At 68.5% G+C, this 57,671-nt stretch carries 46 protein-coding genes and 1 pseudogene (2 of these 47 cut by a window edge); 29 read left to right on the plus strand and 18 right to left on the minus strand.

What is annotated here, in order from left to right:
- Positions 1-560: the 5' portion of a TetR/AcrR family transcriptional regulator gene (locus ASD37_RS13870; protein WP_056551669.1), read on the minus strand. Its footprint begins 1 nt before the window's first position; only the first 560 of its 561 coding nucleotides appear in the window; its start codon is at positions 558-560; its stop codon straddles the left edge of the window (only 2 of its three bases are visible, at positions 1-2).
- A 192-nt stretch (positions 561-752) separates the two neighbouring features.
- Here ASD37_RS13870 and ASD37_RS13875 point away from each other — a divergent pair, with 192 nt between their 5' ends.
- From ASD37_RS13875 to ASD37_RS13905, 7 genes and pseudogenes are all read left to right on the plus strand, one after another.
- A complete protein-coding gene (locus ASD37_RS13875) occupies positions 753-1,388 on the plus strand; it encodes a TetR/AcrR family transcriptional regulator (RefSeq protein WP_056553283.1) in 636 nt (211 codons plus the stop codon).
- Positions 1,389-1,472: 84 nt separating this feature from the next.
- Positions 1,473-2,405 (plus strand): annotated as a pseudogene (locus tag ASD37_RS13880) (class I SAM-dependent methyltransferase).
- Positions 2,406-2,449: 44 nt separating this feature from the next.
- Positions 2,450-3,856 carry an aldehyde dehydrogenase family protein gene (locus ASD37_RS13885; protein ID WP_056551671.1) on the plus strand — a complete coding sequence of 469 codons (1,407 nt, stop codon included), beginning with the start codon at positions 2,450-2,452 and terminating at the stop codon, positions 3,854-3,856.
- A gap of 34 nt (positions 3,857-3,890) precedes the next feature.
- Entirely contained in the window at positions 3,891-4,754 is an 864-nt protein-coding gene (locus ASD37_RS13890) for an SDR family oxidoreductase (protein WP_056551672.1), read from the plus strand.
- A gap of 4 nt (positions 4,755-4,758) precedes the next feature.
- Entirely contained in the window at positions 4,759-5,724 is a 966-nt protein-coding gene (locus tag ASD37_RS13895; protein WP_056551674.1) for an NADPH:quinone oxidoreductase family protein, read from the plus strand.
- A 2-nt stretch (positions 5,725-5,726) separates the two neighbouring features.
- Positions 5,727-6,428 (plus strand): haloacid dehalogenase type II, encoded by a 702-nt coding sequence (locus ASD37_RS13900; RefSeq protein ID WP_056553285.1) that lies wholly within the window; start codon positions 5,727-5,729, stop codon positions 6,426-6,428.
- Positions 6,425-6,907: a DUF456 domain-containing protein gene (locus ASD37_RS13905; RefSeq protein ID WP_056551676.1), complete on the plus strand. Its 483-nt coding sequence runs from the start codon at positions 6,425-6,427 to the stop codon at positions 6,905-6,907. Before ASD37_RS13900 ends, ASD37_RS13905 begins: the two co-directional genes overlap by 4 nt.
- Positions 6,908-6,933: 26 nt before the next feature.
- Here the strand turns inward: ASD37_RS13905 and ASD37_RS13910 are convergent, their stop codons facing one another.
- Positions 6,934-7,251, minus strand: a complete 318-nt coding sequence (locus tag ASD37_RS13910; RefSeq protein WP_056551678.1) for a hypothetical protein — start codon at positions 7,249-7,251, stop codon at positions 6,934-6,936.
- A 137-nt stretch (positions 7,252-7,388) separates the two neighbouring features.
- Between ASD37_RS13910 and ASD37_RS13915 the strand changes: the two genes are divergently transcribed.
- The gene (locus ASD37_RS13915; RefSeq protein ID WP_056551680.1) at positions 7,389-8,534 is read left to right on the plus strand and encodes a DUF3060 domain-containing protein; all 1,146 of its coding nucleotides are present in this window, start codon (positions 7,389-7,391) and stop codon (positions 8,532-8,534) included.
- A gap of 14 nt (positions 8,535-8,548) precedes the next feature.
- Entirely contained in the window at positions 8,549-8,869 is a 321-nt protein-coding gene (locus tag ASD37_RS13920; protein ID WP_056551682.1) for an EthD family reductase, read from the plus strand.
- Here the strand turns inward: ASD37_RS13920 and ASD37_RS13925 are convergent.
- The 4 genes from ASD37_RS13925 to ASD37_RS13940 are packed head-to-tail and all read right to left on the minus strand — an operon-like array spanning position 8,866 to position 25,787.
- The gene (locus tag ASD37_RS13925; protein ID WP_056551684.1) at positions 8,866-9,672 is read right to left on the minus strand and encodes a tyrosine-protein phosphatase; all 807 of its coding nucleotides are present in this window, start codon (positions 9,670-9,672) and stop codon (positions 8,866-8,868) included. The two genes, ASD37_RS13920 and ASD37_RS13925, sit on opposite strands and share 4 nt — an antisense overlap.
- A complete protein-coding gene (locus tag ASD37_RS13930; RefSeq protein WP_056551686.1) occupies positions 9,672-10,898 on the minus strand; it encodes an acyl-CoA dehydrogenase family protein in 1,227 nt (408 codons plus the stop codon). The genes ASD37_RS13925 and ASD37_RS13930 overlap by 1 nt, the downstream gene beginning before the upstream one ends.
- A gap of 27 nt (positions 10,899-10,925) precedes the next feature.
- Positions 10,926-13,337 carry a PEP-utilizing enzyme gene (locus ASD37_RS13935; protein WP_056551688.1) on the minus strand — a complete coding sequence of 804 codons (2,412 nt, stop codon included), beginning with the start codon at positions 13,335-13,337 and terminating at the stop codon, positions 10,926-10,928.
- A gap of 6 nt (positions 13,338-13,343) precedes the next feature.
- Entirely contained in the window at positions 13,344-25,787 is a 12,444-nt protein-coding gene (locus ASD37_RS13940; protein ID WP_056551690.1) for a type I polyketide synthase, read from the minus strand.
- A gap of 196 nt (positions 25,788-25,983) precedes the next feature.
- Here ASD37_RS13940 and ASD37_RS13945 point away from each other — a divergent pair, with 196 nt between their 5' ends.
- From ASD37_RS13945 to ASD37_RS13960, 4 genes are read left to right on the plus strand one after another with little or no spacing between them, the layout of a single operon-like run.
- Complete coding sequence (locus ASD37_RS13945) at positions 25,984-27,465, plus strand: pyruvate, phosphate dikinase (protein WP_082570134.1); 1,482 nt, start codon at positions 25,984-25,986, stop codon at positions 27,463-27,465.
- On the plus strand, positions 27,462-28,031 hold the full coding sequence (locus ASD37_RS13950) for a hypothetical protein (protein ID WP_056551694.1): 570 nt from the start codon (positions 27,462-27,464) through the stop codon (positions 28,029-28,031). The genes ASD37_RS13945 and ASD37_RS13950 overlap by 4 nt, the downstream gene beginning before the upstream one ends.
- Positions 28,032-28,053: 22 nt before the next feature.
- A complete protein-coding gene (locus ASD37_RS13955; protein WP_056551696.1) occupies positions 28,054-28,695 on the plus strand; it encodes a response regulator transcription factor in 642 nt (213 codons plus the stop codon).
- A 2-nt stretch (positions 28,696-28,697) separates the two neighbouring features.
- Entirely contained in the window at positions 28,698-29,894 is a 1,197-nt protein-coding gene (locus tag ASD37_RS13960) for a sensor histidine kinase (RefSeq protein ID WP_056551698.1), read from the plus strand.
- Between the two features lie 2 nt (positions 29,895-29,896).
- Here ASD37_RS13960 and ASD37_RS13965 read toward each other — a convergent pair whose 3' ends face one another.
- Entirely contained in the window at positions 29,897-30,472 is a 576-nt protein-coding gene (locus ASD37_RS13965; RefSeq protein WP_056553288.1) for a TetR/AcrR family transcriptional regulator, read from the minus strand.
- A 92-nt stretch (positions 30,473-30,564) separates the two neighbouring features.
- Between ASD37_RS13965 and ASD37_RS13970 the strand changes: the two genes are divergently transcribed.
- Positions 30,565-31,311 (plus strand): SDR family oxidoreductase, encoded by a 747-nt coding sequence (locus tag ASD37_RS13970; protein WP_056553290.1) that lies wholly within the window; start codon positions 30,565-30,567, stop codon positions 31,309-31,311.
- On the opposite strand, the gene ASD37_RS13975 is transcribed toward ASD37_RS13970, so the two are convergent.
- From ASD37_RS13975 to ASD37_RS14005, 7 genes are all read right to left on the minus strand, one after another.
- On the minus strand, positions 31,304-32,950 hold the full coding sequence (locus ASD37_RS13975; protein ID WP_056551700.1) for an HNH endonuclease signature motif containing protein: 1,647 nt from the start codon (positions 32,948-32,950) through the stop codon (positions 31,304-31,306). The two genes, ASD37_RS13970 and ASD37_RS13975, sit on opposite strands and share 8 nt — an antisense overlap.
- Positions 32,951-33,067: 117 nt before the next feature.
- The gene (locus tag ASD37_RS13980) at positions 33,068-33,487 is read right to left on the minus strand and encodes a thiol-disulfide oxidoreductase DCC family protein (protein ID WP_056551702.1); all 420 of its coding nucleotides are present in this window, start codon (positions 33,485-33,487) and stop codon (positions 33,068-33,070) included.
- Between the two features lie 29 nt (positions 33,488-33,516).
- On the minus strand, positions 33,517-34,656 hold the full coding sequence (locus ASD37_RS13985) for an acyl-CoA dehydrogenase family protein (protein ID WP_056551705.1): 1,140 nt from the start codon (positions 34,654-34,656) through the stop codon (positions 33,517-33,519).
- 11 nt (positions 34,657-34,667) lie between these two features.
- Positions 34,668-35,528, minus strand: coding sequence for a DMT family transporter (locus tag ASD37_RS13990; protein WP_235568278.1), 861 nt, complete (start codon positions 35,526-35,528; stop codon positions 34,668-34,670).
- A gap of 15 nt (positions 35,529-35,543) precedes the next feature.
- Positions 35,544-36,965 carry a Re/Si-specific NAD(P)(+) transhydrogenase subunit beta gene (gene pntB / locus ASD37_RS13995; RefSeq protein ID WP_056551708.1) on the minus strand — a complete coding sequence of 474 codons (1,422 nt, stop codon included), beginning with the start codon at positions 36,963-36,965 and terminating at the stop codon, positions 35,544-35,546.
- Positions 36,966-36,968: 3 nt separating this feature from the next.
- Positions 36,969-38,501 carry a Re/Si-specific NAD(P)(+) transhydrogenase subunit alpha gene (locus tag ASD37_RS14000; RefSeq protein ID WP_056551710.1) on the minus strand — a complete coding sequence of 511 codons (1,533 nt, stop codon included), beginning with the start codon at positions 38,499-38,501 and terminating at the stop codon, positions 36,969-36,971.
- Positions 38,502-38,551: 50 nt separating this feature from the next.
- Positions 38,552-39,556 carry a magnesium transporter CorA family protein gene (locus ASD37_RS14005; RefSeq protein ID WP_056551712.1) on the minus strand — a complete coding sequence of 335 codons (1,005 nt, stop codon included), beginning with the start codon at positions 39,554-39,556 and terminating at the stop codon, positions 38,552-38,554.
- Positions 39,557-39,663: 107 nt separating this feature from the next.
- Here ASD37_RS14005 and ASD37_RS14010 point away from each other — a divergent pair, with 107 nt between their 5' ends.
- Complete coding sequence (locus ASD37_RS14010; RefSeq protein WP_156720873.1) at positions 39,664-39,969, plus strand: hypothetical protein; 306 nt, start codon at positions 39,664-39,666, stop codon at positions 39,967-39,969.
- 63 nt (positions 39,970-40,032) lie between these two features.
- On the opposite strand, the gene ASD37_RS14015 is transcribed toward ASD37_RS14010, so the two are convergent.
- Positions 40,033-40,812 carry a SigB/SigF/SigG family RNA polymerase sigma factor gene (locus ASD37_RS14015; protein WP_056551717.1) on the minus strand — a complete coding sequence of 260 codons (780 nt, stop codon included), beginning with the start codon at positions 40,810-40,812 and terminating at the stop codon, positions 40,033-40,035.
- 479 nt (positions 40,813-41,291) lie between these two features.
- On the opposite strand from ASD37_RS14015, the gene ASD37_RS14020 reads away from it, so the two are divergent.
- The 3 genes from ASD37_RS14020 to ASD37_RS14030 are packed head-to-tail and all read left to right on the plus strand — an operon-like array spanning position 41,292 to position 43,973.
- Positions 41,292-42,155, plus strand: a complete 864-nt coding sequence (locus ASD37_RS14020) for an ABC transporter permease (protein WP_056551720.1) — start codon at positions 41,292-41,294, stop codon at positions 42,153-42,155.
- Complete coding sequence (locus ASD37_RS14025) at positions 42,152-43,180, plus strand: ABC transporter substrate-binding protein (RefSeq protein ID WP_056551722.1); 1,029 nt, start codon at positions 42,152-42,154, stop codon at positions 43,178-43,180. Before ASD37_RS14020 ends, ASD37_RS14025 begins: the two co-directional genes overlap by 4 nt.
- Complete coding sequence (locus ASD37_RS14030) at positions 43,164-43,973, plus strand: ABC transporter ATP-binding protein (RefSeq protein WP_056551724.1); 810 nt, start codon at positions 43,164-43,166, stop codon at positions 43,971-43,973. Before ASD37_RS14025 ends, ASD37_RS14030 begins: the two co-directional genes overlap by 17 nt.
- 34 nt (positions 43,974-44,007) lie before the next feature.
- Here ASD37_RS14030 and ASD37_RS31480 read toward each other — a convergent pair whose 3' ends face one another.
- Positions 44,008-44,121 carry a hypothetical protein gene (locus ASD37_RS31480; RefSeq protein WP_200959890.1) on the minus strand — a complete coding sequence of 38 codons (114 nt, stop codon included), beginning with the start codon at positions 44,119-44,121 and terminating at the stop codon, positions 44,008-44,010.
- 142 nt (positions 44,122-44,263) lie between these two features.
- On the opposite strand from ASD37_RS31480, the gene ASD37_RS14035 reads away from it, so the two are divergent.
- Together ASD37_RS14035 and ASD37_RS14040 are read left to right on the plus strand one after the other, a co-directional pair.
- Positions 44,264-44,917, plus strand: a complete 654-nt coding sequence (locus ASD37_RS14035) for a TetR/AcrR family transcriptional regulator (protein WP_056551726.1) — start codon at positions 44,264-44,266, stop codon at positions 44,915-44,917.
- Positions 44,914-46,695 carry an acyl-CoA dehydrogenase gene (locus tag ASD37_RS14040; RefSeq protein WP_056551728.1) on the plus strand — a complete coding sequence of 594 codons (1,782 nt, stop codon included), beginning with the start codon at positions 44,914-44,916 and terminating at the stop codon, positions 46,693-46,695. The genes ASD37_RS14035 and ASD37_RS14040 overlap by 4 nt, the downstream gene beginning before the upstream one ends.
- Positions 46,696-46,699: 4 nt before the next feature.
- Here the strand turns inward: ASD37_RS14040 and ASD37_RS14045 are convergent, their stop codons facing one another.
- Positions 46,700-47,800: an alcohol dehydrogenase catalytic domain-containing protein gene (locus ASD37_RS14045; RefSeq protein ID WP_056551730.1), complete on the minus strand. Its 1,101-nt coding sequence runs from the start codon at positions 47,798-47,800 to the stop codon at positions 46,700-46,702.
- 41 nt (positions 47,801-47,841) lie between these two features.
- Here ASD37_RS14045 and ASD37_RS14050 point away from each other — a divergent pair, with 41 nt between their 5' ends.
- Both ASD37_RS14050 and ASD37_RS14055 read left to right on the plus strand, forming a co-directional pair.
- Positions 47,842-48,300, plus strand: a complete 459-nt coding sequence (locus ASD37_RS14050) for a thioesterase family protein (protein ID WP_056553292.1) — start codon at positions 47,842-47,844, stop codon at positions 48,298-48,300.
- Between the two features lie 13 nt (positions 48,301-48,313).
- The gene (locus ASD37_RS14055; RefSeq protein WP_056551732.1) at positions 48,314-48,751 is read left to right on the plus strand and encodes an SRPBCC family protein; all 438 of its coding nucleotides are present in this window, start codon (positions 48,314-48,316) and stop codon (positions 48,749-48,751) included.
- Positions 48,752-48,754: 3 nt separating this feature from the next.
- On the opposite strand, the gene ASD37_RS14060 is transcribed toward ASD37_RS14055, so the two are convergent.
- On the minus strand, positions 48,755-49,423 hold the full coding sequence (locus tag ASD37_RS14060; RefSeq protein WP_056551734.1) for a GntR family transcriptional regulator: 669 nt from the start codon (positions 49,421-49,423) through the stop codon (positions 48,755-48,757).
- Positions 49,424-49,586: 163 nt separating this feature from the next.
- On the opposite strand from ASD37_RS14060, the gene fadD5 reads away from it, so the two are divergent.
- The 7 genes from fadD5 to ASD37_RS14095 all read left to right on the plus strand — a co-directional run.
- Positions 49,587-51,236, plus strand: a complete 1,650-nt coding sequence (fadD5, locus tag ASD37_RS14065; RefSeq protein WP_056551736.1) for a fatty-acid--CoA ligase FadD5 — start codon at positions 49,587-49,589, stop codon at positions 51,234-51,236.
- Positions 51,237-51,439: 203 nt separating this feature from the next.
- Positions 51,440-52,240, plus strand: a complete 801-nt coding sequence (locus ASD37_RS14070; RefSeq protein WP_056551738.1) for an ABC transporter permease — start codon at positions 51,440-51,442, stop codon at positions 52,238-52,240.
- Between the two features lies 1 nt (position 52,241).
- A complete protein-coding gene (locus ASD37_RS14075; RefSeq protein ID WP_056551739.1) occupies positions 52,242-53,111 on the plus strand; it encodes an ABC transporter permease in 870 nt (289 codons plus the stop codon).
- A gap of 3 nt (positions 53,112-53,114) precedes the next feature.
- Positions 53,115-54,344, plus strand: coding sequence for an MCE family protein (locus tag ASD37_RS14080; RefSeq protein ID WP_056551741.1), 1,230 nt, complete (start codon positions 53,115-53,117; stop codon positions 54,342-54,344).
- On the plus strand, positions 54,341-55,372 hold the full coding sequence (locus ASD37_RS14085; protein WP_056551743.1) for an MCE family protein: 1,032 nt from the start codon (positions 54,341-54,343) through the stop codon (positions 55,370-55,372). The genes ASD37_RS14080 and ASD37_RS14085 overlap by 4 nt, the downstream gene beginning before the upstream one ends.
- Positions 55,369-56,970: a virulence factor Mce family protein gene (locus tag ASD37_RS14090; RefSeq protein WP_056553294.1), complete on the plus strand. Its 1,602-nt coding sequence runs from the start codon at positions 55,369-55,371 to the stop codon at positions 56,968-56,970. Before ASD37_RS14085 ends, ASD37_RS14090 begins: the two co-directional genes overlap by 4 nt.
- Positions 56,971-56,979: 9 nt before the next feature.
- Positions 56,980-57,671: the beginning of a virulence factor Mce family protein gene (locus tag ASD37_RS14095; RefSeq protein ID WP_056551745.1), read on the plus strand. 943 nt of this gene lie beyond the right edge of the window; the window shows 692 of its 1,635 coding nt (coding positions 1-692); it begins with the start codon at positions 56,980-56,982; its stop codon lies beyond the right edge, outside the window.

The following is a 57,671-nucleotide window of genomic DNA, read 5'->3' on the forward strand; positions in this document are numbered from 1 at the left end:
CAGTCGTCGGGGACGGAGGCGAACCGTCCGGAGTCCAACGCGTCGAGCATCTGCTCGGCCACCCACCGCAGGCCGACGGTGTCGTGCGGCAGCGTGGCTTGTTCGTACCCGATCAGCAGGTACATGCTCCACGACGCGAAGACCTGCGCCTGGTTCGCGTGGCCGAGAATCTCGAATGCCGCGTCGAACATCACGTCGTGCCGGCGCTTGTCGACCTCTTTCTGTACCGCGAGTACGTCCTGGTCGAGCGAGCTCCAGACCCGGATCGCCGCTTCGGCGCCGTGGGGCAGCGACAGGGCGTGCTTGATGATCGTGTCGATGCGTCGTCGGGCGTTGGGTTCGGCGTATGCGACGTCCATGCCGTCGACGCGGCGCTGCAGCCAGTGGCCGATGAGCTCGCGCGTGTAGGCCGACCAGCTGGGGAAGTAGTGGTAGAACGAACCGGTCGTGACGCCGAGACGATTGCAGACGCCGGCCAGTTTGAGGCCGCCGTACCCGAGGTCGGCCAGCACGTCGAGCCCGGTCTCGAAGTAGGACTCCCGAGTCACCGCGCCCGCCATGGATGAGAACCATAGTGCGAGGCGCGGACCCCTTCGCCCCAGGCCAAGGTCCGCACAGCTATGTCGGACTTCTGTAAGAATTGGTCATCGCACCAGCATTGACGGCTTCGTTGGTTTGCTGAACTACTCATTCTTACGGTTCCGCAACCAATTGGCGTGTGGCTGTCAATTTGGGTGTGGCACAATTTGACCGTGCCGTATACCGCGACCCGAGGCCCTGGCCGCCCGCCTGCAGCGAAGGCGGCGGAGACCCGTGAGCGCATCGTGCGAGCGGCCCGTGAAGTTTTTAGCGAACTCGGTTACGACGCCGCGACGTTTCAGGCGATCGCAATACGTGCGGATCTGACTCGCCCAGCGATCAACCATTACTTCGCCAGCAAGCGCGTGCTGTACGCAGAGGTGGTCGAGAAGACCAACGAGATGGTCGTCGCCGCCGGGATGGCCAAGGCCGACGGGCAGACGTCACTGTTGAAGCGTCTGTCGGCGTTCTTCTCGGCGGCCATGCAGGCCGATTCTCGGGATCGATCTGCGGCTGCCTTCCTGGTGACGTCGGTGCTGGAGTCCCAACGCCACCCGGAGCTGAGCCGCGACGAACACAACTCTCTGAAGACCTCCCGGGCGTACGTGACCTGGGCCGTTACCGAAGCGCTGCAGAGTGGCGAGCTCACCACGGATACCGATGTCCCGACGTTGGTCGAGATGCTGGTGGCCGTGATGTGGGGCATGGGTTTCTATGCTGGCTACGTCGGCGGCCATGACGAGCTAGGCAACATCGTCGACAAGCTCGAGTTACTGCTGGCGAACAAACTCTGGAAGATCGCCGAGTAACTCGGAGGGCCTTCGGCGAAGGCGTTTCCGGGTCCTGACGACACCGCCGCATAGCACTACTAACTTTCTCGATAGCATGGCGCGATGAGCTCCTTGCGCGCACACGACGACACCTGGGACATCGCCACCAGCGTGGGTTCCACCGCGGTGATGGTGGCCGCCGCCCGGGCCGGTGAGACCGAGCGCGAGACACCGCTGATTCGCGACCCCTAGGCCAAGATTCTGGTGGCCGGTGCGGGAACCGGGATATGGGAATTCATGCTCGACGACTCCTTCGCCGCGAAGGTCGCCGACGTGGACCCCGAGTCGGCCACAATTCTCGAACACATGGGCAACTACCAGGCGGTCCGGACGCATTTCTTCGACGCGTTCTATGCAGACGCGGTAGCTACAGGCATCCGGCAGGTCGTCATCCTGGCCTCTGGGCTCGACTCGCGGGCCTACCGGCTCGAATGGCCGGACGGCACGACCGTCTTCGAGATCGACCAGCCCAAGGTGCTCGAGTACAAGGCGGCCACCCTGGCCGAACACGGCGTCCAACCGTCGGCGCTGGTCCACGAGGTGCCGGTCGACCTGAGGCATGACTGGCCCGCGGCACTGTCCGCCGCGGGGTTCGACGCGTCGCTGCCCACGGCCTGGTTGGCCGAGGGATTGCTGATGTATCTGCCGGCCGAGGCACAAGATCAGTTGTTCGCTCAGGTGACCGAATTGAGCGCCCCGGGAAGTCGGGTGGCCGTGGAGACCGTCGGCGTGCAGGCCCAAGATCGGCGAGAGTTGATGCGCGAGCGGTTCCAGAAGATCTCCGCGCAGTTCGGTATCGAGGACGCCATCGACGTCGGTGACCTGATGTATCACGACGAGAATCGGGCGGACGTCGCCGAGTGGCTCGACGGTCACGGGTGGACGGCGTCGGCGGTGACGTCACAGACCGAGATGCAGCGTCTCGGCCGCTGGGTTCTGCCCGACGACGCCGACGGTTCGGCGTTCTCCGAGTTCGTCGTCGGCCAACGGCACTGACCGAAGCCCGACCGCCAACCGGGCGGTTGGTTAGGATCAGCCGGGTGACCACCGAAGCGACCGCCCCGCCCAGCTCCCAGCCCGCTGCGGTCGACGTGGCGGCGACCGTCGCCCGGCTCCGCAAGACGTTCGCCACCGGCCGCACCCGCGACGTCGCGTGGCGCAAACGGCAGCTCGAGGGCCTCGTCAAGCTGATGACGGACAACGAGCCCGCCATCGCCGCCGCCCTCGAGAAGGACTTGGGCCGCAAGCCGTTCGAGGCCTGGCTGGCCGACATCGCCAGCACCGTCGGGGAGGCCACGGACGCCGCCAAGAACGTCGGCAAGTGGACCAAGCGCAAGCAGCGGCTGCTGGAATTCGCGCAGCTGCCCGGCCGCGGCTGGGTCGAGCACGAGCCCTACGGAACCGTGCTGATCATCGGGGCGTGGAACTTTCCGTTTGCCCTCACGCTTGGGCCCGCCGTGGGCGCCATCGCCGCGGGCAACACCGTCGTGCTCAAGCCCTCGGAGGTCTCGCCGGCGTCTTCGGCGCTGATGGCCGAGCTGATCCCGCGCTACCTGGACCCCGACGCCATCGCCGTGGTCGAGGGCGACGGCGCGGTGAGCCAGGAGCTCATCGCCCAAGGCTTCGACAAGTTGTGCTTCACCGGAGGCACCGAGATCGGCCGCAGGGTCTACGAAGGCGCGGCCAAACACCTGACCCCGGTGATCCTCGAACTCGGCGGCAAGAGCCCGGTGATCGTGGCGGCCGACGCGGACATCGCCGTGGCCGCCAAGCGCATCGCGTGGACCAAGCTGATCAACTCCGGCCAGATCTGCATCGCGCCGGACTACGTCTTGGCCGACGCCACGATCCGCGACGAGCTGGTCGCCAAGCTGGGCGAGGCCGTCGCCACCTTCGAAGCGGGCAGCTCCGGCAAGCGCATCGTCAACGACCGACACTTCGACCGGTTGACCGCCGCACTCGCCGCCACCACGGGCACCATCGCCTTCGGCGGCGGTTCGAACGCGGCGGCCATCGAGATCCAGCCGACCGTCGTCGTCGACCCCGGGCTGGACGAGCCGTTGATGACCGACGAGATCTTCGGACCCATCCTGCCGATCGTCACCGTCCAATCACTGGACGAGGCAATCGAATTCGTCAACGCCAGGCCCAAGCCGCTGGCCGCCTACCTGTTCACCAAGAGCAAGGGCGTGCGGGAGCGGGTCATCAAGGAGGTGTCGGCGGGCGGCATGCTGGTCAACCACCTGCTGTTCCAGTTCACCACCGCCAAGCTGCCGTTCGGCGGCGTCGGTCCGTCGGGGATGGGCGCCTACCACGGCAAGTTCGGCTTCGAGGAGTTCAGCCACCGCAAATCGGTGCTGACCAAGCCGACCCGACCCGACTTAACCGCCATCATCTACCCGCCGTATACAGAGAAGGCGTGGAAGCTCGCGCGCAAGCTCTTCTAGCGCGCGTCACCGAAGACCGAGAGAAGAGGAACACATGCCCGGAGTGCAGGATCGCGTCATCGTCGTCACCGGAGCCGGTGGTGGACTCGGGCGTGAGTACGCCCTGACCCTCGCCCGTGAAGGCGCCAGCGTGGTGGTCAACGACCTTGGTGGATCCCGCGACGGATCCGGTGCCGGGTCGGCCATGGCCGACCAGGTGGTCGCCGAGATCAAGGAGGCCGGCGGGCGGGCGGTCGCCAACTACGACTCCGTCGCCGAGTCCGAGGGCGCCGAGAACATCATCAAGACGGCGATCGACGAGTTCGGGGCCGTGCACGGTGTGGTCAGCAACGCGGGCATCCTGCGCGACGGCACGTTCCACAAGATGACCTTCGAAAACTGGGACGCCGTCCTCAAGGTGCACCTCTACGGCGGTTACAACGTGCTGCGCGCGGCGTGGCCGCACTTCCGTGAGCAGAGCTTCGGTCGCGTCGTGGTCGCCACGTCGACGAGCGGTCTGTTCGGCAACTTCGGTCAGGCCAACTACGGCGCCGCCAAGCTGGGGCTGGTCGGCCTGATCAACACGCTGGCCCAGGAAGGCGCGAAGTACAACATCAAGGCCAACGCCGTTGCGCCGATCGCCGCCACCCGGATGACGCAGGACATCCTGCCGCCCGAGGTGTTCGAGAAGCTGACGCCCGAGTACGTCGCACCCGTGGTGGCCTACCTCTGCACCGAGGAAGTGCCCGACACCGACTCGATCTTCATCGTCGGCGGCGGCAAGGTGCAGCGCACCGCACTGTTCCAGAACGACGGCGTCACCTTCGGCAGTGTCCCGTCGGTCGACGACGTGGCGGGCAAGTGGAGCGAGATCACCGACCTGTCGGCGGCGCAGTCGGCCAGCTTCAAGCTCGGCTGATCCGGTGAAGGCGCTTGTTGCGCAAAGTCTTTCCGGTCCCGAGGGGCTGGTCTACACCGACGTCGATGAACCAGGTGGCGACGGCAACGTCGTCGTCGACGTCGGTGCGGCCGGGGTCAGCTTCCCCGACCTCCTCCTGATCAAGGGGGAGTACCAGCTCAAGCTCGATCCGCCGTTCGTTCCCGGCACCGAGGTGGCCGGTGTCGTCCGCTCGGCGCCAGCCGACTCGGGTTTCAGCGTGGGGCAACGGGTTACGGGGCTGAGCATGCTGGGCGCCTGGGCCGAACGGGTGGCGCTCGCGCCGTCCAGCGTGCTGCCCACGCCCGACGGCCTCGACGACGGCGCGGCAGTGTGCCTGCTTGGCAACTACTACACGATGTACTTCGGGCTGGTGCGTCGTGGCGGGCTGATGGCCGGTGAGACCGTGCTGGTGCTCGGCTCGGCGGGCGGCGTCGGTACGGCGGCCATCCAGATCGCAAAGGCGTTGGGCGCCAGGGTGATCGCGATGGTGCACCGGCCGGGCGCCACGGAGTTCGTGGAGTCGCTGGGCGCCGACGTGGTGCTTCCGCTGACCGACGGGTGGGCGCAGGCCGTTCGCGAGCACACCGACGGGCGCGGCGTCGACCTCGTCGTCGACCCGGTGGGCGGAAGCGCCTTCGACGACGCGATCCGCGTGCTCGCCACGGAGGGCCGACTGCTGGTGGTGGGCTTCGCGTCCGGTGGAGGCATCCCGACGGTGAAGGTGAACCGGCTGCTGCTGCGCAACGTCAGCGTCGTGGGAGTTGGCTTGGGAGAGTTCATCAATCGCACACCGGGTGCGCAAGCCGAGATCGGCGCCGGGCTCGGGAAGTTGGTCGAGGCGGGGCTGCGACCGCCACCGCCGGTGCGGTACCCGTTGGCGGACGGCCGAGCGGCGTTGGAGAGCCTGGCCAGCGGCGGGGTGCGGGGCAAGGTGGTTCTCGTACCGTGACGATGCCCCGGGCCCTGGCCTTCGACGTCTTCGGGACGGTCGTCGACTGGCGCAGCAGCGTCATCGGCGAACTCGAGATGTTCGGCGAACGGCATGGGATCGCCCAGGATTGGCCGGCGTTCGCCGACGCATGGCGGGCGGGGTATCCGGCAGCGATGGACCGGGTGCGCGCCGGCGAGCTGCCGTGGTTGAAGATCGACGCGCTCCATCGACTGATCCTCGACGACCTGCTCGACGGCGCGGGCCTCGGTGACGTGCCCGACGCCGAGGTCGCCGACCTGAATCTGGCGTGGCATCGACTCGACCCGTGGCCGGACTCGGTGGCCGGGCTGACTCGGCTGAAGCAGAACTTCGTCATCACGACGCTGTCGAACGGCAACCTGTCGCTGCTGACCAACATGGCCAAGCGGGCCGGGTTGCCGTGGGACTGCGTTATTTCCGCTGAGCTGTTCCGCCACTACAAGCCGGACCGCGAGGCCTACCTCGGCTGCGCCGACCTGCTCGACGTGGCGCCCGGCGAGCTGATGCTGGTTGCGGCGCATCCGAGCGATCTGCGGGCGGCGCGCGACGCCGGTCTGATGACCGGTTACGTGGCTCGGCCGCTGGAGCGGGGCCCGGGTCGCCGGCCGCCGAAGGTGGAGGACGGCGAGTTCGACGTCGTGGCCGGGGACTTCTTAGAACTTGCTGCCAAACTCGTTGTATGAACGGCGTCGAAACCCTGCTCGTTGCGGTGGTGATCGCGGTCGGCTTGGTGGGCATCCTGGTGCCGTTGATACCGGGAAGCATCCTGATCTTCGGGGCCATCGCGGTGTGGGCGTATGTCGAGGGGACGACGGTCGCGTGGGTGACCCTCGGTGTGGCGACGGCAGTGCTGGGGGCGGCGCTGCTGGTGAAGTACCTGTGGCCGATGAAGCGGATGCGCAGGGCCGACGTCCGCACGTTCAGCTTGTTCACGGGTGCCGTGCTCGGCGTCGTCGGATTCTTCGTGATCCCGGTCGTCGGGTTGGTCGTCGGCTTCGTGCTCGGAGTCTTCCTCGCCGAGCTGACGCTGCGGGGCAACTCCCGGCTGGCGTGGGCGTCGACGGTGCACGCGATCAAGGGCGTCGCGCTGTCGGTGGGCGTCGAGCTGGCTGGCGCGCTGGTGGCGACGATGGTGTGGGTGGTCGGGGTGTTGTTGGTGTGAGCCCGGCGCGCTCTCCGGTCGAGGACCTAGTTGCCCGCCTCTGAGCGAATTCGGCCGGCCTGTTCGCGGAGCGTCAGCACGCGCTGATGAATGCGGTACTCGGTGGCCCGCGGAATGTCGTCCCAGGCGGCGTACACCGCGCGGCGTCGCCGGTATACCCGGCCGTGTTCCATCTCCCACCGCAACGCATCCGAAACTGACTTCGGCGGATGGCCGACGATCGCGAAGCCCTGCTCGTGCAGTGCGGCGATCAGATCCGTGATGCTGGTCGGGCCGTGCTGGAGCAGATACATCGTGAGCGCGTAACGGAGTTCGGTGCCGCGCAACGTCGCCGAGTCGTCCATGACGTGACGATCGCACGTACCCCTGACACGGCCGAATTCGCTCAGAGGCGGGCACGCGCATGTCTTCATCGAGAGGTGCCCGGCCACACGTCGCCAGAGCCCGCCCGCGCGCGTCCCCGTCGTGGGAGCATGCCCAGATGACGTCGCGAGAGGATCCAGAGCAGCGCATCGCTGAGCTGGAGAAGCAGCTCGCCGACGCACGTCGTATCGCCGACCTGGAGGCACAGCTCGCCGAGGCTCGGGGGCACCAGACCACCGGCCCGTCGACGGGCCAGATGTCCGACGTGTTCTCGGCACTTCGGAGCTTCCAAACGGGCTTCGGCCGTCCACCCGCGCCACCGGTGGACACCCGACTGGCCGACGCGCCCCGCCGCGTTCCGCTGAGCTTCGTGCTCGCCGAGCTGCTGCCGTTTCGCTGGTGGTATCTCTTCATCCTGTTTATGGTGGCGATTCCCCCGATCATCGTGTGGATCATGAATCCGCGGCTGTTGGCTCCGGCAGCTCTCGCGGCGGTGATCCTGATCTACGGTCTGCAGTTCCGCGCCACACGGAAGCGCCTGGCGTTGCTTCGATGGGGCCGGGTCGCGCAGGTCATCGGTTCGGAGATCAGCTCGCGCGCAACCTATTACGGCGGCACCACCTACTCCAACGTGTGGCTACCGCAAGCGCACGGGTGGACCGTCACGCGCCAACTGTGGAGCGGTCCCGGCACCACCACCCTGATCCGCTACGACCTCGACGGCCACCAGGGCGAGTTGAAACTGAGGGGCCGCGCCTACGACGACGGCGTCATCCTGGCCGACTCGCGGCGTCCGGAGCGCGCGCTGTGCGTGAGTTCGTTCCCCTACGACCTGAATCGCGACGAGACGGGCAACTGGATCGGGAAGCTGCGAGCCCGCCTGATGGTCGGGATGGTGGTGTGGTTGCTGATCGTCGCCGGTTGGCTCGGGGGCGCGATCTGGATTAGCTCGGGCGCCGCGGCACGAATGATGGCCGAGCGCAGCGTCGTCCGACTCGACCCCGGTGTGATCACCAGGCTGACCGACAGTGGGCCGCAGACGGTGGAATGCAACGACGGTCGTCTCGTCATAAGCGCCGGCGCCACCCCGGTCACGGTGCACGGACACTGCGCCAGTCTGGAAGTCGCCGGGATCAACGCCGTCGTCACCGTCGACTCGGCCGACGTCATCACCCTCAGCGGGATCGGGAACCACGTCACATACCACTCCGGGAGCCCTAAGATCGCTTCGGGCGGGATCGACAACACCGCCATCCGCGGCTGAGACGAAGGATTGCCATGTCCGAAACGAAGATCACGGTCATCTACGACAACCCGACCGACCCCAATGCATTCGAATCGGCTTACCAGGCCGAGCAATTGGAGGCTGCACGACGGGTTCCCGGATACGTCCGGTTCGAAGCGTCCAAGGTGTGGCCCAAGGAAGACGGCTCACCAACCCCGGCGTACCGGATGATCGACTGGTACTACGCGGACTACGACGCTGCCAGCGTTGCCGTCACCACGCCGGAGTTCGGCGCCTTCATACAGGCGCTCAGTCAGCTGGCCACCGGCGGCGTCCGCATCCTCTTCTCCGACGTCGAGGTCCCCCAGAGCTAGGTGACCAGCGCCTGGCGGAGCCGCGTCACCTGATCTGCGGTTACGCCGAGAGCCTCGAGATAGCCCGCCGTCGAGCCATATTCGGCGTCGATCGTCCGCTTGGCCGCCGCCAGGTACTCCTCACGCACGCCGAGCACCTCCTCGTTGAGCCGGGCCTCGGCGAACGTGACGATCTCCGGCGTCGTCGTCTCCTCGGCGCGGTTGCGCACCGACTCGAGGATGCGCTCACGCAGCTCGGGCACGGCCGCGTTGCTGCGCAGGAAGTCCGCGACGATGGCATCGCGTTGTACGCCAACGGTTTCCAGCACGAGTGCGACGGTGAAGCCGGTCCGGTCCTTGCCTGCGAAACAGTGGGCGATGACGGGCCGCTCGTCTGCGAGCAACGAGATCACCTCACGCACGGCGGTCTGCGCGCCCGGCAACGACGGAAAGCGCTCGTACTCCTCGGTCATGAACCGCGCGGCGGCCACGGCGACATCTTCGTCGTCGGGCTTGGCCGTCATCATCTTCTCGAACGCACTCTCGTGCGGGGCGTCGGCCTGATCTGCGACGAGTTCGTGGAACGGCAGCAGGTGCACGGCCACGCCGTCGGGAACCTGGCCGGGGCCCCGCCGCTCGACCTCGCGTTGCGACCGTAGGTCGGCGACGTCTCCGATGCCGAAGCGCGCCAACGCATCCCGGCCCGCGTCGTCGAGGCGGCTCAACTCGCTGGAGCGGAACAGGCGTCCGGGCCGGATCCCGGTCTCCTCGGCGGCGTCGCGGAAGTTCCAGGCGCCCGAGAGCTCGTTGCCCGAGGAGACCACTACGAGGTCACCGCCGCTGCCAGAGGGCTCTTCTCTCGGCCGAGTTCGGCCCTGGCGATGGTGCGTATGTGCACCTCGTCGGGCCCGTCGAACAGCCGCATCGCGCGGTGCCAGCCGTAGAGGCGGGCGAGGGGAAAATCGTCGCTGATCCCCGCGGCGCCGTGCACCTGGATGGCGCGGTCCAACACGTTGCACGCCATCTGCGGGGCGACGGCCTTGATCATCGCGACCTGGTTGCGGGCCTCCTTGTTGCCGTGCTTGTCGATCGTCCACGCAGCCTTCTCGCACAACAGCCGGGCCTGGTCGATCTCGTTGCGCGACAACGCAACCTGCTGCTGGACGACGCCCTGCTCGGCCAACGGCTTGCCGAAGGCGATGCGCGTGTTGACACGGTCGACCATCAGGGCCAGCGCGCGTTCGGCCACCCCGATCGCCCGCATGCAGTGGTGGATCCGGCCGGGACCGAGGCGAGCCTGGGCGATCGCGAAGCCGCCGCCCTCCTCGCCGAGCAGGTTGCTCACCGGCACCCGGACATTGTCGAAGGTGATTTCGGCGTGGCCATGCTGGTCCTGCCACCCGAACACCGGGAGCGACCGCACGATGGTGACCCCGGGAGTGTCCAAGGGCACCAGGATCATCGACTGCTGCTGATGGCTTGCCGCATCGGGGTTGGTGCGACCCATGACGATCAGGATCTTGCAGCGCGGGTCGTTGGCGCCGGAGGTCCACCACTTGCGGCCGTTGATGACGTAGTCGCCACCGTCGCGCAGCATCGTGGTCTCGATGTTGCGGGCGTCGCTGGAGGCCACGGCGGGCTCGGTCATCGCGAACGCGCTGCGGATCTCACCGTTGAGAAGCGGCTCGAGCCACTGCTTGCTCTGCTCCGGGGTGGCGAACAGGTGCAGCGTCTCCATGTTGCCGGTGTCGGGAGCGGCACAGTTGAGCGCCTCGGGGGCCAACTCCATACTCCAGCCGGACAACTCCGCCAGCGGGGAGTACTCCAGGTTGGTCAGCCCCGACTCCGACGGAAGGAACAGGTTCCACAGGCCGCGGTCGCGGGCGAGCGTCTTGAGTTCCTCGACCACCGGGGGCACGGTGTGGTCGTCGCGCCCGGCCTCGAGGCGGTATTGGTCGTAGGCGTGCTCGGCGGGGAACACGTGCTCGACCATGAAGTCGGTGAGCCGTTGGTGGTAGTCCTGTGCCTTGTCCGACCTCGCGAAGTCCATGACCGTCACGATATGACACGTGTCTAACTAAGCTCCCAGCACGGTGACCTCGCCCGTCGCTCCGTCCACCTCGACGACGGTTCCTGTGACGAGCCGCGCGGTCGCGCCGCGTGCGTTGACGACGCACGGCACCCCGAATTCGCGTGCCACGATCGCGGCGTGTGACGTCGGTCCGCCCAGTTCGGTCACGACGGCCGCCGCGTACGCGAACGCCGGCGTGTAGCCCACGTCGGTGACCTTGGCGACCAGGACTTCGCCGGGCTGCAGGTCGTCGATCGTCTCGGCGTGCACGACGCGGACCCGCCCGCGGGCGCTGCCCCCGGACACGCCGATGCCGTGCAGCACCTCGCCGCCCTGGAAGGCCGTGGTGGGGGCCTCGGTCGGGGTCCAGTGGCCGCTGAACGCCTCGGGCGGCACCAGTTCCTGCAACGTCGCCTGTTCGGCCCGTCGGCGGGCGACGATGCCGGCCAGGTTCGGCGGCGGGGCGTCCAGCTCGTCGACCAGCAGGTAGAACACGTCGTCGACGGTGCCCAGCTCGCCAGCGTCGACCATCCGCCTGCCCTGCTCGCGCAGCAGTCGCCTGAGCACCCAGATCGCGCGCACCATCCGGTCGCGGCGCACTTCCCGCTCGCGAAGCTGGCTGGCCGCGGCCACCGCGACGGCTCGCGCGCGCAGCGGCACCGCGGGCAGGCGGGGCAGCTCGCGGGGCAGCGCCGTCAGCGCCTTGGTCACCATGCGGATCAACAGGTCGGGGTCGTCGGCGTAGGTCGCCGACCGCATCTCGACCTCGCCGGGGCCGCGGTGTCCGATGAGGGCCAGCTCCGTGGCCAGCGCGGCCGAGAACGCCGGCGCCTGCGCGGCGAGCGTCGCGGCGTCGGTCTCCGGCTCGGACAACAGCCGGGCGGCGACGGGATCACGCCGTGCCGCGGCGGCCAGCCGATGGACCGCGCTGAGTGCCTGCGCGCTGACCAACTCGTCGCCCGCCGCGGGCATCACGTCGCGACCGCAGAGCAGCCGCATCACCACCCCGTAGCCGGCGCACAGCAGGATCGACGCCGACGAGAGCACCCACCCGTGCACGACGTGGTCGCGACCCAGCAGGATCAGCTCGCGCAGCCGGTGGTCGTCGAGGGTGGCGGGGTCCGCAGCGGCCGCCTCCAGGCGATGCACGTCGGCGGCGAAGGCCTTGGTGTCGCCGTGGGACCCGGCGGACAGGCCGACCAGGCAGTTGGCGAAGGTCAGCCCGCCGCGGAGTTGGCGGACGAGGCCACGTGGCTCCACCGGCGGCAGGTGTTCGCCGAACAGTTCGAGGCCGTCCTCGGTGTGGCCGAAGAACCCGGAGAGCACCAGCGCGGGGTCGATGAACGGCACGGTGTGCGCCATGAAGTGCCCGGTGGTGATGCCCGCGTACAGGCGGTGGCCGAACACCCCGGTGGTCCGGACCGACATCTCGCGCTGGACGGCCCCGCCGGGGCGTAGCCGCTCGGAGATGACCAGTCCCGCTGCGCGCGTTCCGAGCACCGTCACCGACGCCGACGACGGGGAGAACGGTCCGGCCAGCGCCTCGGAGAGGTTGGTGGCGATGAACGCGGGGAACCGCGGATCGATGGGGGTGTCGAACTCGCCGGTGACGTCGCCGGGGCCCGCGGGCACCGGCTCGACCCCGTCGGCGGCCGGCGCGTCGACCGCCGGAATCTGCAGCACGCGCGGCAGTCGCCACGGGATGTCGTGGACGGTGCCACCCACGGCGATTCGGCCCCGGCACGCGAGCGCGAAGTCCTCGAGTGCCTGAGCCACGTCGAAGGTGGGGGTGAATCCCCAGTCGTCGCGCAGGCCGGTGGTGTCCAGCATCGGTACCGTCACTGTGGGCCCGGCGACGATGCGACCAAGCGGCCCCGGGGCTTTGACGACGCGCCTGCCGACGGCCGCGGCGATGGCGCGCACGGTGGTGTGTCCTGCGGCGGCGACGTCGACCCGACCGGCGGGCAGGTCGGAGTCGAGCAGCGCTCGTACCAACACCCGCTCGACGTCGTGGGCGTGCACCACCTGCAGGGGTCGGTCGGCAGAACCGTCGTCGAACACGGCAGGGCCGGTGAACCGGCGCAGTACGGCGTCGTCGACGTGGCGGCCCAGGACCAGTGCCGTCCTGACGACGATCGCCCCGTCCGGGATGGCGTCCGTGCCGTCGGCAAGCACGACGACGCGGTCGACCCCGTCGGCCGCCACGTCGAGGCCGCGGGTGCCGCCGCAGTGCAACACCGCGTCGGCACCCTTGACCGCGTCGACGATGTAGTCGCTCGACGTCACGAACTCGACTGCGCCGGACCAACTCTCGGGCCGGTGGGCACCGATGCCGACGACGTCGTGGCCAAGGCTGACCAGTCGCGCCGACACCCCGCGCCCGAGCGCGCCGTCGGCGCCCCCGACGACGATCCTCATCGAGGCCTAGCCAGCATCGTCGTCGCTGAACGCCGCCAACAGATCCTGAAGGTCCATGTCGGCAATGTCCTGAGTGCGATCCGGCTCGTTCGACGCCGCCGCCTCGGCGGTGTCCGCACCGCTGCCCTGCGCGGCGAGGTTGAGCAGCATGTCGAGCACGCCGGCCTGCCGCAGCCGCTTGATCGGGATGGTGGCCACGACGCGCTGCAGTTCCTCGTCGACCGAGTTGGTCGCGGGGCCCTGCTGCTCCTCGCCGACGAGCTGGGTGCGGAAGTACTCCGCGATCGCCGCCGGGTTCGGATAGTCGAAGATCAGCGTCGGCGAGAGCGTCAGCCCCGTCGCCGCCTTCAACCGGTTGCGCAGCTCGACCGCGGTGAGAGAGTCGAAGCCGTGATCCTGGAACGCCAGATCCGGTGCGATCGACTGTGGGTTGGGCAGCCCGAGCACCGTGGCCATGTGCGACCGCACCAGGTCCAGCAGCAGGTCGAACTGCTCGTCGGTCGGCAGCCCCGAAAGGCGTTGCGACAGAGCCGAACGCGACTGTGCGGCGGCCAGCGAATCCCCGACCTGGCGGCGGGCCGGCCCCGAGATCAGCTCGACGAACATCGGCGGCAGCGTGCCCGCCGACGACTTGGTCCGCAGTGCCACCCGGTCGATCCGCGCGGGCACCAGGAACGGCTCGTCGACGGTCAGCGCCTCGTCGAACAGCGCCAGCGCGTCGTCGAGGCCCAGCGCCAGGATGCCGTCGCGGTTGAGCCGCGCCAGGTCGACGTCCTGAAGGTGGCCCGTCATGCCGCTGGCCTGCTCCCACAGCCCCCAACCCAGCGACATCGCCGGCAGGCCGTTGGCGCGCCGGTGGGCGGCAAGGGCGTCGAGATAGGCGTTGGCCGCCGAGTAGTTCGCCTGCCCAGACGCGCCGACCAGACCCGCCATCGACGAGAACATCACGAACGCCGACAGGTCGAGGTCACGGGTCAGCTCGTGCAGGTTCCACGCCGCGTCGACCTTGGACCGCAGCACCGCGTCCACCCGCTCCGGCGTCAGTGACGTCACCACCGCGTCGTCGATCACGCCTGCGGTGTGGATGACGGCCGACAGCGCGTGCTGGTGGTCGATCCCTGCCAGGGCCTTGGCGAGCGCGTCCCGGTCGGCGGCGTCCGCGGCGACCACCTGGACGTGGGCGCCCGCGTCGGTCAGCTCGGAGACCAACTCGGCAGCGCCGGGGGCGTCCGGCCCGCGGCGCGACAGCAGCACCAAGTGCCGCACGTCGTGGGTGGCGACGACGTGGCGGGCCACCGAGGCGCCCGCCATGCCGGTGCCGCCGGTGATCAGCACGGTGCCGTTCGCCCAGGCGTCCGGCATCGTCAGCACGACCTTGCCGATGTGGCGGGCCTGGCTGAGGTGCCGCAGCGCCGCCGGTGCCCGTCGCACGTCCCACGTCGAGATCGGCAGGGGGCGAAGCACTCCCGTGTCGCTCAGCTCGGCCACGCCCGTCAGGATCTTGCTCACGCCGTCCGCGCCCGCCTCGAAGAGGTCGAACGCGCGGTAGCGCACGCCGGGGTGATCCACGGCGACGGTGTCGGCGTCGCGGATGTCGGTCTTGCCCATCTCCAGGAAGGACCCGCCGCGCGGCAGCAGTCGCAGCGACGCGTCGACGAAGTCACCCGAGAGCGAGTCGAGCACCACGTCGACCCCTCGCCCGCCGGTGACGGCGAGGAACTTCTGCTCGAAGTCCAGGGTGCGGGAGTCGCCGATGTGGTCGTCGTCGAAGCCCATGGCCCGCAACGTGTCCCACTTCGGGCGGCTCGCGGTGGCGAACACCTCGAGGCCCCAGTGCCTGGCCAGCTGGACAGCGGCCATGCCGACGCCACCGGTGCCCGCGTGGATCAACACCGACTGGCCCGGCTGCACGTCGGCCAGCCCGCGCAGCGCGAAGAACGCCGTCGCGAAGCCGACCGTGAACCCGGCGCCCTGCGCATAGCCCCAGTCCGCGGGGATGGGCAGCACGACGCGGGCGTCTGTGGTGGCCATGGTGCCGGTGCCCTCGGGGAACAGGCCCATGACCCGGTCACCGACGGACACTTCGGTCACGCCTGGGGCGACCTCGACGACGATGCCCGCCGCCTCGATGCCCATGGAACCGCCGCCCGGGTACAACCCGAGGGCGATCATGACGTCGCGGAAGTTGGCGCCGATGGCGCGCACGGCCACCCGGATGCGGCCCGACTCCAGCGGCTCGTCGGCGTCCGGAATCGGTTGCAGGCTCAGGTCGTCGAACGTGCCCGACTCGGCGACCGTCAGCCGCCACGGCGCATTGTCGGCCGGGGGAGTCAGCAGCGACTCCGCGGCGCGGCTCGGCAGCACCCGGGCGGTGTGCAGAACACCGTCGCGGATGACCACCTGCGGTTCGCCGAGCGCCACGAGGGGCGCCGGGTCGACCTGATCCGAATCGGTGTCGACCAGGAGGACGCGCCCCGGGTGCTCCGTCTGCGCGGCCCGCACCAGACCCCATACCGCGGCACCGGCCAGATCCGTGACGTCCTCACCGGGCATGGCGACGGCCCCGCGGGTCGTCACCACCAGGGTGGACGGCGGGCTGGCTTCAGAGCTCTCGGCGAGCCACGACTGCAGCCGCTCGAGCGCGACGTGCGTTGCGCCGTACACGCCGGCCAGCTCGTCGGATTCGCTTGTCGCGGCGACCGATTCGAACACCACGACCTCGGCGTCGGAGTCGGCCTGCTCGACGGCGGGTGTGGCCGGCGACCACACCACCTCGAACAGTTCACCGCCGCCTGTGCCGCCGACCGCGGCGGCCAACTGCTGGGCCGTCACCGGCCGGGCCACCATCGCCTCGACCGACAGCACCGGAAGGCCGAGCCCGTCGGCCAGGTCGATCGACATCGAGCTGGTCCCGTTGGGTGCGAGGCGTGCGCGGACCGCCGACGCGCCTGACGCGTGCAGCGACACCTTCTGCCAGGAGAACGGCAGGGCCATCTCGCCCTCGTTGTCCTCGCGGCTCATCACCACCGCGTGCAGCGCTCCGTCGAGCAGCACCGGATGCACGCCAAAGCCTCCTGCCTGCAGCTCCTGCGGGATGGCCACCTCGGCGAACACCTCGTCGCCCCGGCGCCACATCGCCTTCAGGCCGCGGAACGCCGGACCGTATTCGTAACCCCTTGCCGAGAGCTCGGCGTAGGCGTCTGCCACGTCGACCTCGCGGGCGCCGACCGGCGGCCAGATCGACAGGTCCGAACCGGGTGCCGACGACGCGACGCCCAGCTCACCCTCGGCGTTGAGGATCCACTGCGCCGAATCCTGTTGCGCGCGTGAGAAGATCGACACGACGCGGCCGCCGGCCTCGTCGGCCTGGCTCACCACGACCTGCACGGCGACGCCCTCGGCGGGCAACACCAGCGGCGCGTGCAGCATCAACTCGTCCACGACGTTGCAGCCCACTTCGTCGCCCGCCCGGATGGCCAGCTCGACGAACCCGGCGCCGGGGAACAGCACGACGCCGGCGACCGCATGGTCGGCCAGCCAGGGCTGGGTCGACGTAGACAGGCGACCGGTCAGCACCACGCCGCCGGTCTCGGGGGATTCGACGACCGCGCCGAGGAGCGCGTGGTCGGTGCGGCCGAGGCCGAGGCCGGTGGCGTCGGTCGAGCCGGATCCGCCGCTGGTCAGCCAGAAGCGTCGCCGCTGGAAGGCATAGGTCGGCAGGTCGAGCAGTCGACCGCCGGTGCACGCCGCCTGCCAGTCCACCTCGACGCCGGAGACCGACAGCTCGGCCAGCGCGGTGACCAGGGTCTTTGGCTCGGGAACGTCCTTCTTCAGCGTCGAGACCGTGACCGGCTCGGACTCGGCAAGCGACATCGCGATCGTCGCCGTCAGGCCGCTGGCCGGACCCACCTCGACGAAGCGTGTGACGCCCGCCGCCGCGAGGAACCGGGCGCTGTCGTCGAAGCGGACCGCCTCGAGGATGTGGCTGGCCCAGTACGGCGCGGTCGCGAAGTCCTGACCCGCCAGCTCGCCGGTCACGTTGGAGACGATCGGAATCCTCGGCTCCGCCAACGACATTCCGCCGGCGACGGTGTTGAACTCCAGCAGCATCGGTTCCATCAGCGTCGAGTGGAAGGCATGCGAGACCGCCAGCTGATGCACCCGGCAGCCCGTGGCCTTGGCCTCCTCGGCGATCGCCAGGACGGCGTCCTCCGGACCGGAGATGACGATCGAGTCGGGGCCGTTGACCGCCGCGATGCCGACGCCGTCGCGCAGCAGCGGCCGCATCTCGGCTTCGCTCGTCGCGATGGCCACCATCGCGCCACCCTCGGGCAGCCGCTGCATGAGCCTGCCGCGCGCGGCCACCAGGGCGGCCGCGTTCTCCAGCGACAGCACCCCGGCGACGTGCGCCGCGGTCAGTTCACCGATCGAGTGCCCGAGCACGTAATCGGGCTCGATGCCCCACGATTCGAGCAGCCGGAACATCGCCACCTCGACGGTGAACAGCGCGGGCTGCGCGTACTCCGTCGAATCCAGCACGGCCGCATTGCTTCCCCACATGACGTCGCGGATCGGCCGCAGCAGGTGGCGGTCCAGTTCCGTGGTCACGGCGTCAAATGCCGCGGCGAAGACCGGGAATTCGGCGTGCAGCTCGCGGCCCATGCCGAGCGCCTGCGCGCCCTGCCCCGGGAACACGAACGCGGTCTTGCCCGATCCGGTGGCGCGGCCGCGGACGGTGCCCGCGCCCGGCTGGTCGTCGGCGAGAGCCGTCAGCTCCGCCAGCAGCTCGTCGCGGTCGGCGCCGAGCATGACGGCGCGGTGGGCGAACGAGGACCGACCGCCAAGCGTCCAGCCGACGTCAAGGGCGTCGAGGTCCGGGTGGGCACCGAGGTGACCGGCGAGGCGGCGGGCCTGATCGGCAAGGGCCTCAGGCGTCTTCGCGGACAACGCCCACGGCACGACGGCTGGCCGACGCGCCTCGACGACGGGGGCCGCCGACGGCGGGGCCTGCTCGATGATGACGTGCGCGTTGGTGCCGCTGATGCCGAACGACGACACGCCGGCCCGGCGAGGCGAGCCGTTCTCGGGCCACGGCTGTGCCTCGGTCAGCAGCGCGACCGAACCCATGGTCCAGTCGACGTGCGGCGTCGGCTGGTCGACGTGCAGCGTGGCGGGCAACTGCTCGTGCCGCATCGACTGCACCATCTTGATGATTCCGGCGACGCCAGCGGCGGCCTGGGAGTGACCCATGTTCGACTTCACCGAGCCGATCCACAGCGGATGGCGACGGTCCTGGCCGTAGGTCGCCAGCAGCGCCTGCGCCTCGATCGGATCACCGAGCGTGGTGCCGGTGCCGTGTGCCTCGACGACGTCGACGTCGGCCGCGGTCAGCCCGGCGTTGGCCAGCGCCGAACGCAGCACGCGCTGCTGCGACGGTCCGTTCGGCGCGGTGAGCCCGTTGGACGCACCGTCCTGGTTGATCGCCGAGCCGCGCACCAACGCCAGCACCTGGTGGCCGTTGCGCTGGGCGTCGGCCAGCCGCTCGACGACGAGAATGCCGCCGCCGTCGGCGAATCCGGTGCCGTCCGCCGCACCGGCGAACGACTTGCAGCGGCCGTCGGACGACAAGCCGCGCTGCCTGCTGAACTCCACGAAGATGTCCGGCGCCGCGTTGACGGTGACGCCGCCTGCGAGCGCGAGGTCGCACTCACCGGTGCGCAGGGCCTGCGCGGCCATGTGCAGGGCGACCAGCGACGACGAACACGCGGTGTCGATCGACACGGCCGGACCCTCGAGTCCGAGCACGTAGGACACCCGGCCCGACGCGACGCTGGAGGCCTGACCGGTCAGCCGGAAGCCCTCCGCACCCTCGGCGCCGACGCCGTAACCCTGGGCGTACACGCCTGCGAAGACGCCGGTGGCGCTGCCGCGCAACGACGCCGGGTCGATGCCGCCGCGCTCCAGGCTTTCCCACGCCAGCTCGAGGAACAACCGCTGCTGCGGGTCCATGGCCAGCGCCTCGGTCGGGGATACCCCGAAGAAGCCGGGATCGAAGTCGGCGGCGTTGTCGATGAAGCCACCAGTGCGCGCGTAGGACTTGCCGGGAGCGTCGGGGTCGGGGCTGAACAGTCCCGCGAGGTCCCAACCACGGTCGGTCGGGAAGTCGGTGAGGACGTCGCGACCGGCGGCGACCATGTCCCACAACGCCTCTGGTGAGTCGACACCACCGGGGTAACGGCAGGCCATGCCGACGATTGCGATCGGCTCGTCGGCGACCGACGCGCTCGCGGCGGTCGCGGCGACCTCTTGCGGTGCGCCTGCGAGTTCCTGGCGGATGTAGCCCGCCAACGCCAGCGGGGTCGGGTAGTCGAAGATCAGTGTCGGCGAAAGGGCCAGTCCCGTCGCCGTCTTCAGGCGGTTGCGCAGTTCGACGGCGGTCAACGAGTCGAAGCCGTGGTCGGAGAACGCCAATTCGGCGGTGATCGCCTCGGGCTCGGTGTTGCCGAGTACGGCTGACATGTGTGACCGCAGCAGGTCGAGGATCAGCGCCTGCTGCGCCTGTTCGGTCAGGCCGTGCAGCCGTTGTGCAAGAGCGGACTTGGACTTGGCGGCGACCAGGGAGTCGTCGACGCGTCGCCGGGCCGAGGTGTTGGCCAGCTGGGCGAACATCGGAGGCAGCAGCCCCTCGGCGGACTTGGCCCGCAGCGCAGCGCGATCGATCCGGACCGGTGCGAGCAGCGGTTCACCCACCACGAGCGCCGAGTCGAACAGCGTCATGGCGTCGCCGGTCGACATCGCGAGGATCCCGTCGCGACCCAACCTGCTGAGGTCGGCGTCGGCGAGGTGCCCGGTCATGTCGCTGGCCTGGTCCCACAGACCCCACGCCAGCGAGGTGGCGGGCAGCCCGTGAACGCGGCGGTGCGCGGACAGGGCGTCGAGGAAGGTGTTGGCGGCGCAGTAGTTGGCCTGCCCGGCCGAACCCACGACACCTGCCATCGACGAGAACATCACGAAAGCCGCGACATTCGTCTCGCGGCTCAGCTCGTGCAGGTTCCACGCGGCGTCGACCTTGGCGCGCAGCACCGGGTCGACGCGCTCGGGCGTCAGCGATCCCACGACGGCGTCGTCGAGCACACCGGCGGCGTGCACGATCGCCGACAGCGGCTGGTCGAGGCCGTCGAGGACCGTCTGCAGTTCGGCGCGGTCGGCGGCGTCCGCGGCGAGCACCCGGACCTTCGCACCCGTGGCGCTCAGCTCGGCGACCAACTCGGTGGCGCCGGGGGCGTCCGGACCACGGCGGGACAGCAGTACCAACTGCCGCACACCGTGATTGGCCACGACGTGGCGGGCCACCGCGGAGCCGGCCATACCGGTACCGCCGGTGATCAGCACGGTGCCGCGGGTCCATGCGTCGGGCATGGTCATCACGATCTTGCCGACGTGGCGGGCCTGGCTCAGGTGCCGAAGGGCGGCGGGCGCGCGCCGGATGTCCCACGTGGTCACCGGAAGTGGCGTCAGGATGCCCTCTTCGAACATCCTGGACAGCTCGACGATGTACTCGTGCATCCGCGGGCGACCCGGTTCGAAGAGGTCGAAGGCGCGGTAGCGGACACCGGGGTGGGCCGCGGCGACGGTGTCGGCGTCACGGATGTCGGTCTTGCCCATCTCCAGGAACGAGCCGCCGCGGGGGAGCAGCCGCAGCGAGGCGTCGACGAAGTCGCCGGCCAGCGAGTCGAGCACGACGTCGAAGCCGCGGCCGTCGGTGACCTCGGCGAACTTCTGCTCGAAGCCGAGGGAGCGGGAGTCGCCGATGTGGTCGTCGTCGAAGCCCAACGCCCGCAACGTGTTCCACTTGGGTTGGCTGGCGGTGGTGAAGACGTCCAGTCCCCAGTGCCTGGCCAGCTGGACGGCGGCCAGGCCGACGCCACCGGTGGCGGCGTGGATCAGGATCGACTGGCCGGGCTGCACGTCGGCCAGTTCCCGCAGGCCGTAGTACGCCGTGGTGAAGACCACAAGGGTGGCCGCGGCCTCGGCGTCGGTCCAGCCGGTGGGGATGGGCGCGACGAGGCGGGCGTCGGCCTGCACCAGCGTGCCGGTGCCCTCGGGGAAGAGCCCCATCACCCGGTCGCCGACCGCGAAGTCGGTCACACCGTCGCCGACGTCGACCACCACGCCGGCGCCCTCACTGCCGAGCAGTGCGTCGTGGGTGAACATGCCGAGGGTGATCATCACGTCGCGGAAGTTGGCCGCGACGGCGTTCATCTCGACGCGAATGTGCCCCGCGCGCAACGGTTCGTCGGAGTTCGGAACTTCTTCGAGCGCCAGGTTGTCGAACGTGCCCGCGGTGGCGATGCCGAGCCGCCACGGCTTGCCCGAGGTCGGAGGTTGCAGCACCGCGTCCACGCCGCGGCTGCGTACGACACGGGCGACGTGGAACGCGCCGTTCCGCACGACGACCTGCGGCTCGCCGATGGCGAGCACGGCCGGAACGTCGACGGCCACGTCCGGGTTGCCGGTCGCGTCGACCAGCACGATGCGGCCGGGGTTCTCGGTCTGTGCCGCGCGGACCAGACCCCACACCGCGGAGCCGGCCAGATCGGTGACGTCCTCACCGGGCAGGGCGACAGCCCCGTGGGTGACGACGACCAACGTGGCGGCGGACGGCTCGGCCAACCACGACTGCAGGCGCTCCAGTGCGCGATGCACCGTGGCGTGCACCTTGGTGGCGACGTCGGCGGAATCGTCTGCCACCGACGAGGATTCGTAGACCACGGACTCGACGGGCGCGGCGCCCTCGGGTGCCGCGACCGCGGACCATTCGACCTCGAAGAGTTCGCCGTCGGCGCTGGCCTGGCCCACCAACGCCAGTTGCTCGGCGCTGACGGGACGGGTGGTCATCGAGCCCACCGACAGGACGGGCAACCCCAATCCGTCGGCCAGGTCGATCGACACCGAATTCGGGCCAACCGGAGCGATTCTCGCGCGCACCGACGACGCCCCGGCGGCGTGCAGGGCGACCTGCTGCCACGAGAAGGGAAGTGCGAGTTCGTGATCCTCGACCGCCAGCGCGATGGCGTGCATCGAGGCGTCCAGCAGCACCGGGTGGACGCCGAAGTCGCCCGACTGGACGTCCTGCGGGATGGTGACCTCGGCGAACACCTCGTCGCCGCGGCGCCACATGGCGGTGAGCGCGCGGAAGGCCGGGCCGTACTCGTAACCGCGGGCTGCGAGCGTCTCGTAGGCGTCGCTGACGTCGGTGGCCACCGCACCAGCGGGCGGCCATGCCGAGAGGTCAGCCGTCGGCGCCTGCTCGGCCGATCCGACGACGGCTTCGGCGTGCAGTAGCCAGGCCGCTTCGGGGTCGTCGGGATGGGAGTAGACCGACACCGTGCGGGATCCGGACTCCTCGGCGGCCCCGACCAGGACGCGGATCTGCACTCCGGACGGCGCCACCACCAGCGGCGCCTGCAGGGTCAATTCCTCGACTGTCCCGCAACCCACCTCGTCGCCCGCGCGGATCACCAGCTCGACGAATCCGGCACCGGGGAAGAGGATTACACCGCCTACGGCGTGATCGGCCAACCACGGTTGCGTCGCCACGGCCAGGCGTCCGGTCAGCACGACCTGACCGGTCTCCGGCACCTCCACGACGGCGCCGAGAAGCGCGTGCGCCGCCCCGTTGAGCCCGAAGCCCGTGGCGTCGGAAGCTCCGCTGCCGCCGGCGGACAACCAGAAGCGGCGACGGTCGAAGGCGTAGGTGGGCAGCTCGACGAGGTGGCCGCCGTCGCACGTCGCGCGCCAATCCACGGAGATGCCCGACGTGAACGCCTGTGCGGCCGAGGTGAGGAAGCGGTCCCAGCCGCCCTCGTCGCGGCCGAGGGTCGGGACGACGACGGGATCGGTTGCGGCGTCGGTGCAGTCGCGAACGGTGTCCTCGATGCCCGCGATGAGTGCCGGGTGCGGACTGGTCTCGACGAAGGCGCGGTAACCGTGAGCGGCCGCGGCCCTGACCGCCTGGTCGAACTGCACGGTCTGGCGGATGTTGCGGTACCAGTAGTCGGCGTCGAGGGTGGCGGTGTCGACGAGATCGCCTGTGACGGTGGAGAAGAACGCGGTGCGCGTCGACGTGGGTGCCAGACCCGCGAGTGCGTCCTGCAGTCGTCCGTCGATGGCCTCGACCTGAGCCGAGTGCGACGCGTAGTCGACGTCGATGCGGCGGGCGCGGATCTCCAGCGCTTCGCACTGCGCCATCAGGGCGTCCAGTGCGGACGTCTCGCCGGAGACCACGACGGCGGAGCGCCCGTTGATCACGGCGATATCGGCCTGGTCGGAGCGGATGTCCAAGCCCGACAACAGTTCTCGAGCGCGGTCGACACCGCACGCGAGCGACACCATGCCTGCCGACCCGGACAGCTCGACCAGCAGCTTGCTGCGCAGGGCGACGACCTTGGCGGCGTCGCGCAGCGACAGCGCGCCCGCGACGTGGGCGGCGGCGATCTCACCCTGTGAGTGACCGATGACGGCGTCGGGGGTGACGCCGACCGAACGCCACAGCTCGGCCAACGACACCATGACGGCGAACAACGCGGGCTGCACGACGTCGACGCGGTCCAGGCCGGGCGCACCGGCCTCCCCGCGCAGTACGTCGAGCAATGACCAGTCCACGAACTCCGCAAGCGCTTCCGAGCAGGCGGTCAGCTTGTCGGCGAAAACCGTTGAGGCGGACATCAATTCGATGCCCATCCGGATCCACTGGCTGCCCTGGCCCGGGAAGACGAAGGCGACCTTGCCGACGGGGGTGGCCGTGCCACGGATCACCCGCGTGATGTCGGCGTCGGACGCCACCTCCGAGAGGCCGGCGAGCAGCTGGTCGCGGTCGGTGCCGAGGACGACGGCGCGGTGCTCGAAGGACGTGCGTCCCGCCAGCGTCCATGCGACGTCGCGGTCGTCGAGGCCGGCGTGAGTGGCCAGATGGTCGGTCAGGCGGGTGGCCTGCCCGCGCAGGGCGGTCGCGGACTTCGCGGACAGCACCCACGGAAGCACCCCGGGTGCGGGAGCCGCCTCGGGCTCGGCCTCCACCGGTGGCGCCGATTCGACGATGACGTGGGCGTTGGTGCCACTGATGCCGAACGACGAGATGCCTGCACGGCGCGGGGTGGCGCTGGCGGGCCACGGCTGCGCTTCGGTGAGCAGCGAGACCGCCCCCATGGTCCAGTCGACGTGCGGGCTTGGCTCGTCGACGTGCAGGGTCACGGGCAGCGTCTCGTGCTGCATCGACATGATCATCTTGATGACACCCGCGACGCCCGCCGCGGCCTGGGTGTGGCCCATGTTGGACTTCACCGAGCCCAGCCACAGCGGCTGCGTGCGGTCCTGGCCGTAGGTGCCCAGCAGCGCCTGCGCCTCGATGGGATCCCCGAGTGGGGTTCCCGTGCCGTGGCCCTCGACCACGTCGACCTGAGCGGCCGTCAGGCCCGAGTTGGCGAGTGCCGCGCGCACGACGCGCTGCTGTGACGGTCCGTTCGGCGCAGTTAGGCCGTTCGACGCGCCGTCCTGGTTGACCGCCGAGCCGCGCACGACGGCGAGCACCGGGTGTCCGAGCCGCTGGGCGTCGGAGAGCCGCTCGACGACGAGCACGCCGCCGCCCTCGGCCCAGCCGACGCCGTCGGCCGCTCCCGCGTAGGGCTTGCAGCGACCGTCGGCGGCCAGCCCGCGGTGGCGGCTGAACTCGACGAAGATCGTTGGGGTGGCGTTGACGGTCACACCGCCGGCCAGGGCCATGTCGCATTCGCCGAGGCGTAGCGCCTGCACCGCCTGGTGCAGCGCCACCAGCGACGAGGAGCAGGCGGTGTCGATGGACACGGCCGGACCCTCGAGGCCCAGCACGTAGGCCACCCGACCGGACGTCACGCTCGACGTCATGCCGGTCAGCCGGTAGCCCTCGATGCTGTCGTTGGACATGCCGTAACCGCCGGCGATGACGCCCGCGAACACGCCCGTCGCGCTGCCCCGCAGCGAGGTCGGGTCGACACCGGCGCGCTCGAGCGCCTCCCACGACAGCTCGAGGAGCATGCGTTGCTGCGGGTCCATGGCGAGGGCTTCGCTCGGCGCGATCCCGAAGAAGCCTGCGTCGAAGTCGGCGACGTCGGTGACGAAGCTGCCCGCGCGCGCGTAGGACTTGCCTGGTGCGTCTGGGTCGGGGTCGTACAGGCTGGCAACGTCCCAGCCGCGGTCGTCGGGGAGCTCGGTGGCCACGTCGCGGCCTTCGGCGACCATGTTCCACAGGTCTTCGGGGGAGTTCACGCCGCCGGGGAACCGGCACGACATGCCAACGACGGCGATCGGCTCGCCAGAACGCTCGAGAAGGGCCCGGTTCTGGGTCTTCAGCCGGTCGTTCTGGACGAGGGCCCGGCGGAGCGCCTCGGTGGCATTGGCGAGTTGATCGGCCATACGATGTGAAACCCCTGTCTGGACCACTGTCTATACAGCGACCCACAAGTATTCGGTACGACGTGTTCGTTGGATGAGCCTAGAAGCCTCCAGCGGTGCACGGCGAACCGTGACCGTTCATTGTGTTCCTTCCGGTGACGTCGGGTAACCCGCACGTGCATACACTCGGGCGTTCCCTTCGAGACGACTAGGCGAGATGAGTGGTCACGCGATGACGATCGGCGCAGGTAGCCGGCACGCAGTCCCGTTGGACGGCGAGCTGACCGGCGCCGCGCGACTGGCCGTCGGGGGCAAGGGCCGTGCGGTCGCCGCGATGGCGGCGCTGGGTCTGGCCGTACCTCCTGCGTTCTGCGTGACCTCCGACTGGAGCGACGACGATCCCTCCGCACTGGTCGACCGCCTGTGGCAGGACGTACTGGACGGGCTGAAGGTGCTGGAGGAACGCACCGGGCGGACGTTCGGTGCCGGCCCGCGACCGCTGCTGCTGTCGGTCCGCAGCAGCGGGGACACGTCGATGCCCGGCATGCTCGAGACCGTCCTGAACGTCGGCCTCGACGACGCGGTCGTCGAGGCGCTCGGCAAGGAGTATTCGGTGGGGTTCGCCGAGGACACCCGTGAGCGCTTCCGACGCGGCTATCGGCGCGCGGTGGGGGTCGAGGCGCCAGGCCAACCGTTGGCGCAGTTGCGCGGAGCCGTCGAGGCGGTCGCGTCGTCCTGGTCGTCCAGCCGGGTCGACGCCTACCGTGCGCACCGCGGACTCGAACGCGGCGGCATCGCAATCCTGTTGCAGGCCATGGTCTTCGGTAATCTCGACGCCCAATCGGGCACCGGGGTGCTGTTCACCCGCGACCCGGCCACCGGGGCGTCGACCCCGTTTGGCGAATGGCTCCCCGCCGCCCAGGGTGACGACGTGGTGTCCGGCACCAGCGACTGCGAACCCCTGTCGGCGATGCGGGACCGGCTTTCCGCCGCGTACGACGAGTTGGTCGAGGCCGGCGCGCGTCTCGAACGGCTCGGCGCCGACGTGCAGGACGTCGAGTTCACCGTCGAGGCAGGCAAGCTGTGGCTGCTGCAGTCCCGGGTGGCGCAGCGCTCGCCGCGGGCGGCGCTGCGGCTGGCGCTGACCTTCCGCGACGAGGGTCTCGTCGACGACGCCGAGGTGATCGAACGGGTGACACCGGAGCAGCTCGCGACGATCCTGGCGGTGCGATCGGCCCCGAGTGGGCCGCCGTTGGCGACCGGCGCCGCCGCCTGCCCCGGAATCGCGTCCGGCCTGGTCTGCACCACCAGTGACGACGCCATCGCCGCGGCCGACGCGGGCCGTGACGTCATCCTGGTGCGCCCGACGACCAGCCCGGACGACGTCGCCGGGATCATGGCCGCCAACGGGGTCGTCACCGAGGTGGGCGGCGCCAGCAGCCACGCCGCCATCGTCGCGCGCGAACTCGGCATTCCTGCGGTCGTCGGCTGCGGAGTGGGGCTGACCGCATCGCTGGCGGGGTTGACCGTCACGGTCGACGGCGATGCCGGCGAGGTGCGGGCAGGCGAATCCGCCGCGTCGGAGTCGGTGCTCAGCCCCGAACTGTCGAGGTTCGCCGACATCGTGCGGGCGGCGGTCCCCGACGTCGTCGGCGATCTGCAGGCCATGCATCGGGTCGCAAGGTCGGCACGCCGGTGAGCGACGCCGACGAGCTGGCGCTGCTGCAGACCCTCCGGCTCAAGGGCCGGATCGCTCGGGCCGAGCTGCCAGGTCCCGTCGACGACTGTGTCGTAGCCGGACTGCTGGTCGACGCCCCGATGGTCCGGCTGACCGACGCGGGCCGGGCCCGGTTGGTTGAACTGCTCGCCGACGAGCGCGCCGTCGTCGACCACGACGCGGCGGACCGGGTGTACGAACGGTTCCTCGTCGTCAACGGCGGCGTCAAACCCCTGATCTCGCAGTGGCAGCTGACGAGGGACGCGGCTGGGCCCGACGAGGTGACCGCCGTCCTGGATCGCCTCGACGAGCTGCACCGCGAGGTGGTGCCGGTCGTCGCGGCGGCGAGCGAGCTGGTCCCCCGGCTCGGCGCGTACGCGGATCGCCTCGACGCCGCCCTGCGCCGGGCGCGCGACGGTGACATGTCCTGGTTGACCCGCCCGATGGTCGACTCGTATCACACGGTGTGGTTCGAACTGCACGAAGAACTGATCGGCCTGGCCGGGCGGACGCGCGCCACCGAGGCCGAATCCGGAAGCGGCGACTGACCCTTCATGCGAAGCTGGCGGCGTGACGGCTGAGAAGGTGCGCGTGGTGGTGGGTGACGACCATCCGCTTTTCCGCGACGGAGTGGTCAGGGCACTGAGCGCCAGTGGGTCGATCGACGTGGTCGCCGAGGCGGAGGACGGTGTCGCCGCCCTTGCGCTGATCCGCGAGCACGGGCCTCGGGTCGCGCTGTTGGACTACCGCATGCCCGGTCTGGACGGCGCCCAGGTGGCCGCCGCGGTGCGCCGCGACCAGTTGCCGACCCGGGTGCTGCTGATTTCCGCGCACGACGAGTCGGCGATCGTCTACAACGCCCTGCAGGAGGGTGCGGCCGGTTTCATCTCCAAGGAGTCCAGCCGCTCCGAGCTGGTCGCCGCCGTACTGAGTTGCGCCAAGGGCCACGACGTCGTCGCCCCGAGTCTGGCTGCCGGGTTGGTCGGTGAGATCCAGCGTCGCAACGAGTCCAGCGCCCCCGCGCTCAGCGCCAGGGAGCGTGAAGTGCTCGGCTACATCGCAGGCGGACAGACCATCCCCGCGATGGCCAAGGAGATGTTCCTGGCGCCGTCGACGGTGAAGACCCATGTGCAACGGCTCTACGAGAAGCTCGGTGTGAGCGATCGGGGCTCCGTGGTCGCCGAGGCGATGCGCCGCGGATTGCTGGAATAGCCGTGGACCGCGCGTCTCGGCAGCTCGTCGACTACTTCGCCGCCGAACCCGTCCGCGTCTCGGCGCTGCTGCGGCTTCCGCTGATCGGTCTGATTGGCTTTCTGGTGTGGATCTGGGAGGTCGACAGCTGGCTGCCCGAGGTCTACGCGGCCATCCTCGGGGCGTACTCGATCGCCGCCGTGCTGTGGGCGGTGGCGGTGTTCCGTGGGCCGGTGCCGACGTGGGGTGGCCGGTTGTCCACCGGGGTCGACGTGCTCGCGGTGGTCGCGCTGTGCGTGGTGTCCGGCGGGGCGACGGCGGCGTTGCTCCCGGTGTTCTTCCTGCTTCCGCTGTCGGTGGCCTTCGGTGACCGGCCCGTGTTCACCGGTGTCCTCGGGATCAGCACGGCGGCATGCTATTTGGGCGCGTGGATCATCTACTCGAAGCGCGACGACCACGTGGGATTGCCCGACGTGGTCTATCTACAGGTCGGCTTCCTGGTCTGGCTGGCGGTGGCCACGACCGCCCTGTGCTTCGTGCTGACCCGGCGCGCGGCGAGGGTGGCGGCGCTGCTGGACGTGCGCCGCAGGCTGGTGGCCGAGTCGATGCAGGCCGACGAACGAACCAACCGGGAGCTCGCGGAGCACCTGCACGACGGCCCGCTGCAGACGCTGCTCGCCGCTCGTCTGGAGCTCGACGAGGTGCGCGACCGCATGCCAGACCCCGCGCTGGACATGGTGTACGCGGCGCTCAACGACACCGCGGCCGGGTTGCGGTCGACGGTGACGGCGCTGCATCCCCAGGTGCTGGCCCAGCTGGGTTTGACGCCGGGAGTGCGAGAGCTGGTGCGCCAGCACGAAAGTCGAGGCGACGTCGTCATCGACGCAGAGCTGGAGGAGGTCGGCAAGCCCGTCTCGCAGCCGCTGCTGTATCGGGCGGCGCGCGAACTGCTCGCCAACGTGCACAAGCACGCCGGCGCGCACGAGGTCACCATCCGGATGTACCGCAAGGGGGACCGCGTGGTGATCACGGTGGCCGACGACGGCGCGGGCTTCGAGCCGTCGATCGTCGACCAGCGGGTGGCCGAGGGTCACATCGGGCTGGCGTCGCTGCAGGCCCGGTTCGACGCGATGGGCGGTGCGATGTCGATCGATTCGGGCGTCGGCCGTGGCACCGTGGTGACGGTGACGTCGCCGCCTGAGGATCTAAAACCCGTTTGACCTCAACGCTTTTGGAATACCCCGGCCGTGGCCAGGACTACCCGGGCGCGGGCGCGCTGCGGATCGTCGCCGAACCGGTCGATGGCCCACGAGATCGCCGTGACGAGTTCGAAGAGTTCGTCGGCCGTGACGTTGGCCAAGGCCGACCCGTCCGCCTTGGCGCGGTCGAGGAAGTGGCGGGTGCGGTCGGTGAGGCGCGCGGTGACGTCCTGCACCGGTGACGTGTCGTCCTCGATCGACGTGGCGATGCAGGTTGGCAGGTCGTTCCAGATGCGGAGTTGCCATGCGACGCGTTGAAGCCACTCGCGCAGCGCGTCGTCGGCCGACAGCTTGTGCTCCAATTCGGCTGAGCTGTCGATGATTTCGACGATGCTCTTCTCGATCACCGCGGCCAGCAGGTCGTTTCGGGTGGGAAAGTTCCGATACAGGGTGGCGTTACCCACGCCGGCGGCCGTGGCGATCCCGTCGATCGGCGCGAAGATTCCCTCGGCGTCGAATATCGCAAGCGCGGCGCTGAGAATCGCGTCGCGATTGCGCTGGGCGTCTGCGCGCAGCGGCCGAGACGTCTGCGTGGCCACGGACACACCCCTTGCGTAAGTGGGGATACTCCCCACATAATCGAAATGGGGAATGGCCCCACTTAGTGCATGACTTTACCGCAGGAGTGACGATGGCAGAGCGACTCGACGGGCGAACGGTGTTGGTGACCGGCGCGAATGGCGGTCTCGGTGAGCAGTTCGTGCGGCAGGCCCTCGAGCGTGGCGCCACGAAGGTCTACGCAACGGCGCGTACGCCGAGGGAGTGGGGCGACGAGCGCATCGTGGCGTTGGCGCTCGATCTGACCGATCCGGCGTCGGTGGCCAGCGCGGCCGATTTCGCGTCGGACGTCGACCTGGTGGTGAACAACGCGGCCATCTCGCCCGCCGACGACGTGTCGGTCGCCACTGGCGACGAGGAGATGACCCGGCGCATCTTCGAGACCAACTACTACGGGAACCTGCGCGTCGCCAAGGCGTTTGCGCCGGTGCTGGCCGCCAACGGCGGCGGCGCACTGATCAACGTGTTGTCGCTGGCGGCGTGGCTTCCCCTGCCAACGGCGTATGCGGCGTCCAAGGCCGCCATGTGGTCGGCGACGAATGCGCTCCGCAGCGAACTGGCCCCGGCCGGCACCACTGTCACGGGAGTCATCGTCGGGATGGTCGACACGGCCATGTCGGCCCGGTTTGAGATGCCTAAGGTGACCGCCGCGAGCGTGGTGGAGCAGGCCTACGACGGTGTCGTGCAGGGTACGTTCGAGGTGCTCGCCGACGAGGACTCCCGCGACGTGAAGGCCCGGATGAACGGTTCTGCCGAGGACCTCAGCGCATACCTCGTCGCGAAGCTCGAGGCCTTCTACGCCGACCTCGGCGCTAGCTAGCTTCGTTGAGCTCGCGTTCGCGTTGGATGCGGTTGGCGCGGTCTTGGGCGCGGGTGGTCTTGCGGCGCGGCATGGTCAGCCCTGCGGTGTGTGCCCTTGGGACTTTCGAGGCGACCACTGTTGCGGTGGGCTCGCTGAGTTCGGGGAAGAGCAGGCGGCTGCCCGGTGTGGTGATGTAAGTGCGGCCGCCGGGCGCAGTCCAGATTATGGTGCCGTCGTCGAGTTGCTTTTCGCGCCAACCGCTTTGGCCGCCCCAGAACGTTTTGAGCAAGTGATGTCTTCGGCATAGGCATTTCAGGTTGGATGCCGCGGTCGGCCCGTAGGGCCACGGGATCGTGTGGTCGACGTCGGTATGGGTGGCGGGTACTTTGCAGCCGGGGAAGCGGCAGGTCAGGTCGCGGCAACGGACGAAGTCGGCCAGCTTCTTGGAGGGTCGGTATCGGGGTTCCGGTGGTGCCTGTCCGGGGTGGACGATCGGGGTGATGGTGGCCCCGACGGTGGCGCGGCAGGCGATGGCGCCGGGGAGGAACTGTCCACCCATCAGGGCGGCGGGCCGCAGGCTGGCCAACCGACCCGGGGTGGGGGTGAGGGCTTCGGTGAGGGTCAGGTCGCGCAGCGGCTTGCTGAACAGGGCTGGGGGTTCGCCGTCGAGGGCGGTGCGCTCGTCGGCGGGGTCGGCGTGGATGTCCTCGCGCGACTCAGCATGTGGCGCAGCGTCACTCGGGCGGTCGGCGCTGCCCTTCACGACGTCTTCTGCGCCTTCGGGAGCATCGTCAGGCCCTTGATTGGCTGGCCCATCAGGCTGTAGCGGCTGGGCTGGTGCTTCGGGTTCACGGAGGGTGTCCGCGCTCGCGATCACGTAGACCACCACCCCGGTGGAGGGTGGGTTCTCGCCGGCCGGGCAGTCGTCGGTGTTGCAGAGGCAGGCCAGGCGGTCGTTGCCGTGGGACATGGCTCCGATGGCGTCGGCACGGCGTTGGTCCTTGGTCCGGGGGTCGGCGGGGCACACGGTCTTGGCGACGGCACTCAACCGGGCGTCGAAGGCCTTCGCGTCGGTGGCGAACAAAGTCGCAAACACCGTGGCCATCCCGCTGCCGTCGTCGTCGCCGACGTCCACCGACCGGCCCCGGGCACGGGTCTCGGTGCGATGCACAGCGTGCGGGTCGACCTGCGCGACGAACGCGTCCACGGTCTTCTCCAGAGTGGCCACCGACATCGGCTCCCGGGTGCTCAGCGCCTCGGCCAACAACGTGTCCAACTCGTGCAGGGCGTCCGGGTCGACGACGAGGGCGCCGCGCTGCACCACGATCCGCACCAACTGATAGGTGATGAGCCCTTCGGCGAACACCGCGGCGACCAGTGGGAACCGCTCGTGCAGCGCCACGGCGATGAGCAGCTGATTGGACGCGGCGCCATGAGTGATCCGCTGGGCGGCGCCGATGTGGGCGGCGACGGCGTCCCAGGTGTCGGTGCACCACAAATCCCGCTCGGCGGAGCCGTCGGCGGCGCAGGCGGCCTGGAACATGGATGCCATCGCCGCAACGCGACGGGCACAGGCGGCGGACTCCACCCGCGACCACGACTCCACCGCACCGGCACCCGAGGTGCCGGCCGTGGAAGCCACCAACGAATCGAACATGCATTCGAATCTATCGGTGTCAAGCGTCCGCCGCCAGAGGTGTCAGCAAATCTGTGGATGAATCAACGGGCTGTGCATAACTCCCGCGTCCAGGCGCGAAAATGTCGGGGCCACCTGCTACGCGATGAACCGCGCCCGCACCTCAGGCGCGGGGAGCGCACACGAATCCACCCTGCCGAACACCCGGTAGCGAATGGCCGCGAAGCGGTCGTAGAGCCCGTCGCGCACCGGCGCCGGTACCACCCGGGCCCCTGCCCCGAGTGCCTGCCACGGACCGCCGAGGTACTGCGCCACGTGAAGAGCGGCCTCCGAGCGCACCGTGACGCGCTCGTCGGGGCTCTCCGGGTTCTCGACGTAGACGACCGAGTCCACGCCGGCCAACTCCGGATGGCGTTGCAGCACCGCGGCACCGAAGTCACTTTCGAGCGCGGCGAATCGCATCTCGTGGCGTCGGTCTACCCGCAGAATGAACTGCACGGCGCCGTCGCAGAAACCGCACGTGCCGTCGTACAGAAGGACGGCTGGGTTACTCGTCATACTTCAGGTCTACCCCGTTTTGGGGAGGCCTACGTTGTGAGGCTGCGCGCAATGACCAGGCGCTGAATCTGGTTGGTGCCCTCGAAGATCTGAGTGATCTTGGCTTCGCGCATGTAGCGCTCGACGCGGTAGTCGCGGGTGTATCCGGCACCACCGAAGACCTGGACGGCGTCGGTGGTGACCTTCATCGCCGCATCGGTGGCCACCATCTTCGCCACACTGGCCTGCGTCGAGTACGGCTGGCCGAGGTCGCGGCGACGAGCCGCGTCTAGGTAGGTGGCCCTGGCACTTCCGACCGCTGCGGCCATGTCGGCAAGTAGGAAGCCGAGGCCCTGATGGTCGATGATCTTGCGGCCGAACGTGGTTCGCTCGTTGGCGTACCGGCTCGCGTCGTCCAAGGCGGCCTGGGCGATGCCGGTTGCCACCGCGGCGATGCCCAGTCGACCGGCGTCGAGCGCGCTGAACGCGATCTGCAGCCCCTGGCCCTCGGCGCCGATGCGGCGGTCGGATTCGATCACGGCATCGTCGTAGAACGCCGTCGTCGTCGGGATGGCGGCGAGGCCCATCTTCTCCTCGGGCTTGCCGAAGCTCAGCCCGGGCAGGTCACCCGGCACCAGGAAGCACGAAATGCCCTTCGACCCTTCGCCGGTCCGTGCGAACAGCGTGTAGAAGTCCGCGATTCCACCGTGGGTGATCCACGACTTGGTCCCGTTCAGCGCGTAACCACCGTCGGTGGGCACCGCTGAACACCGAAGCGCGGCAGCATCGGATCCGGCCTGCGGCTCGGACAGGCTGTATGCGCCAATTCGACTGCCGGACAGCATGTCTGGAAGCCAGCGCTGCTTCTGCTCGTCGGTGCCGAACGTCAGCAGCGGGTGCGACGACAGGCTGTGCACGCTGACCGCGACGGCGACGGCGGCCCAACGGGCGGCGATCTCCTCGAGCACCTGGAGGTAGACCTCGTAGGGCTGCCCGCCGCCACCCCACTCCTCGGGCTGCGGCAGGCTGAGCAACCCCGCAGCGCCGAGTTGGGCGAAGACGCCGTCGGGATAGGTCTCGGTGCGCTCGTGCTCGTCGACGATCGGGTCCAGGATCTTGTCGGCGACGTCGCGGGTCAGCGCGATGAGTTCGGCGGCCTCGTCCGAGGGGAGCAGGCGGTCGACCGGCATGGTTGCATCTCCTAGTTTCCGTTGGAGCCAACTGTATCGCCGCGTTCCGCGCTGACCACCAGCGCCGCCATCACCAGCGCGATCCCGGCGACCTCTGCGATCGTCGGCCGCTGTGCCAGCGCGACGACACCGACGACGGCGGCCGTCGCCGGCAGCAGTGCCAGCAGCAGCGCGAACCGCGCCCGGCCCATCCGCCGCAGCACCACCTGGTCGAGCCCGTACGGAACGGCAGTCGACAGCACGCCCACCGCGGCGCCCAGCGCCCACACGCGCGGGTCGGCGAACACCGAGGGGTCCGAGCTCAGCTGGCCGAACAAGAGCGGCGCGGCGAGCACAACGGCGGCGACCGCCATCCCGACGGCCAGCGAGTCCAGCCCCGAACCGGCGTCGGCGACCCGCTTGCCGACCAGGATGTAGCCGGCCCACAGCGCCGCGGCGAGCAGCGCGAAGCCGACGCCCGCCGGGTCGACGCCGAGTTGTGCTCCCGCCACCAGGACGACGCCGATGCCCGCCAAGACGATGGCGACCAGGTCCCGGACCCGCCGTGACCCCAGCACGGCCACTGCCACCGGACCGATGAACTCGATCGCAACCGCCGTGCCCAAGGGGATTCGGGCGATCGCCTCGAAGAACGTGACGTTCATCGCGACCGTGACGACGCCGAAAGCGCCCGCCGTGGCAATCGAGCGACGGGTCCAGCGCGTCCGCCACGGCCGTCGCCAGGCCAGCAGTGCCACCGCCGCCGCCGCCGCGCGAAGCCACGCCACCGACGCGGGATCGGTCGTCTCGAACAGGAACACCCCGACGGCGGCACCGACGTACTGCGACACTGCGCCGACGACGAAGAACAGCGGCGTCGACCACGCGGGCACGCGGGTCACCGCGGGCTACAGCGCGGCGTTGATGGCGTCCACGCGGTCCTTGGCGTCGCCGAAGAGCATCTGGGTGTTCTCGCGGAAGAACAGCGGGTTCTGCACGCCTGCGTAGCCGGAGGCCATGGAGCGTTTGAACACGATGACGTTGTCGGCGTTCCAGACCGTCAGCACCGGCATGCCGGCGATCGGGCTGCTGGGATCGTCGGCCGCGGCCGGGTTGACGGTGTCGTTGGCGCCGATGACGAGCACGACTGAGGTGTCGTCGAAGTCGTCGTTGATCTCGTCCATCTCAAGCACGATGTCGTAGGGCACCTTGGCCTCGGCGAGCAGCACGTTCATGTGGCCGGGCAGACGACCCGCGACGGGGTGGATGCCGAACCGGACGGTGATGCCGCGGTCACGCAGCTTGCGGGTCAGGTCGGCGACGCCGTACTGGGCTTGGGCGACGGCCATGCCGTAGCCGGGGGTGATGATGACCGAGCTGGCGGAGGTGAGCAGTTCGGCGGCGCCGTCGGCGGTGATCTCGCGGTGCTCGCCGTAATCCTTGTCCTCGGCGGGGCCGGCCTCGATGCCGAAGCCACCGGCGATGACGGAGATGAAGGACCGGTTCATCGCCTTGCACATGATGTAGGACAGGTAGGCACCGGAGGAGCCGACGAGCGCGCCGGTGACGATCAGCAGGTCGTTGGACAGCAGGAAGCCCGACGCCGCGGCCGCCCAGCCGGAGTAGCTATTGAGCATCGACACCACCACGGGCATGTCGCCGCCGCCGATGGAGGCCACCAGGTGCCAGCCGAGCAGCAGGGCCAGGGCGGTGACGACGATGAGCAGCCACAGCGCCGGGCTGATGACGAACCAGACGGTGAGCGCGAAGAACAACACCAGCGCGCCGATGTTGAGGAAGTTCTTGCCGGGCAGCATCAACGGCGTGGACTTGATGCGCGCGGAGAGCTTGAGGTTGGCGACGATCGACCCGGTGAAGGTGACCGCGCCGATGAACACGCCGATGAAGACCTCGGCGGAGTGGATGCCGAGCAGGTTCTGGCCGTCCAGGACCGCGGCTTCGGCGCCCGAGAGGTCACCTTCGACGTGGAGGTAGCCGTTCCAGCCGACCAGCACCGCGGCCAGGCCGACGAAGCTGTGCAGCAGGGCGATCAGCTCGGGCATGCCGGTCATCTCCACGACGCGGGCGCGCCACAGACCGATTGCGGCACCGATCGCCATCGCGCCGACCAGCAGGGCGATGCCCAGTGGCTCGATGTGGCGGCTGATGGCCAGGGCGATGGTGGCGATCAGTGCGACGGCCATGCCGGCCATGCCGAAGCTGTTGCCCGACCGCGACGTTTCGTGCTTCGACAACCCGGCCAGGGCCATGATGAACAGCAAGGCCGCGACGACGTAGGCCGCGGTGGCGGCCGTTTCCAGGGTGAACATGGGTCAGCTCCTCGAGAACATGGCCAGCATGCGACGCGTCACCGCGAAGCCACCGAAGACATTGATGCTTGCCAGCAGAATCGCGACCGTCGCCAGCGACGTGACGATCACGTCGCCGTGGCCGATCTGCAGCAGGGCGCCGACGACGATGATCCCGGAGATCGCATTGGTCACCGACATCAGCGGCGTGTGCAGGGCGTGGTGGACGTGTCCGATGACGTAGTAGCCGATCACGATGGCTAGCGCGAAGACGGTCAGGTGCACCTGCAGCGCGGCCGGGGACAGTGCGATCAGCACGAACAGCACCGCGGCGGCGGTGAACGTGATGCCAAGGCGGCGGGCTGCCGTCATCGGTTCCTTGACCGGCTTCGCGACGACGGGCGCGGCGGCGGCGGCCGCCGGTGCGGCCGACACCTGCACCGGCGGTGGCGGCCAGGTGGTCTCGCCGTCGCGTACGACGGTCACCGAGCGCTGCACCACGTCCTCGAAGTTCAGGGTGAGCTGCCCGTCCTTCTCGGGGGTGAGCAGCTTGAGCAGGTTGACCAGGTTGGTGCCGTAGAGCTGGGACGCCGTCGCGGGCAGGCGCCCGGCGAGATCGGTGTAGCCGATGATGGTCACGCCGTTGTCGGTGACGATGGCCTGATCCTTGACGGTGCCCTCGACGTTGCCGCCGTTGGCCGCGGCCATGTCGACGATCACGCTGCCGGACTTCATGGAGGCGACCATCTCGGCGGTGATGATGCGGGGCGCGGGGCGGCCGGGGATCAGGGCGGTGGTGATGATGATGTCGACGTCGCCGGCCTGTTCGGCGTACAGCTCCGCCTCGCGGACCTTGTAGTCGTCGCCCATCTCCTTGGCGTAGCCGGTGGCCGAGACCTCGGCGGCCTCCTTGTCCACGTACAGGTACTCCCCGCCGAGGGACTTGACCTGGTCGGCGACCTCGGGTCGCGGGTCTGTGGCCCGCACGATGGCGCCCATGCTGCCTGCGGCGCCGATCGCGGCCAGTCCCGCCACGCCCGCGCCGACGACGAGCACCTTGGCCGGGGGCACCTTGCCCGCCGCGGTCACCTGGCCGGTGAAGAACCGGCCGAACGCGTGCGCGGACTCGACGACGGCCCGGTATCCGGCGATGTTGGCCATCGACGACAGCACGTCCAGTGACTGGGCGCGGGAGATGCGGGGCACGGCGTCCATGGCGAGCACCGTGATCGGGCGGGCCGAGAGCTTCTCGACCAGCTCCGGGTTCAGCGCCGGTGAGATCAGGCTGACCAGTGTTGCGTGGTCCTGGAGTTTGGCGATCTCGTCGACCTCACCGTGCAAGGGTGCGTTGACCTTCAGCACTACCTGCGCGGCCCAGGGATCGCCGACGTCGGCGCCCGCCTCGACGTAGGCGGCGTCGGAGAAGCTGGAGGCATCACCCGCGCCGGACTCGACGACGACGGAGTAGCCCAGCTTGAGGAGCGCTCCTACGGTCTGCGGTGTGGCGGCGACACGCGTCTCACCCGCGTGAGACTCGCGCGGAATCCCGATCTGCATCCGAAGAGTCTCGCATTTGCTCAACCGGGATGTGCGCACACCTCTACGCGCTACAGCCAGTCGCGCCTGCGGAACATCACGTACAGCACGGCCACCAGCAGCACGATCACCGCGGAGCTGGCGACGAAGCCCCAGACGGTGTTGAGACCCGGGTACTCGACGTTTTGCCCGTAGAAGCCTGTGACCGCCGTCGGAACGGCGATGATCGCCGCCCAGCCGGTGAGCTTCTTCATGACGGTGTTCAGCCGCGCGTCTTGAAGCGACAGGTTCGTCTCGAACACCGTCGTGACCATGTCACGAAGCGACTCGGTCCACTCCGACGCCCGCAGCACGTGGTCGTAGAGGTCGTCGTAGAGCGGGTTGAGCTCGGGGGAGGTCTTCGCGTCCAGGCGTCGGCTCTTGATGGCGCTGACGACCTCGCGCATGGGCAGCACCACCCGACGCAGCTCGACCAGGTCCTTGCGATAGCGGAAGGTGCGCCGCTGCAACCCGCGCTTGGGCCCGTCCTCGTCGAACAACTCGTCTTCGAGAGACTCGATGCCGTCGTCGAGGCTCTGCACCGCGTCGAAGTGCCCGTCCACCACGACGTCGAGCAGGCCGTGCACGAGCGCCCCGACGCCGTACTGCTGGCCGCCGAGCTCGTCGAACCGCTGGGACACCTCGTCCATGGCGAAGCCAGGGTCGTCGCCCGCGAGCGGCGGCAGGCGCACCGTGATCAGCCCGCGGGGCAGCACGAACGCCGAGATGCGGTGCTTGACCAGCGTCGAGGTCGAGTCGTCCACGGCCGTCAGCATCTGGACCGCGTACACCGTGAAGAACGTGTGCGTGCGATAGACGGTGGCCTTGGTGCGCTCGTTCGGTGCCGTCGCGTCCTCGACCGCCCAGATGTTGAGCTTCAGCTCATCGGCCAAGGCCATGAGCGTGTCGTGGTCGGGGTCGTAGATGTCGGCCCAGACAAGGGTGTCCTCCGAGGTGAGGCAGTCCGAGATGGCCGAAAAGGTGAAGCCATCCGCCGGTTCGCCCCGCACCCACATCCGTCCGCGCACCTCGCTCATGGCGCCATCATCCCGCAGCAGGCTGGGTATCTCGGTTGGGCACCGATCCCGCATCGAGATCCACGCGCCTGGTGCAATCGCGGCGGCGTGGCTCCACGATGGCTGTCATGAGCGTGGTGGTCGAACGTGGACTCGCACGGTGTCCGCGATGTGTGGCGGTCGCCGACTACACCTTCGTCGAGTCCGGTCCCAATTCGTTGCGCTACGAGGTCAACTGCGGCAAGTGCGGTGAGGCCTACTGCGAGGTGCACACTCCGGTGGCGCCCGACTTCACGGCGGTGGGTGACGCGCTGGTGGTGATCCCGCAGCCCGTCCCGCCGACCGCCTTCGAGCTGCGCAGGCGGCAAGCGGTGGCGTGGTTCACCGCCGTCGTCGGCCGAATCATGGTGCGAGTCAACGGCATTCGGCACTAATCCGGCGGCGCACGGGCGAGGCCCCTCCCCGGATACCAGGAAGGGGCCTCATCGAAGCGGGATCTACAACTGGTTGCGCAGCTCCCGAAGGGTCTTCTCCAGAATTCTGGACACGTGCATCTGGGACACCCCGATGCGTTCGGCGATCTGACTCTGAGTCATGGACTCGAAGAAGCGCAGGTAGAGCACGGTGCGCTCCCGCTCGGGCAAGGCTGCCAGCAGCGGTCGGACGGTTTCCTGATCGGTGATGCGGTCGAATGCGAAGTCGACGTCGCCGACCGTGTCCGAGACCATCCGCGGTGCCGAATCTCCGCTCGAGACCGGCGCGTCGATGGAGTGCACGCGGTAAGCCTCAGCGGCCAACATGCTGTCGACGATGTCCTCGCGGGTCATGTCGAGCAGTTCGGCCAGCTGTCCGGCAGTGGGTGCCCGGCCCAGGGTTTGCGTCAATTCCATTGTCGCCCGGGTGATGTGCCCGTGTCGGTCCTTGAGACGACGCGGAACGTGCATCGACCAACCGTGATCGCGAAAGTGCCTGCGCACCTCGCCCATCATCGTCGGCACCGCGAAGGCCACGAAGTGCGAGCCCTTCGTCGGATCGAAGCGGTTGACGGCCTTGACCAGGCCCAACCTTGCGACCTGCGTGAGGTCTTCGATGTCCTCGCCGCGACCCCCGTAATGGCGCGCAATGCGGTCGGCCAAGGGGAGGCAACGGTTGAAGATGGCTTCGCGGCGACGGTCGACGTCGACTGCGCCGCCCAGGGTGTGGAACATCTCCATGACGTCGGCGTACTCGTCGACCTCGTAGGTGTTCGCGGCTGGGCGTTCAAGTTGTACGGTCATGCGAACATCACCTCGATGATGTCACCGGCAGTAATTTCCGTTGTGCAGCAATGGTTTCCCACTGTTGGACCCCCTAACAGGCGTCCGTGAGCGCAGCGCAGGCACTAAGAGGAAAACGTCTTCGTGCCGCGTCGAGCCCGATCCGTCGAGGACGGAACCGGCAATTTGCCGTAGCCACGCGGAAAGTGTTGAGTGCATCCTCTCGCAGGAGTCTCTACGAGTTAGGCGCTTCTCAGCAGTGTCGCGGGGCTTCGTGCCCGCTTTGCACTAAACGGGGGTGTCCTTACTGGACGCGTTCCACCCTACGCCCTTTGGCTACCAACGGGTAGGCCGGTGACTAAAACTCTCCACGAGCGCAGCTGTGTACCTGCTGGGTGCGAACAGGTAGAAACAGCGGATGACTGCGACACCTTCTGTTGATTCCTGCTGTCGCTGAACGCCTTCCGGTCAGCCCAGCCTCGCAGAAAGTCGTAGGAATCGTGTCTGTCTTCGTAGACGTCACCCCCGACGAGTCGCACGTCGACTCGCCACCGGCGCGCACGCCGGCCAACAAATGGCGCGGCAGGCTGACCAGGGCCGCTCTGCCCCTGCTGTCGGTCGTCGTCTTCGGCATCGGCTGGCAGCTCGTCGCGGCCGCCGGACTCTGGAACCAGACCTTCGTGCCCTACCCGAGCACCGTCTGGAAGGCATTCGTCGACGTCTCGACCACCCACGACGGCACCCGCGGCTACGCCGGCTACCTGCTGTGGGAGCACCTGTACATGACGTTGCGGCGGGTTTTCGTCGGCGTCGTGATCGGTGTCGGACTCGGCGTCGCACTCGGCCTGGTCATGGGATCCGTCGGTTGGGTGCGCAGCGTCCTCGAGCCGTGGCTGACCTTCCTGCGGGCGCTGCCCCCGCTGGCCTACTTCTTCCTGCTGGTCATCTGGCTCGGCATCGACGAGGCGCCGAAGATCACGCTGCTCGCGCTGGCCGCACTTCCGCCGGCCGCCGTGGCGACCACCGCCGCAGTGGTCGCCGCACCCGTCGGTCTCACCGAGGCGGCCCGGGCACTCGGCGCCAGCCGCCTTCAGGTGATCCGCGACGTCGTGGTGCCATCGGCACTCCCGGAGACCTTCACCGGCATCCGGCTGGCGGTCGGCATGGCCTACTCCTCGGTGGTCGCCGCCGAGCTGTTCAACGGCATCCCCGGCATCGGCGGCCTGGTCAAGGACGCAAGCAACTACAACAACACCCCCGTGGTTCTGGTTGGCATCTTCGCCATCGGATTCTCGGGCCTGATCATCGACGGTCTACTTCGCGCGATCGAACGGCGAGCCGTCCCTTGGAGAGGAAAAATATGAAGCTGAGGGCACTACTCGCCGCGGCAGTCGTCACGACACTGGCTTTGGCCGGTTGCTCGGTGGACAACTCGGGTCAAGACGCGAGCAAGCCGACGATTCGCATTGGATACCAGACGTTTCCGAGCGGCGACCTAATCGTCAAGAACAACAAGTGGCTTGAAACGGCGCTGCCCGACTTCAACATCAAGTGGATCAAGTTCGACTCCGGCGCCGACATCAACACGGCGTTCATCGCCAAGGAGCTCGACTTCGGCGCGCTCGGCTCCAGCCCGGTGGCCCGCGGCCTGTCTGCGCCACTGAACATCCCGTACAAGGTCGCCTTCGTGCTCGACGTGGCAGGCGACAACGAGGCGCTGGTGGCCCGCAACGGCAGCGGCGTCAACACTTTTCCCGACCTGAAGGGCAAGCGCATCGGTACGCCGTTCGCGTCCACCGCGCACTACAGCCTGCTGGCCGCGCTGGCGCAGAACAACCTGTCCACCAACGACGTTCGACTGGTCGACCTCCAGCCGCAGGCCATTCTCGCGGCGTGGGAGCGCGGTGACATCGACGCGGCCTACACCTGGCTGCCCACCCTGGACGACCTGCGCAAGAGCGGCAAGGACCTGATCACCAGCCGTCAGCTGGCCAAGGACGGCAAGCCCACGCTGGATCTTGGTGCCGTCGCCGACGACTTCGCCACGGCGCACCCCGAGGTCGTCGACAAGTGGCGGCAGCAGGAGGCGCGTGCCCTCTCGACCATCAAGGACGATCCCGCCGCCGCGGCCAAGGCCATCGCATCGGAGATCGGCCTGACGCCGGAAGCCGTTGAGGGACAGCTGAAGCAGGGCATCTACCTGACGCCGGAAGAGCTGACCTCCGCCGAGTGGCTCGGCACCGAGGCCGCGCCTGGCAAGATCGCCGACAACCTGGAGAGCGCGTCGGAGTTCCTCGCCGAGCAGAAGCAGATCCCCGCGGCCGCTCCGCTGAAGACGTTCCAGGACGCGATCTACACCAAGGGACTGCCCAATGCCCTCAAGCAGTAAGCAGCCCTCAATCAGTAAGCAGCCCTCGAGCAGTGACGTCCGCGGCGGTCTGCGCATCGAGAGCCTCGCGCATCGCTATGGGGACGTCACCGCCCTCGGCCCCGTCGACCTCGACGTCGAGCCCGGCGCGTTCCTGGTGTTGGTCGGGGCGTCGGGTTGCGGCAAGAGCACGCTGCTGCGGCTGATCGCCGGCTTCGAGGAGCCGACCGCCGGGAGCGTCCGCGTGTCGGGCGACGTACCGAGTCCCGGGGTGACGGCAGGCGTCGTCTTCCAACAGCCGCGGCTCTTTCCGTGGCGGACGGTCGGGGGCAACGTCGACCTGGCGCTCAAGTACGCGAAGGTACCCAAGGAGCGACGGGCCGAGCGTCGCGACGAACTGCTCCTGCGAGTGGGACTCGACGGCACCGCGGACCGCAAGATCTGGGAGATCAGCGGTGGCCAGCAACAGCGCGTGGCAATCGCGAGGGCGTTGGCGGCGGAGACGCCGCTCTTCCTGCTGGACGAACCCTTCGCGGCGCTCGACGCGCTGACCAGGGAACGGCTTCAGGAGGACGTCCGTCAGGTGAGCGCGGAGACGGGTCGGACGACGGTCTTCGTCACCCATAGTGCGGACGAGGCGGCGTTCCTGGGATCCCGGATCGTCGTGCTGACCAGAAGACCAGGTCAGATCGCGCTCGACCTTCCCGTTGACCTGCCGCGCACGGGCGTCGACCCCGACGAGTTGAGGCGCTCGCCGGAGTACACGCGGTTACGCGCCGAAGTCGGCCGCGCCGTGAAGGCCGCAGCGGCGTAGCCGCTAATTGGATCCAGCGGCCTAACTAGCGGGCTTAGACCGGGGGGTACGCCGGGGGCGGGTACACGCCGCGCAGGCCCCACGGGATGAAGCTGAAGAAGTACTCGGCTTCGTCGCTGATGTCGTAGTCAGGATTCGGATCCATCATTACCTCCATAGCGGGCCGACTTTGAGCAAAGTCTAGCCCGTAAAGAGCCGCGCCGAACAGTGGATACGGGTGATTCTCTAGACTGGCCAACCAGTTGATTGGTACCCCGGGTGGAGCCCCGGCCTACGTAGAGTGAGTCGCCATGTCCACCACCGAATCCTCGCCCAACGGCCTCACCCGTCGAGAGGAACTGCTTGCCGTCGCCACCAAGCTGTTCGCGGCGCGGGGTTACCACGGCACCCGGATGGACGACGTCGCCGACGCGGTGGGTCTCAACAAGGCCACGGTGTACCACTATTACGCCAGCAAGTCGCTGATCCTGTTCGACATTTGCAAGAGCGCCGCCGACTTCACCGTCGGCGCCCTGCACGACGATCCGTCGGCATCGGCGCGCGAGATGATCTACCACTTCACCCGTCGCTTGATGGTTGGCATCGCCAGCGACATCGAGCGGGGCGCCGTGTACTTCCAAGAGGCGCCGTACATCACCGAGTGGTTCACCGAGGAACAGGTGGCCTACATCCGCAAGGCCGAGTCGTCGGTCTACGAACACGTCCGCGACGTCATCGACCGCGGCATCGCCAGCGGCGAGTTCTACGAGTGCGACTCCCACGTGTTGGCGCTCGGCTACATCGGCATGACGCTCGGGTCCTACCGCTGGCTGCGGCCGCAGGGGCGCCGCACCGCGCAGGAGATCGCCGTCGAGTTCAGCACCGCCCTGCTGCGCGGCCTGATCCGTGACGACGCCGTCCGCTCCGAGGCGCCCCTCGGCATCGACGTTTCGGAGGCGCCGTGAAGTCCACCCTGCTGTCGCGGCGCGATCTCGACTTCCTGCTCTACGAGTGGCTGCGCGTCGACGAACTGACCAAGCGCCACCGCTTCGCCGAGCATTCCCGCGACACGTTCGACGGCGTCCTGGACCTCAGCGAGGAGTTGGCCGAGAAGTACTTCGCCCCGCACAACAAGAAGAGCGACGCGAACGAACCGACGTTCGACGGTCAGCACGTCACCGTCGTCAGCGAGGTCAAGGACGCCATCGCCGCCTTCGCCCAGGCCGATCTGGTCGGGGCCAGCATGGACGAATCCCTCGGTGGCGCACAGCTTCCGGTCTGCGTGGCGCAAGCGGGGTTTGCCTACGTCTCGGCCGCCAACGTCAGCACGGCGGCCTACCTGATGCTGACGATCGCGAATGCGAACCTGATCTCCAAGTTCGGCGACGCCCAGCAGGTCGACGCGTTCGTCAAGCCGATGCTCGCCGGACGCTTCACGGGCACGATGGCGCTGTCCGAGACGCAGGCCGGCTCGTCGCTGGCCGACATCGTGACGCGCGCGGAGCCGCAGGCCGACGGCACCTACCGGCTCTTCGGCTCCAAGATGTGGATCTCGGGCGCCGAGCACGAGATGACCGACAACATCGTGAACCTCGTCCTGGCGAAGATTCCCGGCGGACCCGCGGGCACCAAGGGAATCTCGCTGTTCATCGTGCCGAAGTACCTCGCCGGGCCTGAGGGGGAGCGCAACGACGTCACCCTCGCCGGGCTGAATCACAAGATGGGCCAACGCGGTATCACCAACACGGTGCTGAACTTCGGTGAGGGCGTGTACACCCCCGGCGGAGAACCCGGCGCGGTCGGCTATCTCGTCGGCGAGCCGCACCGCGGTCTGATGTACATGTTCCACATGATGAACGAGGCCCGCCTCGCCGTGGGGATGGGCGCGGTGTCGCTGGGCTACACGGGCTATCTGAAGTCCGTCGAGTACGCCAGGGAGCGGCCGCAGGGCAGGCTCGTCAAGGACCCCTCGTCGCCGCAGGTGCCGATCGTCGAGCATGCGGACGTCAAGCGAATGTTGTTGGCGCAGAAGGCGTATGTCGAAGGTGGGTTGGCGCTTGGGCTGTATTGCACCAAGCTGGTCGACCTGCAACGCACCGCGGAGTCCGCCGAGGAGGGTCAGCAGGTGACGGACCTGCTCGACATCCTGGTTCCGGTTGCGAAGAGCTGGCCGTCGCAGTGGTGTCTGGAAGCCAACAGCCTGGCCATTCAGGTGCACGGTGGCTACGGTTACACCCGCGAGTACGACGTCGAGCAGCACTACCGGGACAACCGGCTGAACCCGATCCACGAGGGCACCCACGGCATCCAGAGCTTGGACCTTTTGGGCCGCAAGGTGACCCAGCGCGGGGGAGCCAGCCTTGCCGAACTCGGCAAGGCCGTGACGGCGACCGTCGAGCAAGCCGCCGCCGCAGGCGGGGAGGCCGCTGAGCTCGCCGCAGCGCTGACGGCGTCGTGGCAGCGAGTCGTCGAGGTGACGGCCGCGATGTACGCCGTCGACGATGTCGAGGCGACACTGGCCAACAGTGCGATCTACCTGGAGGCGTTCGGGCACGTCGTGATGGCGTGGATCTGGCTCGAGCAGTTCGTCGTCGCACAAAGCGCAGACGGAGACTTCTATGACGGCAAGCGTCAGGCGGCGAGATACTTCTTCCGTTACGAGCTACCGCGGACCGCGCCGCAGCTCGATCTGCTGGAAGGCCTGGACCGCACGACGCTCGAGATGCGCGACGGCTGGTTCTAGACGGTCAGCCGAACTCGACGATCTGGCGCACCGCAAGCCCGTCGGCCAATTCGTCCATCCCCTCGTTGATTCGGTCGAGTTCAATGGTGGACGACACCAGCGACTCGACGGGAAGTCGGCCGTCGCGCCACAGCGCGACGAAACGGGGGATGTCCCGCGCCGGCACCGCCGAGCCAAGATAGCTGCCGATCAGGGATCGGCCCTCGGCGACGAAACCCAGTGGGGCAACGCTGATCCTGGCGTCCGGGTGGGGGAGTCCGACCGTCACGGTGCGCCCACCTGGGCCCGTCAGGGCGATCGCCGTCTCCAGCGCGGCCGGATGCCCCGCCGCCTCGATCACGATGCGCGCCTTGAGATCCCGTGCCTCATCCGGCGTGACGGCGGTGTGCGCGCCGAGGGCCTTGGCCCGCGCCAGCTTCTCCGGCAGCTGGTCGACGGCGATCACCTCGACGTCGTCATGCGCGAGGGCGGTCAGCAGCGCCGCCATGCCGACCCCGCCCATGCCGACGATCGCGACCGTGTCGCCCGGTCGCGGCTGGCCCGCGTTGAGAACCGCACCGCCGCCCGTGAGCACCGCGCAGCCCAACAGGGACGCCACCACTGGTGGGACGTCGTGGTCCACCGGCACGACGGACCGGCGGTCGACGACGGCGTGGGTCGCGAAGGCGGAGACGCCGAGGTGGTGCAGCACCGGTCCCTCGTCGGCGGACAGCCGCGTGCCTCCGGCCAGCAGCACCCCCGCCCCGTTAGCGGCGCTGCCCGGGATGCACGGCGCGAGCCCGTCGGTGTCGCAGGCGGCGCACTCGCCGCACCGCGGCAGGAACGTCATCACGACGCGCTGTCCGACCACGAGGTCGCCGACGCCCGCGCCCACCTGCTCGACGACGCCCGCCGCCTCGTGGCCAAGCAGCATCGGCACCGGACGCACGCGGGAGCCGTTGACCACGGACAAATCGGAGTGGCACAGCCCGGCGGCTTCGATGCGGACCAGCAGCTCGGTGTCACCGGGCGGGGCGAGTTCGAGGTCGGTAATGGTCAACGGCTTGGACTCGGCGTAGCGCTGAGGCGCTCCGATGCGGTCGAGGACGGCTCCACGGATCTTCACACCGACCAGCTTGCCCCCACTGAGACACTCGTGGGGTGGGCATCGACGAGCGAGACGAGCGAGACCTGACCTCACGCGACTTTCCCGTGCACTGGCCGGTGCTGACCAGGTGGACCGACAACGACATGTTCGGCCACCTCAACAACGCGGTCTACTACGCGTTGTTCGACACCGCGATCAACGCGTGGCTGGGCACGACCACCGACCACGACCCGCTGACGGCGCCGGCGCTGGGCGTCGTCGCCGAATCGGGGTGCCGCTACTTCACCGAACTCCAGTTCCCCGACCCCCTGGTGGTCGGGCTGGCGGTCACCCGGCTCGGTACCAGCAGCGTCACCTACCGGCTCGCCGTGTTCGCCCCGCCCGAAACCGCCGATGACGCGAAATCAGTTGCTGCCGTAGGGCATTGGGTGCACGTGTACGTCGACCGGGCCAGCCGTCGGCCCGTCCCGATCCCCGATGCGCTGCGCACCCAGCTGGAAACCGCTGTCACCACCTGAATATGCTCGCCCGATGCCACTCGTGAGCAAGACCCTCGAGGTCGAGGCCTCCGCAGAAGCGATCCTCGCGATCGTCGCAGACTTCGAGTCCTACCCCCAGTGGAACGAAGAGGTGAAGGGCGTCTGGGTGCTGGCCCGTTACGACGACGGCCGGCCCAGCCAACTGCGGCTCGACGCCTCCGTCAACGGCTTCGACATCTCCTACATCCAGGCCGTGTACTACCCGGGCGACAGTCAGATCCAGACCGTAATGCAGCAGGGTGACCTCTTCTCCAAGCAGGAGCAGCTGTTCTCCGTCGTCGCGATGGGCCCGACCACGCTGCTGACCGTCGACCTCGACGTCGAGACGACGATGCCCGTGCCAAAGCCAATGGTGAAGAAGATGGTCAACGACGCGCTCGACCACCTGGCCGACAACCTCAAGAAGCGCGCCGAGTCTCTTTCCGCCTAGCGGTTAGGTCCAGAGCCCCAACTCGTCGAGTCGCGCGGTCAGTCGCCGCGCGCCGTCGGTGAACTGCGCGTCCGTCAGCTGAACCACCACGTCGACGTCACGACGGCGCAGGGCCGCGATCAGCGCGCGCCGGTTCGCGACCGCATGGTGGCCCCACTGCGGATCGTTGGCGTAGATGTGAGGCGGCAGGTACTTGGCGACGTGCAGCATGAACCAGGCCAGCTTGATTCGCCCCGACGCCCGGTTGAACGTCCGGTGGAAGGCGAACTCCGCGTCGACCACCTCCGCGGTGTCCTGCCTGCCGATGGCGTCGGCCACGACGTCGGCGAGCCGTTCGAGCTCGTCGATCTCCTCGTCGGTGATGCGCTCGGCGGCCGACCTGGCGAGCTGACCGGCGATCACGGCCTGCAACCAAAAGATGTCCTCGATGTCGTCCCGGGTGAACGGCGAGACCACGTGCCCGCGATGCGGTTCGAGCTGCACCATGCCCTCGCCGCGCAACGTTCGCAGGGCTTCGCGGACGGGGGTGATGCTCACCCCGAGCTCGGCGGCCGTCTCGTCGAGTCGGATGAAGGCGCCAGGTCGTAGCGCGCCGGACATGATGCGGACCCGCAGGTGGCCCGCGACCTCGTCGGAGAGCTGTTCGCGACGAGGCCTGACCGGCGCGCTCACGGTACTCGTGCCTTCATCGGTTCCCCCACCGTCGGTGCCCGTCGTCCGGGCTTGTCCACGAGCCACCTAGGCCATAGTGTGACCGGGGCAACACCATGTTTGATCAAATATCAACGCCGCGCAACCTGCGCACGCACTTCAGGGAGCCCCGACGTTGACCGACATGCCAGCGCCCGATCGGCTGCTCGTCCAGCAGCCCTACCTGGCCCGTCGGCAGAACTGGACCACCCAGCTCGCACGTCACGCCCTGATGCAACCGGACGCGACGGCAATCCGGTTCCACGGGCAGACCACGACGTGGGCCGACCTGGATCGACGCGTCACCGCCCTGGCCGGTGCGCTGAGCCGGCGCGGCGTCACCTTCGGTGACCGCGTCCTGATCCTGATGCTCAACCGGGCCGAGTTCGTCGAGTCGGTGCTGGCGATCAATCGCCTTGGCGCCATCGCCGTGCCCGTGAACTTCCGCATGACGCCGCCGGAGATCGCGTTCCTGGTCGGCGACTGCGAGGCGCGCGTCGTCGTCACCGAGCCGGTCCTGGCGTCGGTCGCCACCGCGGTCCGCGACCTCGACCCGACGCTGGCCGACGTCGTCGTCGCCGGCGGGGCGACCGAGGACGGCGTGCTCGGGTACGACGACCTGCTGGCCGAAGAGGATGCCGCCCCCGAACCGGTCGACATCCCCGACGACTCACCCGCCCTGATCATGTACACCTCCGGCACCACCGGGCGTCCCAAGGGAGCGGTGCTCACCCACGTCAACCTCTCCGGTCAGGCGATGACGCACCTGTTCACCAGCGGTGCGGACCTGAACAACGACGTCGGCTTCATCGGCGTGCCGCTGTTCCACATCGCGGGCATCGGAAACACCATCACCGGGTTACTGCTCGGACGGCCGACGGTGATCTACCCCGTCGGCGCCTTCGACCCCGGTGCGCTGCTCGACGTCCTCGAGGCCGAGCTCGTCACCGGCATCTTCCTGGTGCCCGCGCAGTGGCAGGCGGTGTGCGCCGCCCAGCGGGCCCGACCCCGGAAGGTCGTCCTCCGCACCTTGTCCTGGGGCGCCGCCCCGGCGTCGGACACCCTGCTGCGCGACATGGCAGAGACCTTCCCCGGCACCCAGATCCTCGCCGCCTTCGGCCAAACCGAGATGTCGCCGGTGACCTGCATGCTGCTCGGCGAGGACGCCATCAGGAAGTTGGGCTCGGTCGGCAAGGTCATCCCGACGGTCTCGGCGCGCGTCGTCGACGAGGACATGAACGACGTTCCGGTCGGCCAGGTGGGCGAGATCGTCTACCGGGCTCCGACGCTGATGGCCGGCTACTGGAACAACCCCAAGGCCACCGCGGAGGCCTTCGCCGGCGGATGGTTCCACTCCGGTGATCTGGTTCGCCAGGACGACGAGGGTTACGTGTGGGTCGTCGACCGCAAGAAGGACATGATCATCTCCGGCGGCGAGAACATCTACTGCGCCGAGGTGGAGAACGCTCTGGCCGCACACCCGTCGATCGGTGAGGCTGCGGTGATCGGACGTCCGCATGCGAAGTGGGGCGAGGTCCCCGTGGCCGTCCTGGCGGTTAGTTCGGCCGCGCCCACCGCAAGACTCACGCTCGAAGGCATCCAGGAATTCCTCGGCGAAAGGCTCGCGCGGTACAAGCATCCGCGGGCCATCGAGGTCGTCGACGCGCTGCCCCGCAACCCTGCCGGTAAGGTCCTCAAGACGGAACTGAGGGCACGCTTCGGCAAGGACGACCTGATTGACGCTGGCGAAAGTTCTTCTGTCTCAACGGTTTCAGCCGACGCGACGGAAGGCTGACCTGTGACGACGAGTTTGCCAGCCGGGCCGACGGCAATCCGGCCGATGCGGTGCACCCCGCCGAATTCATCGGGTACTCTCCTGTGGTCCGCCTTACTACCCACGAGTAGGGAGACTGTGATCACAGACACGAAGCTTGGGCAAGGAGGGGGCGTGCGACACCTTCTGCCGTTGCGCCACGACAACCGTGGCCAGGCCCTTCGATGACCGCGCAGAACCCGGGTTTCGTCGACTACGTCCGTGACCAGGTCCGCCCACTGCTGGTGTCGGTCGGTGGCTTCGTCAAGATGTGCGTGCTAACCGGCAAGGCGCTCTTCCGCAGCCCCTTCCAGTGGCGCGAGTTCATCCTCCAGGGCTGGTTCCTGATGAGGGTGGCATTCCTGCCCACCATCGCGGTCGCCATCCCGCTGACGGTGCTCATCATCTTCACCCTCAACATCCTTCTCGCCGAGTTCGGCGCCGCCGACATCTCCGGTGCCGGGGCCGCGCTCGGAGCGGTTACCCAGCTGGGTCCGCTGGTAACCGTGCTCGTCGTCGCCGGCGCCGGTTCCACCGCGATCTGCGCGGACATCGGTGCCCGCACCATCCGCGAGGAGATCGACGCCCTCGAGGTGCTCGGCATCGACCCGATCCACCGCCTCGTCGTGCCCCGCGTGATCGCGGCGACGTTCGTGGCCTTCCTCCTCAACGGCGCCGTGATCACCATCGGCCTGGTCGGCGGATTCGTCTTCGGCGTCTACATCCAAAACATCTCGGCAGGCGCCTACGTCTCGACGCTGACCCTGGTGACCGGACTGCCCGAGGTCGTCATTTCGGTCGTCAAGGCCCTGGCGTTCGGGCTGATCGCCGGGTTGGTCGGCTGCTACCGCGGTCTGACGGTTTCCGGTGGCGCCAAGGGCGTCGGCACCGCGGTCAACGAGACGCTGGTGCTCTGCATCATCGCGCTCTTCGCGGTCAACGTCATCATGACCACCATCGGCGTTCGATTCGGAACGGGGCGCTGACATGTCTACCTCTGCAGTTCTACGGTCGCGCTTCCCGCGCGCCATCGCGGGCGGCGAACGACTGGCCAAGTCGCCGGGGCGGTTCCTCGACAGCGTCGGCCACATCGCGTGGTTCGTCGTCACCGCGGTCGGCTCGATCGGCCACGCCTTCCGGTTCTACCGCAAGGAAATGCTGCGCCTGGTCGCCGAGATCGGCATGGGCACCGGCGCCATGGCCGTCATCGGTGGCACGGTCGCCATCGTCGGCTTCGTCACGCTCTCCGGTGGCTCACTGATCGCCATCCAGGGCTTCGCCTCGCTTGGCAACATCGGCGTCGAGGCCTTCACCGGCTTCTTCGCCGCCCTGGTCAACGTCCGCATCGCCGCCCCGGTCGTGGCAGGTCAGGCGCTGGCCGCCACGGTCGGCGCAGGCGCGACCGCCGAACTGGGTGCGATGCGCATCAGCGAGGAAATCGACGCACTCGAGGTCATGGGCATCAAGTCGATCTCGTACCTGGTGTCGACGCGCATCATGGCCGGCTTCGTCGTCATCATCCCGCTGTACGCGATGGCGATCATCATGTCGTTCCTGTCGGCGCAGATCACCACGACGCTGTTCTACGGCCAGTCGACCGGCACCTACGAGCACTACTTCCGCACGTTCCTGCGGCCCGACGACGTCGCCTGGTCCTTCGTCCAGGCGATCATCATCTCCGTCATCGTGATGCTCAACCACTGCTACTACGGCTTCTACGCCAGCGGCGGCCCGGTCGGCGTCGGCGAAGCCGTCGGCCGCTCGATGCGCGCCTCGCTGATCGCGATCGTCCTCGTCGTCCTGTTCGCATCGTTGGCGCTGTACGGCACCGACGCCAACTTCAACCTGACGGTGTAGCCGATGACCGCACCAGGCCAGACGAAGTCCCCGGTCAACCAGCCGCGGACGCCCCCGTACAAGATTGCCGGCGTGGTCCTGCTGATCATCGTCGCCATCGTGGTCGGGCTTGTCTGGAAGCAGTTCCGCGGCGGCTGGAGTGAACCCGAGAAGCTGACCCTGATCTCGTCGCGGTCCGGGCTGTCGATGGACCCCGGGTCGAAGGTCACCTTCAACGGGGTGGAGATCGGCCGCGTGTCTGGCGTCTCCGCGATCAACCAGAACGGCGAGCCGATGGCCGAGGTCAACCTCGACGTCGACAAGCAGTTCACCAAGCTGATCCCGTCGAACGTGGACGCCCAGATCAAGGCGACCACCGTTTTCGGCAACAAGTACATAGCCTTCTCGTCGCCTGCCAAGCCGTCGTCGGAACCCTTGGTCCCGACGAAGCCGATCCAGGTCTCCGGCGTCACCACCGAGTTCAACACGCTGTTCGAGACGGTCGTCCAGGTCACCCAGAAGGTCGACCCCATCAAGCTCAACCAGACTCTGACGGCGGCCGCCCAGGCCCTCGACGGATTGGGCGAGCGGTTCGGCCAATCGATCGAGAACGGCAACACGATCCTCGCCGACGTCAACCCGCTGCTGCCGCGGCTGCGGCAGGACAACCAGCGCCTCGCCGACCTGGCCGACATCTACGCCGACGCATCCCCCGACCTCTTCGACGGTTTGAAGAATGCGGTCACGACGGCGAAGACGCTCAACGAACTGCAGGGCACCGTCGACCAGACCCTGATGGCAGCGGTCGGGTTCGGCAACACCGGCGGCGAGGTGTTCGAGAAGGCAGGCCCCTACCTGGTGCGCAGCTCGGCCGACCTGGTGCCCACCAGCGCCCTGCTCGACGAGTACAGCCCCATGCTGTTCTGCACGATCCGCAACTACCACGACGTCGAGCCGAAGATCGCCTCCTCGCTCGGCGGCAACGGCTACTCGCTGAACACCCACTCCCAGATCCTGTTCCCGGGCAACCCGTACGTGTACCCGGACAACCTGCCGCGAGTGAACGCCCACGGCGGCCCGGAGGGCAGGCCCGGTTGCTGGCAGCCCGTCACCCGCGACCTGTGGCCCATGCCGTACCTGGTGATGGACACCGGCGCCAGCATCGCTCCCTACAACCACATCGGACTCGGTCAGCCCATCGCCATTGAGTACGTCTGGGGACGCCAAATCGGGGAGAACACGATCAACCCATGAGAATCACCGGTACAGCGATCAAGCTCGGCGCACTCTCCCTGGTGCTGCTGCTGTTCACCGCGCTCATCATCGTGGTGTTCGGCCAACTGCGGTTCGACCGGACCACGGGCTACACCGCCATCTTCAAGAACGCGAGCGGCCTGCGCTCCGGCCAGTTCGTCCGTGCCTCGGGCGTCGAGGTCGGCAAGGTCTCCGAGGTCCAGTTGATCAACGGCGGCAACGAAGTCGAGGTCCACTTCGACGTCGACCGGTCCCTACAGCTGTTCCAGGGCACGACCGCCTCGATCCGATACCTGAACCTCATCGGTGACCGCTACCTCGAGCTGAAGCGGGGCGACGACAACACCAAGCTCCCCGCCGGCGGAACCATCCCGGACTCCAGGACCGAGCCCGCACTCGACCTCGACGCGCTCATCGGTGGGTTCCGGCCGCTGTTCCGGGCGCTCGACCCCGACAAGGTGAACAACATCGCCCAGTCGATCATCACGATCTTCCAGGGCCAGGGCGGCACCATCAACGACATCCTCGACCAGACCGCGTCCCTGACGTCGGCCCTTGCCGACCGCGACCAGGCGATCGGCGAGGTGGTCAAGAACCTCAACACCGTGCTCGCCACCACGGTCAAGCACCAGCAGCAGTTCGACGAGACGGTCAAGAACTTCGAGACCCTTGTCACCGGGCTGAAGAACCGTGCCGACCCGATCGCCGCGTCGGTCGCCGACATCAGCGACGCGGCCGGCTCGGTCGCCGATCTGCTCGGCGACAACCGGCCGCTGCTGCAGAAGACGGTGACGAACCTCGAAATCCTTCAGCAGCCGCTGGTCGACCAGAAGGAACAGTTGAACGACACGCTGATCAAGATTCCGGCCGCCCTGAAGATCATCGGCCGCGCGGGTGGCATCTACGGCGACTTCTTCAACTTCTACGCCTGCGACGTCACCCTCAAGTTGAACGGTCTTCAGCCGGGTGGCCCGGTCCGTACGGTCAAGGTCTGGTCTCAGCCATCGGGTAGGTGCACGCCGCAATGAGGTCAATCGAAGGCAACAACCGGATCCGCAACGGGATAGTCGGCATCATCATCCTGGTGCTCGTCGTCGGCGTCGGGCAGAGCTTCGCCAGCGTCCCGATGATCTTCGCGCAGCCGAACTACTACGCGCAGTTCACCGACACCGGCGGCCTGAACGCCGGTGACAAGGTGCGCATCGCCGGAGTCGACGTCGGCCAGGTGCAGTCCTTGAAGATCGAGGGCGACAAGGTGCTCATCGGATTCACCTTGGACGGCACGAAGGTCGGCACCGACTCCCGCGCCAACATCCGCACCGACACCATCCTCGGCCGCAAGAACCTCGAGCTCCAGCCCAAGGGTTCGACGACGCTCGGCGCCAACGGCGTTCTGCCACTTGGTCAGACCACCACGCCGTACCAGATCTACGACGCGTTCTTCGACGTCACCAAGGCGGCGTCGGGCTGGGACACCGAGTCGGTCAAGAAGTCGCTGAACGTGCTGTCGGAGACAATCGACCAGACCTACCCGCACCTCAGCGCGGCATTGGACGGCGTGTCCCGATTCTCGGACACGATCGGCAAGCGCGACGAGGACATCAAGACACTGCTTGCCAACGCCAACAAGATCGCCGGCGTTCTCGGCAGCCGCAGCGGCCAGATCAACGACCTGTTGGTGAACGCCAAGACCCTGCTCGCCGCCATCAACGAGCGGTCCTACGCGGTCAGCATGTTGCTCGAGCGGGTCAGTGAATTCTCCACGCAGGTCAAGGGTTTCATCGACGACAACCCCAACCTGAACAAGGTACTCACCCAGCTGCAAACCATCAGCGACGTGCTGGTGGCCAGGAAGTTCGACCTCGCGGACACGCTGACCTCGCTGAGCAAGTTCACCGCGTCGCTGGCCGAGGCCATCGCGTCGGGACCGTTCTTCAAGGTGATGCTCGTCAACCTGCTCCCGTACTGGATCCTTCAGCCGTGGGTCGACGCCGCCTTCAAGAAGCGCGGCATCGCCCCCGAGGAGTTCTGGGGCAACGCGGGTCTGCCGTCGTTCCGGTACCCGGATCCGAACGGGCAGCGTCAGGCCAACGGGGCCCCACCGCCTGCGCCGACCCCGCTGGAAGGTACGCCCGAGCACCCCGGTCCCGCCGTCATCGCCGGCTCGCCCTGCTCGTACGCACCGGCCCCCGGCAACTACCCGACGCCGGGCAACCCGCTGCCATGCGCGTCGGCCGAGAACGGACCGTTTGGTCCGAATCCCTACGGCGCCAACAACTATGGGCCGCCCGACGTGCTCGGCGCTCCGCCGAACCCGAACGCTCCCCCGCCGGCACCAGGCGTCCCGAGCGCGGCGTTCCCCGGTGAGTTCTCCCCGCCGGTGCAGGGCACCCCCGCGCCCGAGTTCGCGCCGGGTCCGCCGGGAGCGCGGACCGTTCCGGTCACCCCGGGACAACCGTCGGATCCGTACATCGCACCCGGATCCCTGCAGGGTGACGGCACCTCGCCGCCCCCGCCCGCACTGGTCGGACCGATCCCGCCGCCGGGACCGGGTCCACAGGTGGGCAGCGGAGGCGAACCGCTGCCTGGCAACCCACCGTTCCTTCCGCCCGGATCACAAGGTTAGGGGGCTGAGATGTCGACGATCTTCAACGTCCGAAACATGAAACTGCCCGCGCTGACCAAGGCGAGCCTGATCGTGGGCACCGTGCTGCTCATCGGGGTCATCGTCGCCGCGTTCCTGGGCTACAACCTGTACAAGAAGCTGACCTACAACACCGTCGTCGCCGAGTTCCCGCAGACGCTGGCGCTGTACCCCGGTGACAAGGTCCAGATCATGGGCGTCCGGGTCGGCACGATCGAGAAGATCGAGCCCGCGGGCGACAAGATGCGGGTCACCTTCAACTACGAGTCCAAGTACAAGGTCCCGGCGAACGCCACCGCGTCCATCCTGAACCCGAGCCTGGTGGCGTCGCGCACGATTCAGCTGGCGCCGCCCTACACCGGTGGCCCGGTGATGGAGAGCGGCGCGCTGATTCCGCAGGACCGCACCCAGGTGCCGGTCGAGTACGACGAACTCCGCGACTCGATCAACCGCATCCTGACCGACCTTGGGCCGACGAAGGAACAGCCCAAGGGTCCGTTCGGTGACGTCGTCGAGTCGTTCTCCGACGGTCTCGCAGGCAAGGGCGAGCAGATCAACACCACGCTCAACAACCTGTCCGAGGCGCTGACCACGTTGAATCAGGGCCGCGGCGACTTCTTCGGTGTCATCAAGAGCCTGGCGCTGTTCGTCAACGCGCTCTACAAGAGCGACCAGCAGTTCGT

It is taken from the genome of Mycobacterium sp. Root135, assembly GCF_001426545.1.
Taxonomy (GTDB): domain Bacteria; phylum Actinomycetota; class Actinomycetes; order Mycobacteriales; family Mycobacteriaceae; genus Mycobacterium.

Coding starts and splice junctions, on each gene's coding strand:
- ASD37_RS13890 (WP_056551672.1), top strand. CDS start 3,891: ATGCCCGGAGTGCAGGATCGCGTCATCGTCGTCACCGGAGCCGGTGGT.
- ASD37_RS13900 (WP_056553285.1), top strand. CDS start 5,727: ATGCCCCGGGCCCTGGCCTTCGACGTCTTCGGGACGGTCGTCGACTGG.
- ASD37_RS13905 (WP_056551676.1), top strand. CDS start 6,425: ATGAACGGCGTCGAAACCCTGCTCGTTGCGGTGGTGATCGCGGTCGGC.
- ASD37_RS13910 (WP_056551678.1), bottom strand. CDS start 7,251: ATGGACGACTCGGCGACGTTGCGCGGCACCGAACTCCGTTACGCGCTC.
- ASD37_RS13915 (WP_056551680.1), top strand. CDS start 7,389: ATGACGTCGCGAGAGGATCCAGAGCAGCGCATCGCTGAGCTGGAGAAG.
- ASD37_RS13920 (WP_056551682.1), top strand. CDS start 8,549: ATGTCCGAAACGAAGATCACGGTCATCTACGACAACCCGACCGACCCC.
- ASD37_RS13930 (WP_056551686.1), bottom strand. CDS start 10,898: ATGGACTTCGCGAGGTCGGACAAGGCACAGGACTACCACCAACGGCTC.
- ASD37_RS13935 (WP_056551688.1), bottom strand. CDS start 13,337: ATGAGGATCGTCGTCGGGGGCGCCGACGGCGCGCTCGGGCGCGGGGTG.
- ASD37_RS13940 (WP_056551690.1), bottom strand. CDS start 25,787: ATGGCCGATCAACTCGCCAATGCCACCGAGGCGCTCCGCCGGGCCCTC.
- ASD37_RS13945 (WP_082570134.1), top strand. CDS start 25,984: ATGAGTGGTCACGCGATGACGATCGGCGCAGGTAGCCGGCACGCAGTC.
- ASD37_RS13970 (WP_056553290.1), top strand. CDS start 30,565: ATGGCAGAGCGACTCGACGGGCGAACGGTGTTGGTGACCGGCGCGAAT.
- ASD37_RS13975 (WP_056551700.1), bottom strand. CDS start 32,950: ATGTTCGATTCGTTGGTGGCTTCCACGGCCGGCACCTCGGGTGCCGGT.
- ASD37_RS13980 (WP_056551702.1), bottom strand. CDS start 33,487: ATGACGAGTAACCCAGCCGTCCTTCTGTACGACGGCACGTGCGGTTTC.
- ASD37_RS13985 (WP_056551705.1), bottom strand. CDS start 34,656: ATGCCGGTCGACCGCCTGCTCCCCTCGGACGAGGCCGCCGAACTCATC.
- pntB (WP_056551708.1), bottom strand. CDS start 36,965: ATGTTCACCCTGGAAACGGCCGCCACCGCGGCCTACGTCGTCGCGGCC.
- ASD37_RS14000 (WP_056551710.1), bottom strand. CDS start 38,501: ATGCAGATCGGGATTCCGCGCGAGTCTCACGCGGGTGAGACGCGTGTC.
- ASD37_RS14005 (WP_056551712.1), bottom strand. CDS start 39,556: ATGAGCGAGGTGCGCGGACGGATGTGGGTGCGGGGCGAACCGGCGGAT.
- ASD37_RS14010 (WP_156720873.1), top strand. CDS start 39,664: ATGAGCGTGGTGGTCGAACGTGGACTCGCACGGTGTCCGCGATGTGTG.
- ASD37_RS14015 (WP_056551717.1), bottom strand. CDS start 40,812: ATGACCGTACAACTTGAACGCCCAGCCGCGAACACCTACGAGGTCGAC.
- ASD37_RS14025 (WP_056551722.1), top strand. CDS start 42,152: ATGAAGCTGAGGGCACTACTCGCCGCGGCAGTCGTCACGACACTGGCT.
- ASD37_RS14030 (WP_056551724.1), top strand. CDS start 43,164: ATGCCCTCAAGCAGTAAGCAGCCCTCAATCAGTAAGCAGCCCTCGAGC.
- ASD37_RS31480 (WP_200959890.1), bottom strand. CDS start 44,121: ATGATGGATCCGAATCCTGACTACGACATCAGCGACGAAGCCGAGTAC.
- ASD37_RS14035 (WP_056551726.1), top strand. CDS start 44,264: ATGTCCACCACCGAATCCTCGCCCAACGGCCTCACCCGTCGAGAGGAA.
- ASD37_RS14055 (WP_056551732.1), top strand. CDS start 48,314: ATGCCACTCGTGAGCAAGACCCTCGAGGTCGAGGCCTCCGCAGAAGCG.
- fadD5 (WP_056551736.1), top strand. CDS start 49,587: ATGCCAGCGCCCGATCGGCTGCTCGTCCAGCAGCCCTACCTGGCCCGT.
- ASD37_RS14070 (WP_056551738.1), top strand. CDS start 51,440: ATGACCGCGCAGAACCCGGGTTTCGTCGACTACGTCCGTGACCAGGTC.
- ASD37_RS14075 (WP_056551739.1), top strand. CDS start 52,242: ATGTCTACCTCTGCAGTTCTACGGTCGCGCTTCCCGCGCGCCATCGCG.
- ASD37_RS14080 (WP_056551741.1), top strand. CDS start 53,115: ATGACCGCACCAGGCCAGACGAAGTCCCCGGTCAACCAGCCGCGGACG.
- ASD37_RS14085 (WP_056551743.1), top strand. CDS start 54,341: ATGAGAATCACCGGTACAGCGATCAAGCTCGGCGCACTCTCCCTGGTG.
- ASD37_RS14090 (WP_056553294.1), top strand. CDS start 55,369: ATGAGGTCAATCGAAGGCAACAACCGGATCCGCAACGGGATAGTCGGC.